Annotated in this window: 34 protein-coding genes and 6 tRNA genes; 11 read left to right on the top strand and 29 right to left on the bottom strand. The window is 41.0% G+C overall.

Going from position 1 to position 47092, the window contains the following annotated elements; translation table 11 throughout:
- Window positions 1-11: 11 nt before the first annotated feature.
- From OOA_RS02940 to OOA_RS02925, 4 genes are all read right to left on the bottom strand, one after another.
- Window positions 12-87: transfer RNA gene (locus tag OOA_RS02940), tRNA-Lys, on the bottom strand.
- Between the two features lie 26 nt (window positions 88-113).
- Window positions 114-189, bottom strand: a tRNA-Val gene (locus OOA_RS02935).
- Between the two features lie 34 nt (window positions 190-223).
- Window positions 224-299: transfer RNA gene (locus tag OOA_RS02930), tRNA-Val, on the bottom strand.
- Between the two features lie 28 nt (window positions 300-327).
- Window positions 328-403 (bottom strand) — tRNA-Val (locus OOA_RS02925).
- A 461-nt stretch (window positions 404-864) separates the two neighbouring features.
- On the opposite strand from OOA_RS02925, the gene gltX reads away from it, so the two are divergent.
- The 3 genes from gltX (at window position 865) to OOA_RS02910 (ending at window position 2943) form a co-directional block, all read left to right on the top strand.
- Window positions 865-2286 (top strand): glutamate--tRNA ligase, encoded by a 1422-nt coding sequence (gene gltX, locus OOA_RS02920; protein ID WP_008910632.1) that lies wholly within the window; start codon window positions 865-867, stop codon window positions 2284-2286.
- A 467-nt stretch (window positions 2287-2753) separates the two neighbouring features.
- A tRNA-Ala gene (locus OOA_RS02915) sits at window positions 2754-2829 on the top strand.
- Window positions 2830-2867: 38 nt separating this feature from the next.
- A tRNA-Ala gene (locus OOA_RS02910) sits at window positions 2868-2943 on the top strand.
- A 334-nt stretch (window positions 2944-3277) separates the two neighbouring features.
- Here OOA_RS02910 and OOA_RS02905 read toward each other — a convergent pair.
- From OOA_RS02905 to zipA, 4 genes are all read right to left on the bottom strand, one after another.
- The gene (locus tag OOA_RS02905; RefSeq protein WP_008910631.1) at window positions 3278-3493 is read right to left on the bottom strand and encodes a DUF3820 family protein; all 216 of its coding nucleotides are present in this window, start codon (window positions 3491-3493) and stop codon (window positions 3278-3280) included.
- A 68-nt stretch (window positions 3494-3561) separates the two neighbouring features.
- A complete protein-coding gene (locus OOA_RS02900; protein ID WP_008910630.1) occupies window positions 3562-4746 on the bottom strand; it encodes a NupC/NupG family nucleoside CNT transporter in 1185 nt (394 codons plus the stop codon).
- Window positions 4747-5233: 487 nt separating this feature from the next.
- Window positions 5234-7249, bottom strand: a complete 2016-nt coding sequence (ligA, locus tag OOA_RS02895; protein ID WP_008910629.1) for an NAD-dependent DNA ligase LigA — start codon at window positions 7247-7249, stop codon at window positions 5234-5236.
- A gap of 57 nt (window positions 7250-7306) precedes the next feature.
- Window positions 7307-8335 carry a cell division protein ZipA gene (zipA, locus tag OOA_RS02890; RefSeq protein ID WP_008910628.1) on the bottom strand — a complete coding sequence of 343 codons (1029 nt, stop codon included), beginning with the start codon at window positions 8333-8335 and terminating at the stop codon, window positions 7307-7309.
- A gap of 367 nt (window positions 8336-8702) precedes the next feature.
- Here zipA and cysZ point away from each other — a divergent pair, with 367 nt between their 5' ends.
- From cysZ to crr, 5 genes are all read left to right on the top strand, one after another.
- Window positions 8703-9467 (top strand): sulfate transporter CysZ, encoded by a 765-nt coding sequence (cysZ, locus tag OOA_RS02885; RefSeq protein ID WP_008910627.1) that lies wholly within the window; start codon window positions 8703-8705, stop codon window positions 9465-9467.
- A gap of 277 nt (window positions 9468-9744) precedes the next feature.
- Window positions 9745-10698: a cysteine synthase A gene (cysK, locus tag OOA_RS02880; RefSeq protein WP_008910626.1), complete on the top strand. Its 954-nt coding sequence runs from the start codon at window positions 9745-9747 to the stop codon at window positions 10696-10698.
- Window positions 10699-11049: 351 nt separating this feature from the next.
- Window positions 11050-11307, top strand: coding sequence for a phosphocarrier protein Hpr (ptsH, locus tag OOA_RS02875; RefSeq protein ID WP_008910625.1), 258 nt, complete (start codon window positions 11050-11052; stop codon window positions 11305-11307).
- A 146-nt stretch (window positions 11308-11453) separates the two neighbouring features.
- Complete coding sequence (gene ptsI / locus OOA_RS02870) at window positions 11454-13181, top strand: phosphoenolpyruvate-protein phosphotransferase PtsI (RefSeq protein ID WP_008910624.1); 1728 nt, start codon at window positions 11454-11456, stop codon at window positions 13179-13181.
- A gap of 307 nt (window positions 13182-13488) precedes the next feature.
- Window positions 13489-13998 (top strand): PTS glucose transporter subunit IIA, encoded by a 510-nt coding sequence (gene crr, locus OOA_RS02865; protein ID WP_008910623.1) that lies wholly within the window; start codon window positions 13489-13491, stop codon window positions 13996-13998.
- 82 nt (window positions 13999-14080) lie between these two features.
- Here crr and cysM read toward each other — a convergent pair whose 3' ends face one another.
- The 8 genes from cysM to OOA_RS02825 form a co-directional block, all read right to left on the bottom strand.
- Window positions 14081-14965: a cysteine synthase CysM gene (gene cysM, locus OOA_RS02860; RefSeq protein ID WP_008910622.1), complete on the bottom strand. Its 885-nt coding sequence runs from the start codon at window positions 14963-14965 to the stop codon at window positions 14081-14083.
- 669 nt (window positions 14966-15634) lie between these two features.
- Window positions 15635-16723 (bottom strand): sulfate/thiosulfate ABC transporter ATP-binding protein CysA, encoded by a 1089-nt coding sequence (gene cysA, locus OOA_RS02855; RefSeq protein WP_008910621.1) that lies wholly within the window; start codon window positions 16721-16723, stop codon window positions 15635-15637.
- A gap of 12 nt (window positions 16724-16735) precedes the next feature.
- Entirely contained in the window at window positions 16736-17584 is an 849-nt protein-coding gene (gene cysW / locus OOA_RS02850; protein WP_008910620.1) for a sulfate/thiosulfate ABC transporter permease CysW, read from the bottom strand.
- Window positions 17584-18414 carry a sulfate/thiosulfate ABC transporter permease CysT gene (cysT, locus tag OOA_RS02845; RefSeq protein ID WP_008910619.1) on the bottom strand — a complete coding sequence of 277 codons (831 nt, stop codon included), beginning with the start codon at window positions 18412-18414 and terminating at the stop codon, window positions 17584-17586. The genes cysW and cysT overlap by 1 nt, the downstream gene beginning before the upstream one ends.
- Window positions 18414-19436, bottom strand: coding sequence for a sulfate ABC transporter substrate-binding protein (locus OOA_RS02840; RefSeq protein ID WP_008910618.1), 1023 nt, complete (start codon window positions 19434-19436; stop codon window positions 18414-18416). The genes cysT and OOA_RS02840 overlap by 1 nt, the downstream gene beginning before the upstream one ends.
- 398 nt (window positions 19437-19834) lie before the next feature.
- Window positions 19835-20731: a Dyp-type peroxidase gene (locus OOA_RS02835; protein ID WP_008910617.1), complete on the bottom strand. Its 897-nt coding sequence runs from the start codon at window positions 20729-20731 to the stop codon at window positions 19835-19837.
- Window positions 20732-21000: 269 nt separating this feature from the next.
- A complete protein-coding gene (locus tag OOA_RS02830; RefSeq protein WP_008910616.1) occupies window positions 21001-21597 on the bottom strand; it encodes an RpoE-regulated lipoprotein in 597 nt (198 codons plus the stop codon).
- Between the two features lie 114 nt (window positions 21598-21711).
- Window positions 21712-22143, bottom strand: a complete 432-nt coding sequence (locus tag OOA_RS02825) for a GNAT family acetyltransferase (protein ID WP_008910615.1) — start codon at window positions 22141-22143, stop codon at window positions 21712-21714.
- A 135-nt stretch (window positions 22144-22278) separates the two neighbouring features.
- Here OOA_RS02825 and hemF point away from each other — a divergent pair, with 135 nt between their 5' ends.
- Both hemF and OOA_RS02815 read left to right on the top strand, forming a co-directional pair.
- Window positions 22279-23196, top strand: a complete 918-nt coding sequence (gene hemF, locus OOA_RS02820; RefSeq protein WP_008910614.1) for an oxygen-dependent coproporphyrinogen oxidase — start codon at window positions 22279-22281, stop codon at window positions 23194-23196.
- A 145-nt stretch (window positions 23197-23341) separates the two neighbouring features.
- A complete protein-coding gene (locus OOA_RS02815; protein ID WP_008910613.1) occupies window positions 23342-24490 on the top strand; it encodes a M4 family metallopeptidase in 1149 nt (382 codons plus the stop codon).
- A 78-nt stretch (window positions 24491-24568) separates the two neighbouring features.
- Here OOA_RS02815 and rluF read toward each other — a convergent pair whose 3' ends face one another.
- The 13 genes from rluF to OOA_RS02750 all read right to left on the bottom strand — a co-directional run bounded on the left by rluF (window position 24569) and on the right by OOA_RS02750 (window position 45739).
- A complete protein-coding gene (gene rluF / locus OOA_RS02810) occupies window positions 24569-25444 on the bottom strand; it encodes a 23S rRNA pseudouridine(2604) synthase RluF (RefSeq protein WP_008910612.1) in 876 nt (291 codons plus the stop codon).
- A gap of 323 nt (window positions 25445-25767) precedes the next feature.
- A complete protein-coding gene (locus OOA_RS02805; RefSeq protein WP_008910611.1) occupies window positions 25768-26478 on the bottom strand; it encodes a substrate-binding domain-containing protein in 711 nt (236 codons plus the stop codon).
- Window position 26479: 1 nt separating this feature from the next.
- Window positions 26480-27526 (bottom strand): ABC transporter substrate-binding protein, encoded by a 1047-nt coding sequence (locus OOA_RS02800; RefSeq protein WP_040690755.1) that lies wholly within the window; start codon window positions 27524-27526, stop codon window positions 26480-26482.
- A gap of 222 nt (window positions 27527-27748) precedes the next feature.
- Window positions 27749-29221, bottom strand: coding sequence for a ribosome biogenesis GTPase Der (gene der, locus OOA_RS02795; protein WP_008910609.1), 1473 nt, complete (start codon window positions 29219-29221; stop codon window positions 27749-27751).
- Window positions 29222-29359: 138 nt separating this feature from the next.
- Window positions 29360-30532 carry an outer membrane protein assembly factor BamB gene (gene bamB / locus OOA_RS02790; RefSeq protein ID WP_008910608.1) on the bottom strand — a complete coding sequence of 391 codons (1173 nt, stop codon included), beginning with the start codon at window positions 30530-30532 and terminating at the stop codon, window positions 29360-29362.
- 147 nt (window positions 30533-30679) lie between these two features.
- On the bottom strand, window positions 30680-31303 hold the full coding sequence (locus OOA_RS02785; RefSeq protein WP_008910607.1) for a YfgM family protein: 624 nt from the start codon (window positions 31301-31303) through the stop codon (window positions 30680-30682).
- Between the two features lie 10 nt (window positions 31304-31313).
- Window positions 31314-32606, bottom strand: coding sequence for a histidine--tRNA ligase (gene hisS / locus OOA_RS02780; RefSeq protein ID WP_008910606.1), 1293 nt, complete (start codon window positions 32604-32606; stop codon window positions 31314-31316).
- A gap of 216 nt (window positions 32607-32822) precedes the next feature.
- Window positions 32823-33944, bottom strand: coding sequence for a flavodoxin-dependent (E)-4-hydroxy-3-methylbut-2-enyl-diphosphate synthase (gene ispG, locus OOA_RS02775; RefSeq protein ID WP_008910605.1), 1122 nt, complete (start codon window positions 33942-33944; stop codon window positions 32823-32825).
- 274 nt (window positions 33945-34218) lie between these two features.
- Window positions 34219-35175 carry a cytoskeleton protein RodZ gene (gene rodZ / locus OOA_RS02770; protein WP_008910604.1) on the bottom strand — a complete coding sequence of 319 codons (957 nt, stop codon included), beginning with the start codon at window positions 35173-35175 and terminating at the stop codon, window positions 34219-34221.
- 193 nt (window positions 35176-35368) lie between these two features.
- Window positions 35369-36550 (bottom strand): dual-specificity RNA methyltransferase RlmN, encoded by a 1182-nt coding sequence (rlmN, locus tag OOA_RS02765; RefSeq protein WP_008910603.1) that lies wholly within the window; start codon window positions 36548-36550, stop codon window positions 35369-35371.
- Between the two features lie 409 nt (window positions 36551-36959).
- The gene (ndk, locus tag OOA_RS02760; RefSeq protein WP_008910602.1) at window positions 36960-37385 is read right to left on the bottom strand and encodes a nucleoside-diphosphate kinase; all 426 of its coding nucleotides are present in this window, start codon (window positions 37383-37385) and stop codon (window positions 36960-36962) included.
- Window positions 37386-38133: 748 nt separating this feature from the next.
- Window positions 38134-40455: a peptidoglycan glycosyltransferase PbpC gene (gene pbpC, locus OOA_RS02755; RefSeq protein WP_008910601.1), complete on the bottom strand. Its 2322-nt coding sequence runs from the start codon at window positions 40453-40455 to the stop codon at window positions 38134-38136.
- A gap of 235 nt (window positions 40456-40690) precedes the next feature.
- Window positions 40691-45739, bottom strand: coding sequence for an alpha-2-macroglobulin family protein (locus tag OOA_RS02750; RefSeq protein WP_008910600.1), 5049 nt, complete (start codon window positions 45737-45739; stop codon window positions 40691-40693).
- 1011 nt (window positions 45740-46750) lie between these two features.
- On the opposite strand from OOA_RS02750, the gene OOA_RS02745 reads away from it, so the two are divergent.
- A partial coding sequence (locus OOA_RS02745; RefSeq protein ID WP_008910599.1) for a contractile injection system protein, VgrG/Pvc8 family occupies window positions 46751-47092 on the top strand: 342 nt, incomplete at its 3' end.

Raw genomic sequence — 47092 nt, 5'->3', positions numbered from 1 at the left:
ATTTTCTTGAGTGGTGGGTCGTGCAGGATTCGAACCTGCGACCAATTGATTAAAAGTCAACTGCTCTACCAACTGAGCTAACGACCCTCAAGATAATGTGATTTTTTATGAAGTGGTGGGCGATACCGGGTTCGAACCAGTGACCCCCTCCTTGTAAGGGAGGTGCTCTACCAACTGAGCTAATCGCCCACTTCATAATATACTTCACATTTTTATAAATAAATGGTGGGCGATACCGGGTTCGAACCAGTGACCCCCTCCTTGTAAGGGAGGTGCTCTACCAACTGAGCTAATCGCCCATTTATTCATTTATGCTATCTTCGACAGTGGTGGGCGATACCGGGTTCGAACCAGTGACCCCCTCCTTGTAAGGGAGGTGCTCTACCAACTGAGCTAATCGCCCTGTCGTCGATGGAGGTGCATTATAGGGATCCCTCGTTCTGAGTCAACGGTTTTTCAATAGTTTTTTTCTGTTCGTTGTAAAAATAAGCAAGATGTTCCAATATTCACCAGAAAAGATTCTTATTTAACCAAATATCAGTTATTTCATACTGACTCGCAATTCAAATATTAAAATAAAAATATATTCGTACTCTAAAAAAGAGCTATTTTTTGCTCTACTGACTGATTTTATTTGTTTCAGTATCGATAACCTGATTGAGGAATCACCATAGGGTGATAGAATAGAACAACATTTTAGACATGCTGGCTAACTTCAAGTGACAATTAATCGAGATGTGAAATATATCCCATCCTTTATTATCACGAAAACACAACTTGCATATACTTTGCACTTAACCTGTGTCTATGAAATATAGAACCTCAGCACGTTAGAAACCACGTATTGTAATTAAGGCAATCTCGATGAGTAAAATTAAAACCCGTTTTGCACCTAGTCCAACTGGTTATTTGCATGTTGGTGGAGCGCGTACAGCTCTTTATTCCTGGTTATTCAGCCGCCACAATCAGGGCGAATTTGTTCTGCGTATCGAAGATACTGATTTGGAACGTTCAACTCAGGAAGCTATCGATGCCATTATGGACGGTATGAACTGGTTAAATTTGAATTGGGATGAAGGTCCTTATTATCAAACTAAACGCTTTGACCGTTATAACGCAGTTATTGACCAGATGCTTGACGCTGGTACTGCTTATCGTTGCTATTGTTCAAAAGAACGTTTAGAGGAATTGCGCGATAAACAAATGGCAAATGGTGAAAAACCACGCTATGACGGTCTTTGCCGTGACCATGCACATAACCACACGCCAAATGAACCTCACGTCGTTCGTTTCCGTAACCCACAAGACGGTTCTGTTATCTTTAATGATAATATCCGTGGGCCAATTGAATTCAGTAACCAAGAATTAGATGATCTAATCATTCGTCGTACTGATGGCGCTCCAACGTACAACTTCTGCGTTGTTATCGATGATTGGGATATGGAAATTACCCATGTCGTCCGCGGTGAAGATCATATTAATAACACTCCTCGCCAAATCAATATTCTCAAAGCATTAGGTGCTCCAGTTCCTGAATATGCTCACGTCTCAATGATTTTGGGTGATGATGGTAAAAAACTATCTAAACGTCATGGCGCTGTTAGCGTAATGCAATACCGTGATGATGGTTATTTACCTGAAGCACTGCTCAACTATTTAGTTAGGCTGGGTTGGTCACACGGTGATCAAGAAATTTTCACTCGTGAAGAGATGGTTAATTATTTCAGCTTGGATGCGATTAGCAAATCTGCCAGCGCATTTAATACAGATAAACTGTTGTGGTTAAATCACCACTACATTAACCATTTACCAGCCGAAGAAGTTGCCGTTCACCTTGCATGGCATATCGAACAACAAAATATCAACACCCAAAATGGGCCACAGCTCACTGAGCTGATCAAATTATTGGGTGAGCGATGCAAAACATTGAAAGAAATGGCCGAGTCCTGCCATTATTTCTATGAAGATTTTGAAGAGTTCGATGCCGATGCAGCGAAGAAACACTTGCGTCCTGTTGCTCGTCAACCACTTGAAACTGTCAAACAAAAACTGGCAGCAATTACCGATTGGAGCGCAGAAAACGTTCATCAAGCTATAGAACAAACAGCGACTGAATTAGACGTTGGTATGGGTAAGATTGGTATGCCATTACGTGTTGCCGTAACAGGTGCGGGTCAATCACCAGGTCTAGATGTCACCGTTCATGCTATTGGGAAGGTACGCTCTCTTGCTCGTATTGATAAAGCACTCGCTTTTATTGCTGAACGTGAAGCTTCAGCTCAATAATTTATAATGTCTCAGCCTCATGGTGTAACACATCATGAGGCTATTTCAATGCACCTATTTCTATCTGTATTTTTCATATTAAAGCCAAGTGCTCTTATTATCTCCCTTTGTTTATAACAGAATATCAAAGTCTGCCTACATTTATATTCTCTCTTTGAATACTGATTAAAATCATTGAGTAAGTTACATGCATCACTCCCATTTGTTTTTTTATACTTAGTGTTGCATGATAAATATTACATATTGGATCTTTCCGTTCACACGGCTCGTTCGAAAACCCTTTACTCAGATTTATATACTTTCCTTCAGACACGAAAGGCTCAAAAAGGTTAATAACTTAAGTACGAGATCCCTTCAATTGCTGACTAAATGCTCTATAATTCAGCAGTTAAACCCAAAACCACATTATTTGATTGACACCCTGACATTGCTTGAATATTATCCCTCCCGTCCAAAAGATTTTGTTTGGGGCTATAGCTCAGCTGGGAGAGCGCTTGCATGGCATGCAAGAGGTCAGCGGTTCGATCCCGCTTAGCTCCACCATCTAAATCCCAATTAGATGGCTTAAAAATCACTCTATTGGGGCTATAGCTCAGTTGGGAGAGCGCTTGCATGGCATGCAAGAGGTCAGCGGTTCGATCCCGCTTAGCTCCACCAAAACTTCTCATCAATATCAAATTCCATAACTACTTTATATCCCAATCTCTTTGATTCTATTTTGTAGCAACCTATTAAATATCAATTTTTAAATTAAATTATAGCAATGAATACTGTATTGATTTCAGCGAATCAATATCAATGTTACTGAAGCTTTTCGATCACTAAAGCTAATAGGCATGAATTCATCGAACATTTAAATGATGAAATAGATGATTACTCGTACGGATATGGCATTAATGCCATCAGACGTTGAGAGAGGATGCGTTAGTATTGTGTATTGTCTTTCACAAACGCTTACAAACGTATTAGAAAAATATTAACTAAAGGTTTACTAGATACGCTTTAAAGGCTTTACAAGGCCATCTAACCCTTCAATTTTAAGTCCTAACGTCATTTCCATAAGTTGCCCTAACCGCCCTTGTGGAAACTCACCTTTCTTATAAAACCATAGAAGGTATTCTTCAGGTAGATCAATCAAAGCGCGGCCTTTATATTTACCAAAAGGCATTGACGTGTTAGCCATATCGATTAAATCTTGTTTTTCCATTCGTCCTCCAAAAACAAAAACGGCATTCATTATGAACGCCGCTTTGTACTTTAACATTTTTTGCAGTATTACAGAATCAATCCTACAACTGCCGCAGATAAGAAGCTTACTAAAGTTGAACCATACAATAATTTTAACCCAAAGCGTGCAACAGTATTACCTTGTTTTTCATTCAGACCTTTGATAGCCCCTGCAACAATACCAATTGAAGAGAAGTTAGCAAAAGAAACTAAGAAGACAGACAAGATACCAACTGAACGCGTTGATAAGCCAGCGGCCGCAGTTTGTAAATCACTCATTGCAACAAACTCATTGGTAACCATTTTAACTGCCATGATGCCACCAACTTGTAGTGCTTCTTCAGCAGGAATACCTAGAATCCAGGCAAATGGATAGAATACATAGCCCAGCATAGTTTGGAAGCTGATACCAAAAGCCGCTGAGAAAATACCATTTACCATTGCAATTAGAGCGATAAAACCGATCAACATAGCTGATACGATGATAGCAACTTTAAAACCTGCAAGAATATATTCACCCAACATTTCGAAGAAGCTTTGGCCTTCGTGAATGTTGCTCATTTGCAACTCTTCTTCAGCTTCTGGCGGATACGGGTTAATTAATGAAAGAACAACGAACGTACCAAACATGTTAAGTACCAGCGCTGCAACAACAAAGCGAGGTTCTAACATCGTCATGTAAGCTCCCACAATTGACATAGAAACTGTCGACATTGCGGTTGCTGCCATTGTGTACATTCTACGGTCAGACATTCTACCTAATTGGTCTTTATAAGCGATAAAGTTTTCAGACTGACCAAGTAACAATGAACTAACAGCGTTAAAAGATTCCAGTTTACCCATACCATTCACTTTTGATAGAACAGTACCAATCACACGGATAACGATAGGCAATATTTTAATATGCTGCAAGATACCGATTAGTGCTGAAATAAAGATAATTGGGCAGAGAACTTGCAAGAAGAAGAATGCTAAATTACCTTCGATCATGCCGCCAAAAACAAATTTAGTTCCCTCGGCTGCATAACCTAATAAATGGTTAAATACGCCAGCAACAGCGAGTACGAATGAAGAACCTACATTAGAATGCAAAAAGAAATATGCTAATGCAATTTGGATAACAAGCAGTTGTACGACATAACGAGGTCGTATTCCTTTACGGTTACTGCTCGCCAAGATTGCAAGAGCGCCAATTACAACAAGGGATAGAACAAAATGCAGGATCGAGGTCATGTGCGACTCCATACAAATACAACAAATCGGTTTATGTGTATATTCTATGTAATAACCAACATATAAATGCGATAAATATCACATTTATATGAAAATGGACTCCGCCTATTTTGTGAAAATCTGTGGTTGATCACGTTTCAAAAATAAAAATAATACTTAAGAGGTAGTATTGATGCTAGTCATTTTATTACCCATGCTTATAGGGAATAACATCTTAGATGCTGTTGATCTTTAATTGCTTATTTCAACCACATTAATTGGCTAAAATAACTTCAATTTGATCATTTTAGGTGTTAAATGCTTAAAGAACACCATCACAAACCTAAACAGTAAATTAAATTGATTTTTTACTGTATTAAGTGGCTCTTGCCTAGTGTTCGAGGCAGCAAGCCACTCACCTTGCCTATTTTGTCTCAAATAAGTTTTTTAAATTCGAATAAAAATTGAGCTTAAAAGACACATAACCCCTATCAACTATAGTGAAGGATTAAGATCCTAGCAAACGGATAAGCTCATTTTCGTCAATAACTTGGATACCAAGTTCATTTGCTTTTGCTAATTTAGAGCCAGCGGCTTCACCCGCAATCACTACATCTGTTTTCTTAGAAACGCTTCCTGATACTTTTGCACCTAGAGCAACCAGTTTATCCTTCGCTTCGTCGCGGGTTAATTGACTCATAGACCCCGTCAAAACCACCGTTTTCCCTGCGAATGGACTATCAATTTCACTGATTTGAACAGCAATAGCTTGCGGCCAATGAATATTTGCTTTATCAACTAAGTCTTTAATGACAGTTTGGTTATGCTCTTCACGGAAAAAATTAACGACGTGCTTAGCAACTACATGTCCAATATCTTGTACACTTTTCAGTGACTCTTCATCAGCAGCCATAACTGCTTCAAGCGTTCCATAATGAGCCGCTAAGTTTGACGCGGTTGCTTCGCCAACTTCACGAATACCTAAAGCATAAATAAAGCGAGCCAATGTCGTTGATTTAGACTTTTCTAATGCATCAACGAGGTTTTGAGCCGATTTAGGTCCCATTCTGTCTAACCCAGTCAATATCCCAGCACTTAGTTGATATAACTCAGCTGGAGTATGCACATATTCACGCTCAACTAGCTGGTCGATAATTTTGTCCCCCATACCATCAACATCCATGGCACGACGGGAAACAAAATGTTTAAGCGCTTCTTTGCGTTGCGCGCCACAAATCAGTCCACCAGTACAACGTGCAACGGCCTCGCCTTCAACACGTTCAACGTCAGAGCCACAAACAGGGCAATGGGTTGGGAAAATAATTTCACGGCTATCGGCTGGACGCTCAGACTCGACTACGCTGACAATTTGTGGGATCACATCACCGGCACGACGAATGATCACCGTATCGCCAATATGTACACCTAAGCGTTCGATTTCATCAGCATTGTGCAAAGTAGCATTACTAACAATAACCCCAGCAACTTGAACAGGCTCTAATCGTGCAACCGGTGTAATCGCGCCTGTACGGCCTACCTGAAATTCAACATCTTTTAAAAGCGTCATTTGCTCTTGTGCTGGGAATTTAAAAGCTGTCGCCCAGCGAGGAGCCCGAGAAACAAAACCCAATGCTTCTTGTGTGGCAATATCATTGATTTTTATCACGACCCCATCAATATCAAAACCCAGTGTTGGACGGATTTTTTCAATTTCATGATAAAAATCGAGTACTGCTTGATGCCCCTTACGCAGCTGCACATAATCGCTCACCGGCAAGCCCCAAGCTTTGAATTGCATCAAACGCTCATAATGGGTATCCGGTAGAGTTTCGCCTTCCACCAGCCCAACGCCATAACAATAAAATGTTAATGGTCTTTTCGCCGTAATGCGAGGGTCAAGCTGACGCAATGAGCCAGCAGCAGCATTACGTGGATTCGCAAAGATTTTGCCACCAATACGACGCGCTTCATCATTTAAGGCTTCAAAACCTTTTTGCGGCATAAAAACTTCGCCACGAATTTCAACACGTGCAGGGATGTTGCCGCCCTTAAGGCGCAATGGGATCGCACGAATAGTACGAACATTTGACGTAATATTCTCACCGACAGTGCCATCACCACGCGTTGCTGCTTGAACAAGTTCTCCATTTTCATAGAGTAAACTGACAGCGAGGCCATCTAATTTTAATTCACAACAAAAAGTTTGCTCTTGATGATTTTTAAGCCTATCTCGAACCCGTTTATCAAATGCAAGATAGCTCTCTTCATCAAATACGTTATCAAGAGATAACATTGGAATTTCATGACGTACAGTATCAAAAGCCGCTAATGGTGCTGCACCAACTCGTTGTGTCGGTGAATCATTGGTGATCCATTCAGGATGATCCGCCTCAATCGATTTCAATTCTTGCATGAGTTTATCGTATTGAGCATCCGGAATTTCGGGAGCATCCAATACATGATATTGATATTCGTGATGGCGTAATTGCTGTTTCAGCGCGTCGAGATGTTGTTTTGTCGTCATGTTCCACCAATAAAGATAAAAAACCCCCAGTTAAGGAGGTTTAGTTAATTCTGATATTTAATTCAATGTATTGCGAATTCTAGCATGGTATACCTCAATCTTCTGAGGTGTAAGTAGTTTGCGTTCATCATCAAGAACGACCCCTCCTGCATCAGAGGCAATACGTTGTGCTGCTTGCAACATTAATTTAAAGTTTTGCGCTGAATCACCATAAGAAGGCACCATCATGAACATGGAGACACCTGGCGTAGTAAATTCAGACATAGTTTCTGGGTTAAAAGAACCCGGTTTAACCATATTTGCAAGACTAAACAATACTGGCCCTGTACCCGATGGGTGTACATGGCGATGAAAAATATGCATTTCACCGAATTGAAACCCAGCTTGAAGGATGCTTTGTAACAATACATCACCTTGAAGAACTTGCTCATGATGTGCTGCTACATGAAGAACCAGTACCGTCTCCTTGTTGTTTGCTGGAGATGGATCTTTCGGTTGTTCAGCTTTCTTCTCAGTGTTCTCCGGTTCCTGTTCATGATGAATTTGCTGTTGCCCCTCAGTATTTTTATTGGTTTCTAAATCTAATTCAGGTTGTTCTTGCGCGCTATTCGAATGCAATTTTGGTGTAGCTGTAGATTGTGACGCTTGAGGTTGCTGAGGTGCAACTTTCACTGGAGGTTGTTCACTCTCCATATCAACACGTGGTTCAACACGAGGTACATGCGCAGATTCAACGGAATCTGAACGTTCCGGAGCTACTTTTAATTCAGGCTCAGTGTCATGAGCAGACAGTGAAATGGATGGCAAATCAGGTTCGACACGACGCTGTTCTTGTACCTGATGCGCAGGCTCAGAAGCAACCGGCTTAGAGACTGGTGGCTCCACGGCGTTGGTTTCAGTAAATAATGCAGAATCATCATCTTCTTCATTCGATGATTTATCCTGGCTGTCATGTTTTCGGCGTTTTACGGGACGATCACGGAATAACCTTGAGCGCTCTTTACGGCTGGTCCATAAACCATGCAGTAATAAAGCGACTATGGCTATCGCACCTACGACCACTAATATCAGACGCAAATCCTGCATCGCTGCTATCTCTAATTGTTGAATGATGATGCCACCACGGCAGAAACAGTACCCATAATAAATCAAGTTACATATAGGAAAGAGCAATACTATTCCGATGAAAAATCCCTATGAGCATAGAGTTAGACTGTAATTCGGATAGCTAGCACCATACTATGCTAAAAAACAAATTATGTGACTTGAAATATAACGAATACTCCCTAAGATTATTTGTCAAACGATCTAAGTGCAACCCTCTGAACGATTTTCTTATAAGAAAGAGACAATTCTGCTATCGTTTGCTGTTTTTTTAAGCAAATAATGACTAGTCAGCCTAAAATCCTATCTATATGATACATGGTCAATCGTAAAGGAGTGAATAAGAAGTATGACTCAATCGACAGATTCGCAACAAAAAGACCATTCTGGTTTTTATTATTTCGCTCAAGGATGGCGACTTGTTACGCGTCCTGGTATAAAACGTTTTGTTATTTTGCCCCTTTTAGCCAACATTATCTTTCTTGGTGGCGCATTTTGGTGGTTATATGGCAAGCTCGGCGGCTGGATTGACCAAGTTATGAGCTATATCCCTAACTGGTTACAATGGCTTAATTATTTAATCTGGCCACTTGCCGTCATTTCCATCCTGCTGGTCTTCACCTATTTTTTTAGTACCATTGCCAATATTATTGCGGCTCCTTTTAATGGCTGGCTATCTGAGAAGCTCGAGGCTGATTTAACTGGTATTCCGGCTCCAGATGCTGGTATGGCTGACCTGCTTAAAGATGTTCCTCGCATGCTAAAGCGGGAATTTGTCAGAATTGGTTATTATCTCCCACGAGCAATCGGTATATTGATACTGTTCCTTATTCCCGGCGTTGGGCAAACCGTGGCGCCTGTTCTGTGGTTCCTATTTGGCGCTTGGATGATGTCAGTTCAATATTGTGATTACCCATTCGATAATCATCGTGTTGGCTTTAAAGAAATGAAACAAACGTTAGCAAACGACCGTATGAAGAACATTCAATTTGGTAGCACTGTGAGTTTACTCATGATGATCCCTATCATCAATTTACTGATCATGCCTGTTGCTGTGTGTGGGGCCACGTTAATGTGGGTCGACCGCTACCGCATTCGTCACGCTCGCTACTGATTTTATGTTATATTACCTACTTGTAAAAGCGCGAGCATAACTCGCGCTTTTTTGCTTTTATCCCTACCCTGCTGTTCTCATGAACATGACATATTTGAGTGTCCACTATTTAATAAATAACCTTTTACTTAGAACTTTTTTGTATAAAATAACTAAGCGTTATAAGCTTAGTCTTAATTCATATTTGCAATAATGACGAGTTCACGTATGTTGAAATCAATCTTACTTCCAATTTCTCAGTTTTAATTGGCTAATTGCCTGATTCTAAGGATATCCCATGAGTAAAATTTATGATGATAATTCGTTAACCATTGGTCATACCCCATTAGTACGCTTAAAACACTTTGGTACTGGTAATATTTTAGCCAAAATCGAATCACGAAATCCAAGTTTCAGCGTTAAATGCCGCATTGGTGCGAATATGATTTGGGATGCTGAAAAAAAAGGCATTCTCACCAAAGAGAAAGAACTCGTTGAACCAACGAGTGGAAACACAGGTATTGCTCTCGCTTATGTTGCAGCAGCTAGAGGCTACAAGCTAACGCTCACAATGCCTGAAACCATGAGTATAGAACGTCGTAAGCTGCTTAAAGCATTAGGCGCTACCCTTGTATTAACTGAGGGTGCTAAAGGAATGAAAGGCGCGATTGAAAAAGCAGAAGAGATAGTTAAAAGTGATCCGAATAAATATATCTTACTGCAACAGTTCAATAACCCTGCTAACCCTGAAATCCATGAAAAAACGACCGGGCCTGAGATTTGGGAAGATACTGACGGTAATGTTGATGCAATAATTGCGGGTGTTGGTACCGGTGGAACTATCACAGGTATTGCTCGTTATTTAAAAAATACCAAAGGGAAAGATGTCACTATCGTTGCCGTTGAACCAGCAACATCCCCAGTCATTAGCCAAACTATCGCAGGTGAAGAAGTTAAACCCGGCCCACATAAAATTCAAGGGATCGGCGCTGGTTTCATTCCAGGAAACTTAGATGTATCACTGATTGATAGAGTGTTCAAAATTACCGATGACGAAGCCATCAACACAGCTCGTGAATTGATGGAAAATGAAGGTATCCTCGCTGGAATATCTTCTGGTGCTGCAATTGCAGCAGCAGTTAAATTAGCCGCTGAGCCTGAATTTAAAGATAAGAACATTGTTGTTATTTTACCTTCATCAGGTGAGCGTTATTTATCTACAGTACTCTTCGCAGATCTTTCTGCTGATTAATTGTAAAATCGTTAACTATTCGTTAAAAAAGCACCTATTTGGTGCTTTTTTTGTGGCATAGATCAAACTTTAGCACGGATTGAGATGATTTCTAACCGCGGGTTTAGTATTAAACATAGTAATTATTTTGCGCCACGAAATTAATCGAGTTTCGGTCAGAGTCTTACTCCAATTGAGAGTTTCTTTGATTAATATAACGGAATTATTTAGGCTGATTATCTGAAAAAGTGTTGATACTCGACAAGTAGGAAACCTTTTTAACAGTTCATAATCTAACTATACGCAAACCCAGAATATTTAATCTACAATAGCTGGGTGATTATAAAAAACTAAAGTTATTGAGGAAATAATATGTTCCAGCAAGAAGTCACTATTACAGCACCAAATGGCTTACATACTCGCCCAGCCGCTCAATTTGTGAAAGAAGCCAAGGCATTCACTTCTGATATTACTTTGATTTCTGGTGGCAAATCCGCTAGCGCGAAAAGCCTATTCAAGCTGCAAACTCTTGGCTTGACTCAAGGTACTGTTGTGACGATTTCTGCCGAAGGCGAAGATGAAAAACAAGCAGTTGAACATTTAGTTAAACTGATGGGTGAACTGGAATAATCTTGCTAGCAAGAGAGCCAGTGTTACCTTTTTGATCCTTCATCCCTGAGTCTTGGTATTCAGGGATATCAGTTTATATACTGATAAATTTACTGTTTTCTCTTCAACATCAGAACACCTACCCGCCGTAGTAGTAAGGTAATTTTATGATTTCAGGAATTTTAGTATCCCCAGGTTTTGCTTTTGGTCAGGCTTTACTCCTCAAGGAAGATCCTATCATTGTTAGCACAAAAAAAATCGCTGACGACCAGATAGAAACCGAGATTCAACATTTTATTGAGGGGCGTAACAAATCAGCCGAACAACTCACCCTCATAAAAGAGAAAGCCGAAAAAAATCTTGGTGCGGAAAAAGCTGAGATTTTTGAAGGCCATATTATGCTGTTGGAAGATGAAGAACTTGAGCAAGAAATTTATGCACTGATCAAGGGCGACAAAAAAACAGCAGATGCCGCAGTTTACTCTGTCATTGAAGACCAAGCTCAAGCCCTTGAAGCGCTTGATGATGAATACTTAAAAGAGCGTGCCGCAGACGTACGTGATATTGGTAAACGTCTGTTAAAAAACATTCTAGGTATGCCAATTGTTGATTTAAGTGCCATCGACAAAGAAGTTATTCTCGTTGCAGCTGACCTGACTCCATCAGAAACAGCGCAGCTAAACCTTGATAAAGTTTTAGGTTTTATTACTGATTTAGGTGGTCGTACATCACATACGTCCATCATGGCTCGCTCACTTGAGCTTCCTGCTATTGTCGGTACGACCGATGCGACTAGCCAAATTAAAAATGGCGATTACATTATTCTTGATGGTGTAAACAACAAAATTTACTTAAATCCATCAGATACTGAAATCGACACACTGAAAAAATTCAACGAAGAATATCACCAAGAGCAAATTGAGCTGGCTAAATTAAAAGATTTACCAGCAATCACACTTGATGGTCATCAAGTTGAAGTCTGTGCAAACATTGGTACTGTTCGCGATGTGGCTGGTGCTGAGCGTAATGGTGCTGAAGGCGTTGGCTTATACCGCACTGAATTCCTATTTATGGATAGGGACTCACTGCCAACTGAAGAAGAGCAATTCCAAGCTTATAAAGCAGTTGCTGAAGCGATGGGTAGCCAAGCAGTCATTGTGCGAACTATGGATATCGGTGGTGATAAAGACCTGCCATACATGAATCTGCCAAAAGAAGAGAACCCATTCTTAGGCTGGCGTGCAATTCGTATTTGCCTTGACCGCAAAGAAATTTTACATTCTCAATTAAGAGCTATTTTAAGAGCCTCAAGTTTTGGTAAACTGCGTATTATGTTCCCGATGATTATTTCCGTTGAGGAAGTTCGAGAGCTGAAAGCAGAACTTGAGATATTAAAAGCTCAATTACGTGAAGAAGGCAAAGCATTTGATGAATCAATTGAAGTTGGTGTCATGGTAGAAACACCTGCTGCTGCCGTCATTGCTCATCATTTAGCAAAAGAAGTTGACTTTTTCAGCATTGGGACAAACGATCTCACTCAGTATACGCTAGCTGTTGACCGTGGTAATGAGCTTATTTCGCACCTCTATAACCCAATGTCACCTGCTGTCCTCAACCTAATTAAACAGGTTATTGATGCATCACACGCGGAAGGTAAATGGACTGGAATGTGTGGTGAATTAGCAGGTGATGAGCGTGCAACCCTATTATTACTTGGCATGGGGTTAGACGAATTTAGCATGAGCGCAATTTCGATCCCTCGTATCAAGAAATTAATTCGTAATGCGAACTTTGCAGATACCCAAGCATTGGCTGAGCAAGCACTTGCGCAACCAACCGCTGACGAATTGATGAAACTTGTTGATACCTTTATTCAAGAAAAAACGTTATGCTAAGGGTTGTTGGACTTTGAAGGTCTGTTTTTATTCGAATTAAAAGTCTTTTGAGTAAGGCGAGTGGTTCTCCGTCTAGTGAACTAGGCAAGAGCCACTCAACACAGCGAAAATCACGTTTAATCGAACCCAAAGGGCGCTTTTATTTTCAGTTTAGGTTTACGGTGATTTTTTAATCACCTTTGCACCTAACATAATAAAATTGCTATTATTTTAGCCATTTGGCTCAGTGAAAATAAGCAGCAATGATCAATAGCCCCGAGGAAAAGCACATTAGTTCGGTCCCATATAAACGATTAGGAGAAGGTCCATGGGTCTGTTTGACAAACTAAAATCACTAGTTTCGGATGACAAAAATAGCAGTGGAAGTATTGAAATTATCGCACCTTTATCAGGTGAAATCGTCAATATTGAAGATGTTCCCGACGTTGTTTTCGCCGAGAAAATTGTTGGTGACGGTATTGCTATCAAACCTGCGGGTAATAAAATTGTCGCTCCAGTAGATGGAACTATTGGCAAAATTTTTGAAACCAATCATGCATTTTCAATTGAGTCTGATGATGGTATTGAGCTATTTGTTCACTTTGGTATTGACACTGTAGAGCTAAAAGGCGAAGGCTTTAAACGCATCGCGGAAGAAGGCCAGTCAGTTAAAAAAGGTGATCTCATTATTGAGTTTGACCTTGCACTACTTGAAGAAAAAGCAAAATCAGTTTTAACTCCGGTTGTTATTTCTAACATGGATGAAATTAAAGAACTGACTAAATTAAGCGGCTCAGTGACAGTTGGTGAAACCGTCATTATGCGAATCAAAAAGTAGTATCATCGTTTTTTAAAAACGAACAACAAAACCATCAGATGAGTTGAAAAAACATCTGGTGGTTTTTTATATTGTTATTCATTTAGACATCAAATACACCAGTGGAAAGATAGCGGTCGCCTCTATCACACATAATGGCAACAATCATAGCACCCGGATTAGCTTTAGCAATCCTCAATGCCCCTGCAACAGCACCACCGGAGCTAACACCACAAAATATTCCCTCTTGCTTAGCAAGTGCTCTCATCGTGTTTTCAGCTTCTTGTTGATCAACATCTAATACACTATCAACTAATTCTTTATTGAAGATCCCCGGCAGGTAGTTTGGTGACCAGCGGCGAATCCCCGGAATTTGGCTTTTTTCTGCGGGCTGCAAGCCAATAATCTGTACATCTTTCGATTGAGATTTTAAATAACGGCTCACACCTGTAATTGTTCCGGTCGTCCCCATACTAGAAACAAAGTGGGTGATACGTCCATGAGTTTGTTGCCAAATTTCAGGCCCTGTTGTCTTGAAATGCGCGAGCGGATTGTCTGGATTATTAAATTGGTCGAGTACTTTCCCTTCTCCACGAGCTTCCATTTCTTTAGCAAGATCACGAGCGCCTTCCATGCCGACTGAAGGCCCAACTAAAATAAGTTCGGCGCCATAGGCTTTCATAGATGCTTGACGTTCTTTACTCATATTGTCAGGCATTAATAGTTTTAAGTGATAACCTTTAACTGCTGCTATCATTGATAAAGCGATACCCGTATTACCACTTGTTGCTTCAATTAACGTATCACCCTGCTTTATCTCTTCGCGTTTTTCAGCCTCTGTGATCATTGAATAAACAGCTCTATCTTTGATCGAACCCGCTGGGTTATTACCCTCTAGTTTTACCCAAATCTCAGCATCAATACCTTGTGTTAAACGCTGAAGTTTAACTAGTGGAGTATTACCAATAAACTGTTCCAGAGTTGCCACTCTCTATTCCTTATTCTATTTATCTATAATCGACATTATTATAGATATAGATAGTATCCCAACACATATAAATTACCAGCATGAAAAAAATTCACTTATATTTCAGTAATTAATAATTCTGGTTTAGCTTATTACTATAATCGATATAGCGAAATTCTATTCACTCTTTAGGAAAGATTTAATACATATTAATCAATACTGATAAGGTATTTCGAGGAATTATATTTGTAGCATGACGCTAAAGAAAATGCTGAGTTACATAATTGTAATTTGCATATATCTATAATCATTTAATTGAGAAGTAAATTGATGGACTACGAGGCTAAAAATATAATACCTTGAAAATAAATAAATATAGTACGTTTTATAGTGAAAATATTAAGTATTCAAAATACCTTATCACCACAAAACGTGACATGTCACACTACATGCTACTATCATTATTGTTAATTTTTCATCATTAAGATGCTCAACAATGCCTAACTTTTCACGATACAATTTGTAGAAAAATGGAGTTAGAAACGTTATTAGTTAACTTATTAACGATTACTCAATAGCATTGAAAAGAGCGAATTAGCCTAGATATGTTACCAGACGTATTTTGAGTATCACTGAAGGAATTACGCCAATAGAGTATGTTCCACTGGCGCAATCAAAAATGCGCTAAATTTAAGCACTTTGGGCTAATTGAGGAAAGAATAATTCATTTTCACCTTGGTAAATTTTAGCTTGCTGGCTACCCAGAAAGTAACTTTCACCACGAACAGGAATAGCTTTAGATGATTGCCAAACTATAGAAAGCAGGTCATTTCCCCAACCGATAGGCTGAGCCGTTAATTGCCAAAAATGACCTCTTGGCCCTGACTCAATCACTCGAACAGGTAGGCGATGCTGCTCGTCAGCTTCTTTTGATAAAGTGATATCCCATGGGCGTAGGAAAACATCCACTTCACCTTGATGAGCACTCGTATGATGTAAAGGAAAATCATAGCCATCGATATGCAATTGAGCCCCTTTAATTTGGCCGTGAAGCTGATTAACCTCCCCCATAAACTCTAATACAAAACGCGTTTCGGGACGCTGCCAAATATCATCCGGTGTCCCCACTTGCTCAACATGACCTTGGCTCATGACAACAATTCTATCCGCCACTTCCATCGCTTCTTCTTGATCATGAGTCACGAATACACTGGTAAATTTCAATTCTTCATGAAGTTGACGTAACCAACGGCGTAATTCAATACGAACTTGTGCATCTAAAGCACCAAATGGCTCATCCAATAATAAAATTTGAGGCTCAACGGCGAGTGCGCGTGCCAGTGCAACACGTTGCTTCTGCCCACCAGAAAGTTGGGATGGAAAGCGAGATGCCAAATGAGACAATTGCACCATTTCCAGTAACTGCATTACTTTTTGCTTAATAGCTTGTGATGATGGGCGATCTTTTCTTGGGATAACCGTTAATCCAAAAGCGATATTATCAAATACCGTCATATGACGAAATAATGCGTAATGTTGGAAAACGAAGCCAACACGCCGATCTTTAGCGTGGGTTCGGCTAACATCCTGCCCATGAAAGCGTAACGATCCATGGCTATGATGTTCTAAACCCGCAATAATCCGTAATAGCGTCGTTTTCCCCGAGCCGGATGGCCCAAGCAATGCAACCATTTCACCGGATGTAATATCTAATGAAATATCCTTTAGCACCTGCGTCCCACCAAATAACTTTCCGATTTTTTCGATTTGAATACTCATAGTCATTAACTCCTATTCGGATTGCTGTCGACTCAGATGCCATTGCAATGCACTTTTGATAATTAAAGTGATAATTGCCATCACAGCAAGAATGGCGGCAGCGGTAAACGCCCCCACCGTATTGTAATCTTGATATAAAAGCTCAACTTGAAGTGGCAAGGTGTAAGTTTCGCCACGAATCGAACCTGAAACAACAGAAACGGCACCAAACTCCCCAATTGCTCGTGCATTGGTCAAAACAACACCATAAAGCAGTGCCCAGCGAATATTTGGTAGCGTCACATGCCAAAACATTTTCCAACCTGATGCACCAAGTAACACAGCAGCCTCATCTTCTTGACTTCCTTGACTCAACATCAGTGGCACTAATTCCCTAACAACAAACGGGCAAGTCACAAAAATAGTCACTAAAGCCATTCCCGGCCATGAGAACATCAGTTGGATATCAAAACCTTCTAACCAGCCACCAAACCAGCTGTTAGAACCATAAAAAAGTAGATAAAGTAAACCTGCAACCACTGGCGATACTGCAAAAGGAATATCCACCAGCGTTAATAACAACTGCCTACCCGGAAACTGAAAGCGAGTGACTAACCATGCTAGCATGGTGCCGAAAATTAAATTTACAGGAACCGTTATCAACGCAATCAACACCGTTAGACCAATGGCATGCAGCATATCTGAATTATTTAAATTCATCAGAACGGCATCTAATCCCTTCGAAAATGCCGTCATAAATATCCAAATGATAGGAATAACTAACAATGCCACTGATAACAAAAGCCCTGTCGCAATAAGGAACCATTTAGCCCAATTGATTGGCAAACGTGAGGTTTCAGTGATTGGCGTAATCTGAGCCATTATTTACCTCCCAATCTTTTGCCAAAACGGCTTTGCACAATATTGACACTAAATAACAGCAATAAAGAAGCCGCTAAGATAACAGAAGCAATTGCACTCGCAGCAGGATAGTCAAATTGCTGGAGTTGACTGAAAATCATTAATGAGACGACTTCTGTTTGCCATGCAATATTACCGGCAATAAAGATAATGGCGCCGAACTCCCCCAAGCTTCTCGTAAAAGAAAGCACCGTACCTGCCAGTAGTGCTGGCGAAACCTCAGGCAATACAACACGACGAAATGTTTGCCAACGACTAGCGCCTAAAGTTTGTGCCGCCTCTTCATATTCAGGGCCCAGCTCTTCCAATACAGGCTGAACCGTTCTAACAACGAATGGAATACTCGTAAAAGCCATCGCAACAGCAATACCAATCCAAGTATTCACGACTTTAATATCATATTGGTGCAAATATTGACCATACCAACCTGATGCAGCAAACAATGTTGCAAGGGTTAAGCCTGCGACGGCAGTAGGTAAAGCAAAAGGCAGATCAACAAGCCCATCTAAAAAAGCACGGCCAGGAAAACGATAACGCGTTATAATCCAAGCGAGTAACATACCAAACACTGCATTAAACAAGCTTGCAACCAACGCTGCGAGCAGTGTCACCTTGTAAGCTGCAACAACTTGTGGATAGCTGATCACAGCCCAATATTGCTGCCATGTCATCTCAGACAATTGAATAACTAACGCACTCAAAGGTAGTAGCAAGATCAAACAGGTATAAAACAAGCTGCTACCTAGCGTTAGGCCAAATCCCGGCAGAAAACGCTTCCCTGACTTGCGCATTAACGGCGACCTTCTTCCATTAACTTGTCAAATTGACCATTCGTTGCAAAATGAGTTTCCATAACTTTTGGCCAGCTCCCAAACTGAGATTCAACGGTAAATAAACGCGTTTCAGGAAACTTAGCTTTATTTGCCGCCATCACATTTTTATCGTTTACGCGATAATTAAAGCTAGTAATAATTTCTTGTGCTTTTGGGCTGTAGAGGTAATTAAGGTAAGCTTTCGCCACATCTTCAGTACCGTTTTTTTGTACGTTTTTATCTACCCACGTAACAGGAAACTCAGCCAAAATATCGACCGGAGGTACAATCACTTCGTATTCTGACTCACCATATTGGTGGCGAATATTATTAACTTCAGATTCAAAACTGATCAGGACATCACCTAATCCTCTTTCAATAAATGAAGTTGTTGCACCACGACCTCCGGTGTCAAAAACCTCTACGTTTTTCAAAAATTGTTTCATTTGTTCGTGAGTTTTCTTTTCATCACCTTTGTTTTCTTGTGCGTAAGCTCCCCACGCTGCTAAATAGGTATAACGGCCGTTACCCGATGTTTTTGGGTTAGGAAAAATTAATTTCACATCTTCACGAGATAAATCATCCCAGGTTTTGATGCCTTTAGGATTATCTTTACGGACTAAAAACGCCATGGTGGAGTAATAAGGTGAACTATTGTTAGGTAAACGTGATTGCCAATTTTCTGGGATCAAGTTGCCTTTATCATGTAAGATTTGTACATCTGTAACTTGGTTATAAGTCACTACATCCGCCTTCAATCCCTGTAAGATAGCTAAGGCTTGTTTTGATGACCCTGCGTGCGATTGCTTGATCGTCAATTTGTCATCTGGATGTTGCTCATTCCACTGTTTTTCAAATTGTGGATTCAGTTCAACAAAAAGTTCTCGCGCAATATCATAAGAACTGTTGAGTAATTCAGCTGCAACTAATGGCGCGCTACCAAAAAGCGAAAATGTTGCGATACTCGCTAAAGCCGTTTTCTTTATAAATATTTTCTTCATTAGGCACCTATTCGTTACTAAACCAAAACTCCACTCAATGAAGTTACTTTATCTGCTTTGATTATAACTGTGTAGTTATCAATCGCCATTTGATATATCAAATTAATATAATCAAGAAACTATCGCGATAAGTGGAAAACATCAATAGATTATCAATGAGTTGCCTGCATGAGTTCAATTCATGACCAACAAGAAATGGTCGGTATATAACCAATAATCATTCGTTTTATAAATGATTTAGTTTAAATACCCTCCAATAAATGAGAAATGGACGAGTTCATATCGATGATGGTTAGCCATTTGTTGGCAGTATATAAAAGGTAATTTGAAGTATGAGGAGAATGAACAATTAATGGAGAAATAGGCTACCGCTTCCATGCAGCAGCAATTAGGAATTTTTATAAAGAGAGTAAAGTGTCGATAGAAGGAGCGAAATAATAACTACCCGTCACCGCTTTTGTCATACGTAGAAGATCATCATATTTGCCATCTTTCTCGCCAAACATGCTAAGAAGTTGTTGTTCGATATTATGCAAGCGAGCACAATAAGCAAGGAAGAATAAGCCATGTTTCCCACTTGCAGTACCATAAGGCAAGCTATGACGCATAATTGATAGCTCTTCGCCATTTTCTTCAACCACAACACGGGAAACATGCGAAGTGACATTACGTTCACTTTCATCTAGCTCAACGCTATCTTTCTTTGTGCGACCAATCATTTTTTCCTGTTCTTGCTCAGAAAAACGATCCCACTTATTCAAACTATGTTCATAACGCTGAACGAGAATATAGCTTCCGCCCATATCAATGCCATCTGCAATCAGTGCGACTTCTGGGATTTCTTCCCCTTGAGGGTTCTCTGTACCATCAATAAAGCCGCTTAAATCACGCTCCTCAACCCAACGGAAGCCGTGAATTTCTTCTTCCACTTTAATTGATGAGCCAAAGGCTTTCAGTGCCGCTTGCGCTAGTGAAAAGTTAATATCATGACGCTGAGACTGGATATGAATAAATAAATCTCTTTGGGTTGCTGGTGCAAGCCCTTTGCCTAAAGGGCGAAATGGTTTCAACTCTGGGGCACTTTCAGTGGATGATAATTGCTTCCAAACATCAGAACCAAATGCAATAACAGCACCTAGACGATCCGCTGAATATTGTTCTTGTAAATGCGTTAGAGCATCAACGAATCGCTGGCATCCCGCTTTAACATCTTCCAACGAACCTTGTACCATTGCTTCAATGAAAATACCGAAACGGCTATGATCTTTCATAATACCGCTCTGTGAATGAGACATCTTAATCAACCTCTTTAAATAATTTATTTTATAAACATCTGATTATAATATCTCATTACTGGCTATTTACATCTTGTTTTAACGCAAGACTCCTTGACTATTCCCCTCCCTAAAGTGAAGTGCCCCCATAAAGTTGGACTCTTTTAGTCTAAATTGAAGGGGTCACTTCAAAAGGACGGGGTGTTACGGCGCTCACTGATAAAAATAGCGCGGTAAGCTGCCTATCGGGCTTTATTTACAATATTAAGCACATAACTAATAAGGCTGAATTACTTTTTCCAGATAATCTGTGAAACTTCCCAGCTTTTTAATTCATCGTCAGGTGGCATCAACCCTTCTGGCCCTTGCCATTTTCCATTAAAACTGTAGATGATATTTGAGCTTTCTGGTGCAACACATTCGACGGTTGGTTGATCCTTAACTAATTCACCCAATTTACAAGAACCAAATGCTTTCTCATAAATATCACTAAATTGTGAACCTATTTTAGTTCCCCATTCAGTAGCAATTTTAGGATCACTAACAATAATACGTGACACGTTGCCATTCTCAGGACCAATGACTTCGATTTTTACTTCGTTATCATTAATGCCTTGAAATACAGTCACTATTTCACCTTGTTCAGTTTGCATCCCGCTGCGTATTGTATATCGGTTATCTAGCTGTTCTTTAATGGTATCCGCTTTCATGGGAGTGAGGCTAGTGATCCCACCAACACCTGTTGCTTTAGCTATTATCGAACTACCAAACCAATTCATTGGTGAAAGAGTAGACCAAAAACTCCCTGAGCCTGCGCAACCAGACAGCAGCAGCACACCACTTAATGTGGCTATCTGAGAGACCTTCATCATTGCACTTTTCGGCATATCATCCTCGGTTTTTTAATGTGCTTGTTCTTTTAGTGAAAATTAACAGACATCAGTGTGACAACCTATTCTCTGAAACATTCCAGCCGAGACCTAAATAAACATGCAACAGACTTAAAAATCCAAATCGTTTGCCAGATTTTTAGCATAAATTAGCCGTACCGGTTGCTCTTCTTCATACAACATTTTTTCAAACATACAAATAGCGGCATCAGACTCTTCGCTCACTAAAAGTTCAATTCGGCCACAGCCTCTGGCTCGTAATTTTTTTTCTAGTCGGCTCACGAGTGCATTCGCAATACCTCGGCCACGATATTCTGGATGGACTGCAAGATAACACGCAGTTCCTCTGATCCCATCATAACCCCCCATAACTGTTCCAACGACCTCTCCTGCCACTTCAGCAACAAGAAAAAGATCAGCACCACACTGAAGTTTACGTTCTATATCAAGTTCAGGATCCCCTCCAAACTCGTTTAAATCACAACGTTCCCACAATGTAATAACTTCCTCAAAATCACTTTGGCGGAAGATTCGTATTTCCATAACAATGACCCGTTTTAACTGAGCTTTATGCCATTATCACTGCTTTTTAAGCACAATCAATATTGAATATGCCTTTTTTAGCTCAACGGGGTATACTTTGTTCACTTTTTTTACCGACTGTCCTATTGGAAAACAATGAATTACCCAGATATCTGTCGAGTTAAAGCCTTTTTACTCGGCTTACAAGAGACTATTTGCAAAAAAATCACTGAACTAGATGGTAAGGAAACCTTCCTTGAACAAACATGGGAACGTGCAGAAGGTGGTGGTGGCCGCAGCCGCGTATTAGCTCAAGGAGCTATTTTTGAGCAAGCTGGTGTTAACTTTTCACATATTCAAGGTGCGCAACTTCCAAGTTCAGCAACCGCACACCGTCCAGAATTAGCTGGTCGTAGCTACCAAGCGATGGGCGTATCACTCGTGATCCACCCTCTTAACCCTTATATCCCCACTTCACATGCTAATGTTCGATTTTTTATTGCCGAAAAAGAAGGCCATGAACCTGTTTGGTGGTTTGGTGGTGGTTTTGACTTAACGCCCTATTACGGGTTTGAAGAAGATATGGTTCACTGGCATACCGTTGCTAAAGAGCTCTGCATGCCATATGGTTCAGATACTTATGCTAAATATAAAGATTGGTGTGATGATTACTTTTTCTTAAAGCATCGCAATGAACCGCGAGGTATCGGTGGGCTATTTTATGATGACCTAAATCAGCCAGACTTCGAATCTTGCTTCAATTTCACACAAGACGTAGGAAAAGGCTTTCTTGATGCTTATATTCCTATTGTTGAAAAACGCCATCATCATTCATGGGGTGAAAGAGAACGCCAATTTCAACTTTATCGACGAGGTCGATATGTGGAATTTAATTTAGTTTGGGATAGAGGCACTCTTTTTGGTTTACAAAGTGGTGGGCGAACCGAGTCTATTTTAATGTCGATGCCACCTTTAGTGCGTTGGGAATATGACTACCATCCTGAGCCGGGCAGTGCCGAAGCAAAATTATACACAGATTTTTTGGTCCATAAAAAAGATTGGCTAAGCAAATAGCGGTAGAATCTACCATTAAAAAAATTGCGATATCTATTGGCTATTTAACTGATAAAAAATAGTTATTTTTAATAATTATCAAGTTATTACATCGTAACTGTTGTGTCATATGATTCCATTTCCACAAACGAAATGGAGTCTATTTATGAGTAAAATTCTTGGTCGTTCATTTTTACCTCCGTACTTGGTTGATAATTTCTATCAACAATCTCAATCTCCAAGATTGCAATCTACACGACTGCATATCGATGAGCTTATGAGTCATAGTTACTCTAAAGACGATGCTAACACTCTGAAAAATTTATTTACTCAATCAGCAAAACCCGGCAGTAACTATGAGAGAATTATCCGAGATGCCAAGCAAAAAGATGAATTATACTGGCACTACCATTCCGAAATGCCAATCTGCTCTCATTCAGATGTTTCACTTGATACAAAGCCGCCTAAACCCTACGAACGTCATATGCCACATGAAGATTATCAAGTTATCATGATAGAAGGTGACCAATCCGCGCCTTCTAAAGCCGCACAACTTGTTTATGATGCCATTGGTAGTATTCGTACGTTTTATAAAGACGTATTGGGGATTGATAAGATGTTTGGTTGTGATTCGCAGCTAAATGCAGTCATCCACTTTAGAAAAGATTACGCTAATGCATTTTGGAATTCACAGGCGATATTTTTTGGTGATGGCGACCGAGTTAATTTCGGTGAATTTTATAATGATATTGATATCATTGCGCATGAACTAACCCATGGTTTTATTACCTTTACGAGTGATTTTGATTATTTATTTCAATCAGGTGCACTCAATGAGTCAGTTGCAGATGTAATTGGTATGATGATCAAACAATATGTCTCTAATGAGACTTCATTACAATCAAATTGGCTACTTGCTGAAAACATTTTCCTTGATAAAACGGCTGCACGCGCTTTACGTTCTATGTCTGATCCCGGCTCAGCATATCGTTTTTCAGACTCTAATTACGACAGACAAGTCGGACATATGCGTGATTACGTTAATTTAACGAGTAATCAAGATAACGGAGGTGTACACATTAATTCGGGGATCCCAAACAAAGCATTCTATCTACTTGCCACCGAATTAGGTGGGTACTCATGGGATATCGCGGGTAAAATTTGGGTAGCAACCATGTATCATTCAGACATCAAATATAATACAAATTTTAATGAGTTTGCAGAGGTGACTGTTCAAGTCGCTAACGATGAATTTGGTTCTAGAATTTCAGAACTAACACGTAAAAGTTGGCAAGATGTAGGTATCAACGTTTAAGTTTTTTATATTAGAAATATCATAACTTGTCAGCCATAAGATACGGCTGACATTCATATAAAAAATCACTTGTTTAAACTAACGTTTTTTCTTTTTACGACCAGGTTCCGTAAAGCGCTTGCGAGATGAAGTGTCTGTATTGGCTTTTGGTTTATTTGCCGTCGTGGGCTTATGGCTACTTTTCGCCGCTGTTGCTGTTTTTGGTTTTGATGCTTTTTTTGGTTTAACATCAGACTCTGACTTTTCAATCATATCAAATAACTTAATTAGCTCATCATCAGTCAAATCACGCCATTCTCCCAGTGGAATACCGGAAAGACCCACATTCATAATACGAACACGTTCTAGCTTAGTGACTTCAAAACCAAAATGTTCACACATACGACGAATTTGACGGTTTAAACCTTGCACTAATGTGATACGAAAGACAAAAGGTGCTTCTTTTTTCACCTTACATTTTTTAGTCATCGTGCCCAGTATTGGTACACCAGCTCCCATACCACGAATAAAATCATCCGTAACAGGTTTATTCACTGTGACCAAATACTCTTTTTCATGATCATTACCAGCACGTAAGATTTTATTCACTAAATCCCCGTGGTTAGTAAGAAAAATCAAACCTTGTGAATCTTTATCCAGTCGACCAATAGGGAAAACACGCTTGCTATGATTGACGTAATCAACAATATTGTCTTTTTCGCCGCTTTCCGTTGTACTAACAATACCCACGGGTTTATTCAGTGCAATTAACACTAAATCATCTTCATTTCTTGGCTCGATAAGTTGTCCATTAACTTTAACAACATCACCACTAAATACTTGATCGCCAATGGCTGCCCGCTTGCCATTAATGAAGACATTACCTTGTTCAATGTAACGATCCGCATCACGTCTTGAGCAAATACCACTCTCACTAATGTATTTGTTGAGACGTGTAGAAGATTGAATTTGCATGGTTACCCTCTGTAATCTGCATAATATGGGGTTAATAAATGAGTGAGTCTATCCAGACTTATCGATTAACCCAGAAATAACAATTAATAGCGACTGAAAAGCCATAACAGCTTCATGAGCAGCTTTAAGAAAGTTGGATATTTTAGTTAAACGGCATGTGAAGCCCATTTTTTCGCTATTCTATCAGAGTCAGGCCAGTTAGTTTTAGCTTAATATACTTCACACTTGATAATACCTAATCGTGACCATTGATAATATCAAGTCGTGAGCTGTGTTTAGCGCCACCAAGATAGCTATATATACTTAAATTAATGGGCGGCTATTCACAATGGTATAAAACCGTTTTCAATAAAAATACCCCTCGATTCTGGTTGCATAAGGTACAACGCAAAAATTTCAGCGGAAGAGTTTAGCTGTGCCATATAGTAAATAGCATTGATGTTGTACTCATCAGGGATCACAACAGTCGCAAGCTGTGAAATTTGTGCGATTTTTTTATGATAATGATGATAACCAATAAAAATATCTGCTTGTTTCGTGTTAATTAACCATTCAGATGCAAGTAAACCGGCGGGAATTGAAGCTGTTGTTTTCCCCCCAACAAGCTGACGTGTTCTTAAGTTAATATTTTCAGCCAATTGAGGGTAATCTTGATTAATTTTTTTATACAGTTGCACGACATAATCACCACAAGGATCATCCTTCGGAGTTGATGTGCCAATGATTAATTCTGAGCTTCCAAGTAGCTGAAGCCAATTTGGATATTGTCTTGCGAGTTGAGGCGTTGTTGTGATCCCCAGTTGATTACCAATAAAAGGTTGAATTACTTGAGCCATTCCTAGCTCAAGCATTGACATTGGATGAGATTTATCCGCTGACAAAAAGAGATCACAAACTGCACCATTAATTACTTTTTGGCTAAGTAATCCGGCAGGGCCAAATTCACAAGTGATGGGATAATCGTAACTGTTTATAAAATTACCGATTATGGTCGATAATGCTCCCCGTAAACTACCCGCAGCCATGATGTGCATTTTATTTATTATCTTTATATTGAACGCGGTAAAACGTCTGATACCAATTATTGGCGGCGGTATCAACATCAATATCCGCAAATTTCTCAGGGTATAGTTTTTTCGCCATCCATAATTCCCCAATAGCCATCGCTTCAGGCATCGGATAACCCCAAGCTTTAGCATATTCAGGCATTAAATAAACTCGTTTATTTTTGACTGCATCAATGACCTGCCAACGTGGATCATTGTTAATTTCATCGACAACATTAGGGTAACGATCTTGAATAAAAATAACTTCAGGATCCCAACTAATTACTTGCTCAAGCGAAACTTGTTTATAGCCCTTAATGGTTGCCGCTGCAACATTCATGGCGCCGGCATGTTTCATCATTAAACCGGTATATTTACCAGAACCATATGTGGTTAGCTCAGGATTCGCCATGTATGCCCTAATTCTTTTATCCTCAGGGATATCCTTTAATCTTTGGGCAACTAAGTCTCTGCTATCAAACGTTTCTTTAATCAGGCTGTGTGCGTTATCTGATTTATTGACAATATCACCGATTAGAGTAATACCTTCTTTTAGTCCTTCATTATAAGCTTGCTCTTCATCCTCTAGCTCTGGGTTCAGATTATTCTTCGCTTTACTGCCGTTATCTTTTTGCAGAGAAATAGCGACAACTGGGATACCTACATTGGTAATTTTGTCGATCATCTCTTGAGGGGCATAGTTAGTTACAAACACCACCTGTGGCTTTAGCTGTACCAAACTTTCTAAGTTGACTGTTTTAAGATCACCGATATTTGGCAACCCAGTCAATTTAGGCGCGAGTCTTTCGTAGTTTTTTCCTAATTGTTCTCGCCAATTACCCATAACTCCGACAATTTTATCTGTCGCATCCATTTGAACTAAAAGGTTAAGTGTTTGATGTTGAAGAACAGCAACTCTCTCTACCGTATCATCAATAATAACTTTACGTCCAAGTTGATCAGTAAATTCGCGTTCCGCCTGACAGGTAAAGGAAAGTGCAAGAACAACCAATCCAGTTAATAATTTTTTCATCATAAGTACCATATAATTAAGTCGATATATACTAGTATATATATCGACTTAATTATATGAGTCAAATCAATTCACCAATCGTAGCCCTGAGAATAAGTTACTCAAAATAAAAAGGCCCCAACAATTGGCTATCCAACTATTAAGAGCCTATTCATTAAATTGCTACAACTTTTGTCGAAACTTCACGAAGAATATTTATGACCTTCATGAGACCAATTAAGGTGATTATTTTTTCAAATGCTGCATCAAGCGCTTACGTTTACGCAACTGAGTTGCAGTTAACTGATTTTTCTTATTCGCATACGGGTTTTCACCCTCTTTGAATTGAATACGAATTGGTGTTCCCATCACTTTTAAAGAACGACGGAAATAATTCATCAGATAACGTTTATAGCTATCAGGTAAATCAGATACTTGGTTACCATGAATAACCACGATTGGTGGGTTATGCCCCCCCGCATGCGCATATTTCATTTTCACACGACGACCACGAATTAATGGAGGCTGATGCTCATCTTCCGCCATTTTCATGATGCGTGTTAACATTGCAGTTCCGACGCGGCGAGTTGCTGACTCATAAGCTTCTTGCACTGAGTCAAATAAGTTACCAACACCACTACCGTGAAGTGCTGAAATAAAGTGAATACGCGCAAAATCAACGAAACCTAGACGCAATTCAAGCATATCTTTCACATGCTCACGATCTTCAGGCTTCATGCCATCCCATTTGTTGACCGCAATCACCAGTGAGCGACCTGCATTTAAAATGAAACCTAACAGTGACAAATCTTGATCGGAAATACCTTCACGCGCATCGATAACCAACAAGACAACGTTAGCATCTTCAATCGCTTTTAGTGTTTTGATTACTGAGAATTTCTCAACGGTTTCCGTTACTTTCCCGCGCTTACGTACCCCTGCGGTATCAATCAGGATATATTCACGCTCATCACGTTCCATCGGGATATAAATACTGTCACGTGTCGTACCCGGCATATCAAATACAATGACACGCTCTTCACCAAGAATTCGGTTAGTCAGTGTAGATTTACCCACATTCGGACGACCAACAATAGCTAATTTAATTGGTAAGGTCGTTGGGTCAAAGTCATCTTCTTCTTCGACAAATTCGTTCTCAGCTTCTTGTGCTGCCCAATAAGCTGCATTTTCTTCTTCTTCAGTCAGTTCTATTTCTTCATCTTCGGTTTCAATGAAAGGTTTTAATGAGTGTTCGATTAACTGACTTACACCACGGCCATGTGATGCCGCAATGGAATAAATTTCACCAAGGCCTAACGCATAAAAATCACCGATAACGGTATTTGCATCAATACCATCGGTCTTATTAGCAACAAGATAGGTTTTTTTCTTACGGCTACGTAAGTGTTTTGCGATCCCTTCATCAGCAGGCATTAACCCTGCACGGGCATCGACCATAAACAGTACGACATCAGCCTCTTCAATGGCTTGCAGAGATTGAGCCGCCATATGTGTTTCGACGCCTTCTTCTGTACCATCGATACCACCTGTGTCGATAATAATAAATTCATGCCCTTCAATCTCAGCACGACCATATTTACGATCACGAGTCAGACCAGGAAAATCCGCTACCAGTGCATCACGGGTACGGGTTAATCGGTTAAATAACGTGGATTTTCCTACGTTTGGACGCCCAACCAGCGCTACGACGGGTATCATTATTTGATGCCTCACAACTTTAATTAACTAAAAGAATTCTAAGTTTTCAGTAAAACTGACTCAGAAAACAAAAAACGAAACGGTTCCTGTCATCAGGAACCGTTGATTTTATCGGGAAATTCGCAGCTTGTCAGGAAATTAACGCGTCAACAGATAAACTGTGCCGTTTCTTGCCTGAACCATTAGCTTATCGCTAGCAACAACTGGACGACTATGTAGCCCTGAGCTGTTGATTTTGTTTTGTGCCACAAAACCGCCCGTACTCATGTCTAACCAGTGTAGATAACCTTCTTTATCACCAACAACAATGTAACCATTGTACATTTCAGGTGCGGTCAAACCACGGTTAAGCAAATCTTCTTGTGTCCATAACGTGACGCCATCTGTTTTACGAACCGATAACACACGGTCATGTTGGTCGACTAGGTAAAGATTTTCGCCAGAAAGCACCATGTTGTTAACAGAACCTAAATCACGTTTCCATTTGATTTGGCCTGAACGCATATCCAATGCCGCGAGCGTTCCGTTATAAGCGATAGCATAGATAATACCATCATCAATAACTGGCGTCATATCTACATCATCTAAGCGGCCAATTTCTGTCGAGCTGGTCACTTGAGAAATACGTTGTTGCCAAATTAATTGGCCTTGAGACAGTAATACAGCACTAACACGGCCATTATCACCACCAACTATCGCGGCACCGTAAGCAACACTTGGTGCTGACTCACCACGTACAGATAATGATGGTGTATCCATATTAACTGTCCACTTGATTTGCCCATCATTTTCATCAAGTGCTTGCAACATACCGTTGCTTGTATGAACAATCACAAAACCATTACTTGCAACTGGGCGTGAAAGTGCTTCACCTGCAACTTCAACATCCCAAACAACTGAGCCATCTTCTTTATTTAAAGCGATAACTGTTCCGCGTTCAGTTCCGATATAGATGTGATCACCTGAAACCGTTAACCCACCCGATAGCAGTGCGGATAAGTTCGCAGAAAGGAAGCCTGTACGCTTAGAAAGATCAACTGACCAAATTTCTTTACCGCTGTCTAGCTCAAATGCCTTAACCAAACCTTTACGGTCAGCGGCATAAATAGAGCTACCATCCCAAACAGGGGATAACTCAGCATAAAATTGCCCAACACCATTACCCACTGATTTATCCCAAACAACTGAAGGGGTAAACTGATTTTCAACTTGAGGTAGTGGTGCCATAACGATAGAGTCAGTTTCGCTGGAACAACCGGCAAGTAAAGCTGAAGCGACTAGGCCAATCAAAAGTGTTTTCCGCAACTGCATGTTAATCGTTTCCTTTCTTCTTATAAATTATACTCGTCATAATTCAAGCTGCCTCGTTGTTGACGGGCGCTCAGCTACCCGGAGTGGCATTGTTATCAGTGCTCTCCGGACTACTTTTGCTGGTTGCCTTGATGCAACTCGAATTCTTTAGAGTACAGATACGTTGTTCAGTTTAAGGGTAAGAAGGCTTCTGAGTGATTGAGAGCCCTCACTTTCCAGCCCTTGAGTATATGCAGCTTTTGCGCCTGCATTGTCGCCTTTGTGGAGTAATGCATCTCCACGAATGTCTTGTGCCGCAGCCTGCCATGATTTAGCTTTGATATTAGCTATTGAAGATAATGCCGCATCAGCATTACCTTGTGCAAGCTGTACTCGCGCAAGACGCAGGTTAATTAAATCCTGCATGTCCTCTGTTTTTGCTTTCGTTAGCGCATCCGTTAGTGCTTTTTCTGCATTCGCTAACTCGCCTTTATCAACAGAAACTTGTGCAAGTTCTAAGCCAATCATTGCGCTATATACATCGTTTGTTTCAGCAGCAAATTTTTGTGCAGCTTCAATACCTTGAGCTGATCCTGAATGTAATTGAGCGCTAACATTTTCGAATTTCTGTGCACTTTCTTGCAACACATTAGTTTTATGCGATTGCCAGTAATTCCATCCAAAAATAGCACCAACACCAATTACCAATCCAACGATTAATGCAACGCCATTATCCACAAAAAAGCGTTTAACAGCATCAACTTGATCATTTTCGTTTGTATAGACTTCCACTTGTCTCTCCTTAACCTAACAGCTCAGTTAAACGCTGTGCTAATTGTTGCTGCGATACAGTTTCTTGTTCACCAGTTCGTAAATCTTTTACACCAACTTGGTTATTTAGAATCTCATCATCACCTAAAATCAAGGCAATTTTTGCGCCGTGTTTATCTGCACGCGCCAATTGCTTTTTAAAATTGCCACCACCATGGTTAGTCATAACTCGCAAAGTTGGCAATGCATCACGCACTTGCTCAGCTAACAGCAGTGCTGCTTTTTGGCTATTTTCACCAAATGATGCTAAATAAACATCCGTAACAGATTCATCAGCAGTAAAGCTTGGGTTAAGGTCTTTAACCAATAGAACCATACGTTCCATTCCCATAGCAAAACCGACAGCTGGCGTTGCACGACCACCCAATTGTTCTACAAGACCATCATAACGACCACCAGCACAGACAGTACCTTGAGAGCCTAGCGCCGTTGTCACCCACTCAAACACAGTGCGGTTGTAGTAATCAAGTCCACGCACTAAACGTTGATTAACACGGTATTGAATACCTGCCGCATCTAACAACTTACATAAACCATCAAAGTGCTCGCGAGATTCATCGTCTAAGTAATCAAATAGTTTAGGTGCATCATTCAATAAGGTCTGAACATCTCTATTTTTTGAATCAAGCACGCGCATTGGATTGGTATACATGCGACGTTGGCAATCTTCATCAAGCTTTTCTTTATGCTGCTCAAGGAAAGCCACTAATGCTTCACGATAACGTGCACGTGCATCTAATGAACCAATTGAATTGAGTTCTAGCGTAACATGCTCGCTGATACCTAATGCACGCCACCAGCGCGCTGTCATCATGATCATTTCTGCGTCAATATCAGGACCAGCGAGACCGAAAACTTCCGCGCCTAACTGATGAAATTGACGATAACGGCCTTTTTGTGGGCGTTCATGACGGAACATTGGTCCGATATACCATAAACGCTGTTCCTGATTGTACAGCAGACCATGCTCAATCCCTGCACGGACACAGCCGGCAGTATTTTCAGGGCGTAAAGTAAGGCTGATTTGCTCTTTATCACTTTCTTGACGGTCGATAAAAGTATACATCTCTTTTTCAACCACATCAGTCACTTCACCAATAGCTCTGCTAAATAGCGGGGTATGCTCTACAATCGGGGTACGAATTTCACTAAAGCTATAACCCTGTAAAATATTTTTGAGGACTGCTTCAATTTTCTGCCAAACTCGGGTATCTGCTGGCAGGTAATCGTTCATACCACGAACGGCTTGGATATTTTTTGCCACGTTATGTCTCTATTTTTCGGAATCGAATAAACTCGATTATAAAAGCGAAATGTCATTAGGTTCAATCAACAAACTACAATATTCCTCTTCAATCGGGAATAATCTGTTCTTTTATAGTTTGTCGCCCTGATTTTTCCTCAAAATGACTACATTATGCGAACACTACAAAAGTGCCAAAAACAAAAACTGGCTTCCAATAAGCCAGTTAAATGTTAATTATATCTCTATTTGATTAATATCTATGCGCTTGCTTTCATCTAGCATCGCGGCTTTTGCGCGAATTTTCGCCTCAAGCTGATCAATAATATTGTTGTTATCGAAACGTTCTTTTTGACGAATTCCATCCTCATAGAAACCACTTTTGGTTTTAGCGCCAGCAACACCTAATGTTGACACTTCAGCTTCACCGGGACCATTCACTACACAGCCGATAATTGATACATCCATCGGTGTAATAATGTCTTCTAAACGCTGCTCTAACGCATTCACTGTTCCAATAACATCAAATTCTTGGCGAGAACAAGTTGGACAAGCAATAAAGTTAATGCCGCGTGCGCGAATACGTAATGATTTAAGAATATCAAAACCAACTTTAACTTCTTCAACTGGGTCAGCAGCAAGGGAAATGCGCAATGTATCGCCAATACCTTCAGATAACAGCATACCGAGGCCAATTGCTGATTTGACTGAACCTGAACGCGCCCCACCAGCTTCTGTAATACCAAGGTGTAATGGTTGATCAATTTTCTTCGCTAGCAAGCGGTAAGAGCCTACTGCAAGGAAAACATCAGAGGCTTTTACACTGACCTTAAATTGATCGAAATTCAATCTGTCTAAGATATCAACATGTCGCATGGCTGATTCAACAAGCGCTTCTGGCGTTGGCTCACCATACTTTTCTTGAATATCTTTTTCAAGCGACCCACCATTCACCCCAATACGAATAGGGATATTATAATGACGGGCACAATCTACAACTTGGCGAATGCGTTCTTCACTTCCAATATTGCCTGGGTTGATGCGTAAGCAATCAACACCATATTCGGCGACTTTCAATGCAATACGATAGTCAAAATGGATATCGGCAACTAAAGGTACGCTCACGCGTTGTTTAATCAATTTGAAAGCTTCTGCTGCATCCATCGTCGGAACCGACACACGAACGATATCAACGCCTACACGCGCTAATGCTTCTATTTGACGTACAGTTGCATCCACATCTGTGGTACGAGTGTTGGTCATAGACTGGACAGCAATAGGTGCACCATCGCCAACAGGTACATTGCCTACATAAATTCGAGTAGATTTACGTCTTTTAATCGGTGATTCATTATGCATTTTAATTTAACTCTCCGGACATCCCTGTGCTTTTAAACACTGTTGTGTACCATACCCATTATACTTCAAGTTAGCTATATAGTGGCATTACGTTACTATCCGAATAACACACTCATGCATGATAATTGGGATATCGCCCTTGTCACCTACAGACAACTTAAATTATTTTGGATATCTATCATCGGCGTGATGATGACTATACACAAAAACGCAAACTGCAAACTATCACATTTCTAGTTTTAATATACAGTTTGCGCCTTCGAATTCGCTATGTTTATGCTTCAGGTATTTTCAATTTAGCTGGACGATTAGCTTTAATAAAACGACTTAAATCAACTGTGTTGCCATTCAATTGAACGTCGACATGTGATGGAGCGCCAATATTTAAGCTGTAAGGCAACTTACCTTCCAGTTCTAATTTATCACCATTATTTTTTGTACCACTAAAGAGTATCTTATTGCTTGCATCACGAATTTCAAGCCAGCATTGGCCTTTGAAATTCAAGACCAGCATATCTTTAGCAACAGGCGCTGGTGCTGCCGTTTCAGTTGATAGTGTACGATCGATTGCAACCATGCTATTTGGAGCATTAGGCAGAGGAACCGTTCTTACTGGTTGCGATTCTTCAGTTTGCGGCTCTTCAGTTTGCGTAGATGATAGTGTTAGTGAGCTATCGTCCAAGATAGGTGCAGCACTAGATGCTAAAGGCGTTTGATTATCGGTTGGACTGTTAGATAGCTCGACTTGATTTGCTGCATCATCTTGCTGAGACAAAATCAAATCGTTTTGATTCGCCATCGTGACTAATTCATTTTTTTGCACTTGATGATCTTGCCACCACCAAACACCCACCATTGCAATCAAAACAATTGCTATCAGCCAAGTTAGTTTCATCAACCAGCCTTCACGCTTCTTACGCTTTTTACCTAAAGAGTAACTTTGCATTGGTGTAACTGAATAAGTTGGTGTGGATTCATCTGGCTTTAGTAATGCGGCTAATTCACTTTCAGGAACATGAACTGTACGCGCATATAAGCGCATATAGCCCCGTAAAAAAGTAGGTTCAACGCCAGCAGGTTTTATATCCTCATCGATTTCTCTTACCGTGCTAACTTTAAGGCAAAGACGTTCCGCAACTGCCTCCTGTGTTAGTCCCATACGTTCTCGCGCTTGAGATAATAGTTTTCCTACTGTAATTGGGGTTTGTTCGGTATTGTTATCGATAGTCATTTGCTGGCAACACTGTTTCCGAGTTAATGAAATATAAAGCTGAGTTTCCGTTGCTTTACTCGTGGTAGTCCTAAAGTGAACTTATTTTAATGTCTTCATCTGTTAGTCATTGTAGGTGAACAGGGCCGTTTTGCCTATTGGTTAAAACGGCCCAAATGATAATTAGACCAAATATTTAGACCTTATTCATTATTCAGACTGCTTTTACCTGAATAGGTTCCCCAGCCATACGTTTTTTCAGTGTCCGTTTAGTTCGGTCAATCACATCACCAGCAAGTTGCCCACAAGCAGCATCAATATCATCACCACGTGTTTTACGGACGATGGTGGTAAAACCATATTCCATTAACACTTTAGAAAAACGGTCAATACGGCTATTTGAGCTGCGGTTATAAGGTGCACCTGGGAACGGGTTCCAAGGTATCAAGTTAATTTTACTTGGCGTGTCTTTTAAGCATTCCGCTAATTGGTGGGCTTGTTCAATACTGTCATTGATATGATCGAGCATCACATACTCAACAGTAACACGACCACTATTTGCGTTTGATTTAGACAAATAGCGTCTAACGCTGCTCAAGAAGGTTTCAATATTGTATTTTTTATTGATTGGGACTATTTCGTCACGGACATCATCAGTGGGTGCATGTAATGAAATGGCTAATGCCACATCAATCATATCGCCTAATTTATCTAATGCGGGAACCACACCAGATGTTGATAATGTCACGCGTCGTTTAGATAACCCAAAACCAAAGTCGTCAAGCATAATTTCCATCGCTGGAACGACATTGTTCAGGTTGAGTAATGGTTCACCCATGCCCATCATTACAACGTTAGTGATCGGGCGGCGTCCACTCGACTTCAATGAACCGATAATTTTAGCTGCACGCCAAACTTGCCCAATAATTTCAGATACGCGTAAGTTACGGTTGAAACCTTGTTGTGCAGTAGAACAGAATTTACATTCTAATGCGCAGCCGACCTGTGAAGAAACACACAAGGTTGCCCTGTCATCTTCAGGAATATAAACCGTTTCAACTTGTTGCCCACCAACAGTAATCGCCCACTTGATAGTACCATCTGAAGAACGTTGTTCTTCAGCCACTTCAGGTGCACGAATTTCAGCGACTTCCTTTAGTTTGGCTCTAAGGACTTTATTAATATCTGTCATTTGATCGAAATCGTCATAACAGTAGTGATAAATCCATTTCATTACTTGGTCAGCACGAAATGGTTTTTCACCCATTTGCGCAAAAAACTCGCGCATCTGCTTACGATTCAAATCCAGCAGGTTAATTTTTTGTGAGTTATTTTCTGGTGTGACAGAAATAGCGGAGGAAGTTGCACTTGGTGCACTTGTAGTCATGTCGGACATTTTGAGTTGCCTCGTTATTACACTTTCGGCGAGTGCTATGGGATAGCACAACGTAAATAAAAAAACCGTAATCTGTATTCTATACCCTTTATACTTCTCATACTTCAAATTTCAGCGTTGTTGACAACGTTAACTCACACTCGTCACATTCTTATGTATGTTTCTCGCGCTGGTTTATTGATGTTACTTCACTTGTCGCCGCCTGGCTGTTTATCTGTATGCAAATCGAATGATTTGGGTATATTGCTGTATTACGAAATAATGCTTTGTATCACAGTATTTTGGCTAATTTTAGCTATTTACCGGATAAAAATCGCCCCGTTAATGAATTAACAGGGCGTCGTATTGTACAAAGTTTCTAGCAATAATGCTAATGCATTATCCCTGTCAAACTTCAATCTTTAGCGTATTAGCGAGGGCAAATTTCATCTTCAGCGAAGAAGTACGCGATTTCGCGGTTTGCTGATTCGATAGAATCTGAACCGTGTACTGCGTTTTCCGTGAAGCTATCTGCGTAATCGGCACGTAAAGTCCCTGCTAATGCGTTATCTGGGTTAGTTGCGCCCATCAGATCACGGTGGCGCTGAACTGCATTTTCGCCTTCCAGAACTTGCAGGATGATTGGACCTGAAGTCATAAATTCAACCAGACCTTCAAAGAAAGGACGACCTTTGTGTTCTGCGTAGAAGCCTTCAGCTTGCTCACGCGTCAAATGCAGCATTTTAGCGGCAATGATTGAGAAGCCTGCGCTTTCAAAACGGTGGTAGATAGCGCCAATTGCATTTTTCTTTACTGCGTTTGGTTTGATAATTGAAAATGTACGTTGAACCGTCATAAAAATAACCTCTTTAGCGATTTCGTGACTTTTACCCTGCGTCTCAGTTTTTTTTCAAGTAAATCAAAACGGAAAGTATGTGTCAGTTGTTGTTTTTTATATTGTTTCTCTTTCTGAAGCTTGGCCTCAGAAAATAAGGCGTTGATTATAGGGGCTACGATTACAATTTCCTACAGCCATAACAACATTTTGTTAAAGTTTTTATAGCAAAAAACATTATTTTTTTGGCTAAGTCACATTTTTAGACTAGGCACAAAAACAATTCGCGTAATGCCCCACCAACAAACGCATGAATTCCACTCAAGCGTTATCAAACAACACCCTTTAGTACTTCATATTTCCTTTGAACTTTGAACTTAAATCAAATTTGAGAGATACCCTAAATAATTCGAGTTGTATCTAGACGGCAAACGAAGATATCTTGGGGAGCATACACAAGTATGTGACCCAAGTTGCTGAGAGAAGCCAACAACGAGACAGCTCGAAGTATGACGGGTATCTTGGGGGAGCATACACAAGTATGTGCCCTAAGTTGCTGAGAGAAGCCAACAACGAGACAGCTCGAAGTATGACGGGTATCTTGGGCGAGCATACACAAGTATGTGACCTAAGTTGCTGAGAGAAGCCAACAACGAGACAGCTCGAAGTATGACGGGTATCTTGGGGGAGCATACACAAGTATGTGACCCGAGTAGCTGAGAGAAGCCAACAACGAGACAGCTCGAAGTATGACGGGTATCTTGACGGGTCATTTGAGTTTAAAGTCCACAACACTAACCTGCCCACCTAAATCCATTACCGAAACTTGGTAACTGCCCGATTTATCCAAAGTCAGTAAAATAGTGCCATTATGACCTGTATCTTGTATCTGCTCGCCATTTAAAAACCACCACTGTTGTCCTTGTCCGCCTTGGGTGACTAAGCGTACATCAAGACTGGTTTTTCCCGGTAGACGTTGCAATACTTCGCCATCACGGACGCCCGAAATCAATAAAGGTGGCATTTCCACTTTAAGCGGAGGACATTGTGCATCAGGTTTAGGTAACCGATTTACACGTCTTTCACTTGCGGGTAGCCACGATTCAACGGTAATTGGCCATAACTGAATTGTTTTTTCTTTTGCGTCGGGGCAATCTGCGGCAACCTGCAAGCCTTGATCATTGACCCAAATTTTTTGGCGCAATCCTAACAACGACTCCTGATCTTTCGCCATTAAGGTTGGAGGGATCGTATTATCTAAAATCCAACTTAGGCGACGTTGGCGACAATTGCTATCATCTTTAGGCAGCGAAGTGCCACCCGGCCAACAGATCACTGCCTGACTAACACTTTCTGGCTTAGTATCTTTCGGAATTGGTTCATGGGATTGATACAATCTAGCCAATAATAAGTTATTCACCTGATTCATTATCGGGATCGCTGTAGCATAACCAAACTGCCCAGCGACGGGGGTTCCATCAGGTCGTCCAACCCAAACACCAATGGTATAGCGTGGATTGACACCAATTGCCCACGCATCTCGATAGCCATAACTAGTCCCTGTTTTCCACGCTAAGTTAACTTGTGCTGACAAGCTACTATCAGGCACAGGACGCGCTTCTCCCCCCATAATCCGTCGTACAATCCATGCCGAACCGGGCGACATCAGCTGGCGATCACGCAAGGTATCCGTCGGTCTATAACGCAACGGAGATACTTTTCCTTGGCGCGCAAATCCGCTGTAAGCAGCCACCAAATCATCCATCCGTGCGGCTGTTCCGCCTAAAATTAATGTTAGATTAGGTTCGCTGGCTAGCGGGAATCGTAATTCGGTACCTACATTGCGTAATTGTGCGGTAAAGCGTTTGCTTCCATATACATCAAGCAGCTGCACAACAGGCAAATTGAGTGAACGTACCAATGCATCACTCACACTCACTGGCCCATTAAAGCCACTATCAAAATTTCCCGGTCGATAATCATCAAAACGTCGCGGTACATCTTGCATCAAAGATTCCGCGTGAATCAAACCATCATCCATTGCCAACGCATATAAAAAAGGTTTGAGTGTTGAACCCGGTGAACGCCAAGCTGTGATCATATCAACATGCCCAAAGCGGCTATTGTCTTGGAAATCAATTGAGCCAAGATAGGCTTTCACACTCATATCCGTATGATCAACTACTAACAGTCCCAATGACGTCTGCTTTGGTAACTGATTTTTCCAGTTGATCGCCATATCTTCGAGTTGGCGTTGTAAACCGGCATCAATCGTGGTTTCTATGATCGAATCTTGAACATCTTTGACCACTCGGCGAGCCAGTAAAGGTGCCGAATTTGGGCTTTTTCGTGGTGCTAACCAAATTTGCTCTTGTTTAATATCTTCAATCTTATCAACAGGCCAAACCTGATATTCTGCCAACCTATTGAGTACTTTATCTCGTGCAGCTTGCGCCCTTTCAGGATAACGGTCGGGTCTTAATCTACTTGGTGCCTGTGGTAATACGGCAAACAGTGCTGCTTCACCTGAGGTCAATTTGTCTGGTGCTTTGTTTAAATAGACCCAACTTGCTGCACCAATACCTTCAATCGTTCCCCCATAAGGCGCACGATTTAAATACATTTCAAGAATTTCATCTTTTGAATAATGATATTCAAGCTGTGCTGTACGCCATAACTGTTTGAATTTGCCCGTTACTGTTCTGTCATGTGGATCCACCAGCCGTGCGACCTGCATGGAGATAGTGCTACCACCTGAGATAATGCGCCCCGAGCTGACATCCTGCCATAATGCTCTTAACAGTGAAAAGGGGTTAACCCCCGGGTGGCTATAAAAATGGCGGTCTTCGTAAGTTAATAGTGCATCAATAAATTCAGGGGAGACTTCATCCAGCGTCACAGGATAGCGCCAGATCCCCTCTTTATCAGCAAAACGCCACAGTGGTGTACCATCTTCGGCGACGACAGTGCGCGCCATCTCAACCTGTTTAATCGGTAACGGCCAAATTTTATCGGCTAGCAAAAACAGCAGAGGCAAAAAAATCACCAAGAAGATCAATGTCAACCCAGTGCGTCGTAACCATTTTTTCATGGGGGAAAATATACTCGTTATACTTTTAGGGACTGTTGAACATTGCTGCTTATTTTTATTGCTCATACTGGTTAAAAATAACAGCCCTAGTCACTTCTGTGTTGATGACTCTCGACTACCCGAGACACCTTGTTGTGGATGTGTCTCGGGATAGCTTGGTGAGTCATTGACATACAACTCAAACGACTTTCGCTAAATATCGTTAAGCGCTCAGTTTAAGCGCTTAACGTAAAGATTAACGAACAATTTCTAATTGACCACTTGCATTGCCGACCGCACGCCATTCAGGTACATACATCGACTCAACCTGAGGCACAGGAATACTGTACACTCCTGGCGTCACGGCACGCGCGAGATAGACTAGAGTCGTTGGTCTGTATTGCTGCACTTCGACTGCGGCGACAAAACGATCATCACGGTATTCAATATGACGAATTTGTGATTGCTGCATATCATCAATCACTTCCTGCAAGTTTGGTGCAGTTTGACTGAGACTTGCGCTGCTATTCGCCAGATTTTGGTTTTCTAACTCTAAACCAGCGGGTAACAAGTCAACCACTAATGCATCAGGTACTGCTTGTGATGCATTCACTTCCAATTTGACCACTACCATTTCACCCGTTCTTAAACGATCCAGTGAAATTGGTTTACCTTGAAGGTCTAAATAAGTCCGCTTTACATCCAATACATTCGAACTACGTGTTGGGGTATACAATGGATAGCCCACAACATTCAGTCGAGTATAAAGGGTATTTGTTCCAGAATTCTCAATGCTATACCCTTTTTGAAGTTGTTCTTTAGTCAAGAACTCATTCACTGGCTTATCTGAAGTCATTGGCGGTTCTTGACCATTAATGACAGCTTTCCATGGGGTTTCTGTATCATTGACATAATAACGACCCGCCAGATACAAAGCATTGCTCTCTTGGGTTGAGAAATACTGTTGTGATACTAAATTATTTGAAAGCGTTTGCAGTTTTTGATCACGCGACTTCGGCATCAATTGATGTTCATTTAATAACGCAATAATCATCGCATCATCACGCACGACTGAACCATAATCGCCATCATAAGAGTAACGACCACGTTGTTTTTTCAGTCCATCAACAATCGCACTATCACCACGAGTTTTATCACCCATCAGGTTCAACGCAACGCCTAATTGAACTAGCGATAAACCACTATTGGCTTCATTGCTTCTTGAATACAATTGGCGTAATGCACCCAAAGGCGCTTTTTGTTGAGTTGCGAGAACCAGTCCTGCATAAGATTGAGCTGCAAAACGTGAAGCCGCCTGATTATCGGTATACGGATAATTGATTTGATTACCATCTTGCAGGTAGCTTAATAAACGACTATTTGCGTTGGTGATCGCATCTTGCGGTACCGGATATCCACGCTGATTGGCTCTGTTTAGGAAATCTGTCGCATAGGCGGTTAACCAGTATTCCTCACGACCATTACGATCCCATAATGAGAAGCCACCGTCAGCGCGCTGCATACTTAATAAATGTGGAATACCAATATCAATTGCTTTACGGCGATCTTCATCCGTTTGTGATTTCACACCCAATTTAGACAGTTCAGCCTGAGAAGAGTACAGTGACGGATACAAGCCACTGACAGTCTGTTCAAGGCAACCATAAGGATAAGCAAATAACTCACGAATATAACGTGCAATTTGTAACGGAGGACGGCTAGTTAATAGCACTTGACCTTCTAAGGTATCAGGCGCTAACCCACGTAAGTCTTCCGTTGGTAATGACCATTGTTCACCCGATTCGACTGCAACCGCAAAAGAGACTGTTTCTGCCGGTTGTGCAGGACGAACGCCCACTTTCCAGCTATTGCTATACTCTTTCAACGACTCGCTCGGCAGATTGATACCATTGATGGTCATCGAAACTTCACCTTGACCATAGCCATAATCTGCGCGAACTGGCAATGTGATGGTTGTGCGCTTACCTTTAACTAAAGCAAGTTCTTTGGTGGTTGAACCCTCTAATTTCACCATTCCTGATGCTTTAAAGGTCACCGTGACATTTTGTGTATTGTCTGTGGTATTCGTCAGATCTAAAGCAAAGTAAGACTTGTCACCGCCAGCCATAAAGCGAGGCATTGACATCTGAGTTACCAATGGTGCGGCAACAACCACTTTGCTATCAGCATGACCGAAATCTTTTTCATTCCATGCTTGAGCCATCAAACGCAATTCCCCATTGAAATCAGGAATTGGCAACGTGATTTCACCTTCACCGTTTTTATCTAAGGTAATTGGCTGAGCTTGTTCTGCGATAATTTGTACTTCGGTTAGTGGCTTCATACCACCGCGATCTAATGCGGCATCATCACCATCACCACCAAAACGTAAGCTTGCCAATTTACCTTGGCCTTCGATCAAATGACCGTAAACATCATACTGATCAACACTATAACGCTTGCGGCCAAAAAAAGCATTGTAAGGATCTGGGGTTTTAAAGTCGGTAATGTTCAGCACACCCGTATCAACCGCAGACATCAGTACATTGACTTTTTCAGGCAGTGGCTTGCCATCTTGCGCCGTCGCTTTCACCTTAACGGTTAAGTCTTGATTTGGACGCATTTTGTTTGGAGCCGTCAATGTCAGCCCAATTTTACGGCTTTCATCGGCTAACGGCAGGTGCAACACGCCGATTGCGCGTTTAACTGTTGCTTCTTTCGAGTCATCACCTGGGCGCACAACAACCGCAGTGATATAAAGATCATGACGTGCCCACTCTTTATTGACAGGTACTTCAATCTCCATACCTTTTTCAGGAACGTCGATTTCTTGCCACCATAATGGGCCGCTGCTTGATTCAAGCAGAATATAACCTTTGCCTGCTTTTGGTGATTCAATGCGAACTTTGGCTTTCTCGCCCGGCAAATAGGCTGGTTTGTTCAGACTCAGTTTAACTTGATCAGGACGGACAGCGCCGTTACCACCCGCATTATCTTGCCATGAATAACCTGCCCAGAATTGGATGCTACTGACCAGTTTGTTATCTTCATTGATCACTTCAAGACGGAATGAGCCCCAATCTACTGGGAAGGCAACTTTTGCAGTGCCATCTTTTTCAATTTTGATATTTTCATTCGCCATGACCAAATCTTTTTGGTCATAATTTGATGTCCAGCCACCACTTTCTGACCAGCTCCAATAATAATCACGACGCTCATACACTAAACGGGTGGTTAAATTATCGGCGGCTAATTTATTTCCTGCGGCATCGGCTAATACTAATTCAAACTCAGCTAATGAGTTTTCATCGACGTTATAACGTTGTGCATAACGATCGGTACGGTAATCATAAATTTCTTTTTTATTAAATAGTGGACGAATACCAACCAGTGCATCAGCAGGCCAAACCGCCTGTTCTGCACGGCGCGTTACTGGACGTCCACCCGCTTCTAATAGGCTTGCTTGTGCAATCACCTTTATTGGTGAACGCAGAGATTCCCAGTTATCTTTGGGAATGGCAATAACGGTTTGACCGCTGTCATTAAGGGTCAAATCGAACTCATCAAGTTTGCGTTGCAGACCTTCTTCGTTTTCAAACCCGAATTCAAAGCCCGGCAATTTGGCAACGGCTTCGCGATCTGGCCTGATAAATACTTGACCTTGCAGTTCATTACCCGCAGCCGGTGCACCGTACAAATAACGACCTTTAATATCAAACTCAACAGATTGATCATTCAAGATTGGTTCATCATTCGCCGTAATATCTAATGCCATACGCTCAGGCATAAAGTCTTCAACGTTAAACTTGTAATAACGCAGCGGTGAACCATCACCTAAATCAAAGCGTAATGACCAGTTCCCTGTTTCAGCGGATTTAGGGATCTCAAATTGGTATTGATATAAGCCATCTTGACCTTCATCAGGTTGCCACACAAAACTTCTGACAACTTGACCATCGGTTTTTAACACATCGACTTTAACCGGTTGTGCTTTTACAGAATTACCATCACCATCACGCAGTAAACCATTGACTAGCAGCAGCTCACCCGGACGATATAAATCACGAGGACCAAATACGAAGAATTGTTTTGCGTAACCCACTGGGCCGGAAATATCGAATTCAGACAAATCAAGTGCAGGTTGTGTCAGGTCGATCATACTGGTCTGGCCGTCAAGGGTTGCCAGAAGTAGTTTCCCACCCGCCAGTTTATCTAATTTAGCGTGACCATCACCATCTGTGGTGGCTTTATTGACCAATTGACCTTTTTCATCAAGGATCCGCAGCTCAACCCCTTTCAGCGCAGAGCCTTTCGCCAGTGATTGTGTAAACACATCGACTTGGTCTTGATAACTGTGCAGTGAAACCCCGATATCACTGAGGGTGAATACGGTCGCAGGGAATTGGTAGCTGTAGCCTCCCGCTTTTTGCATGATGGCTAAATAAACGCCATCCTGCTGTAATTCTTTGATATCTTTTAATGGCAGCAATACAGTCTGGCGGGTATTTTTATCTGGATTAAGATCAAAACGACCAGTATAGGCAAGTTCAACTTTATTCAGGAACTCTTCGGAATACCAATATTCGTAATTACTGCGGTATTGCCACATCGCGAGGAATTGCGGCAATTGATTTTCATCAATACGGAAGAAGTTAACATCAACTTTGTCGACATTTAGCGCAATAACAGGCAAACCTTGCGCCACTTTGCTTGGTAATAGAGAACCTTTACTGGCGAAACCGACCGTTGGAATAATTTGTGCCGTTTGCACTTTTTTCTCAAACGCAGAGGCAATCGTCCGCTCATTGACGGCTTTAATTCCCGGATTAACGGTTAAATTAAGTTCTCTTGATGGCGGTAAATGACGAAAACGCAGTTCCATTTGGTTGTCTGATAATTCCCAAGCGCCATCGAGCTTGCCTGATTTAACATCAACCAAATTTAAGAACTGGCTAAAATCTTGATTCGGATCGAGTGGAATAGAGAAAGTGACAACCATGGCACTTGCACCATCTAATTGCAGCTCAGAGGCATCAAGGATGGTGACATCTTTACCTGCATAGCGTTTGATCATCTCTTCTTTCGAAAGTTTCGGTGCAGATTTATTTTCGGACGCGATAGGTGCCGTTTTAGTTTGATTTTCTGTCGCTGAATTTTTTTCTGCTGTAACGTTTGCGTCTTTTTTATTCGTGTCGTCTGTATTATCGCAACCCGCTAGCGCAATAACTGACGCTAATGCCGCAGCAAGATAGCGTTTTTTTGTCTTTAGACCCGCCAATGAAGCCCAACTAAAATGTTGATTCATGACCGACTCTTCCTTTTGTAGTTAATTATACTTAGCCATTACTTCCAGCCAATAAGGTGGAAGCAATCAAAATTTTGACCTAATGATAGAAATAAGTAATGGTTGAAATAATTTGTATCAATCAACTATATAATTTAACAGAGTGTTCTAGCTGTACCTATCAGACAAATGGAAAAAATATCTAAAACCGAGTTTATTTGGAATAGTACGAAGCACGATTGAGGAATTATTGTTCAACGTGAAAATACTTATGCTTTAGATAATTCAAGACCTATCTTGCTATACAAACACATACTGCAAAAACAATGGGTTAATTTTAATACATCTACTCAGCTAACTACACACTAGTGCTATCCCCCTGAATTATGGCAATCGCATAGTCATCACCATATAAATAGCGTTACTGCATATATAGGTAAGTGATACCCAAATTTCCGTTTACCATCACCGACATATTCAGTTACAAAACAGTAAGCAAAATACCAATAAAAAAATACTGACCTAAAAACAATAAGATAAAATAGCAATCTCACCTAAAAAAAATACTCATCTTAGCACCAATCCTAATTAGCTCTCTTTTACGCATAATAATCCATAAGAATATTTGATTTATTACCTTTAATTATATATAAAACAACAAATCATCCTAAGGTAAATGAGCCGCTCAATATGTTACCCACTCGACAATGTAACGAATTAAACTCATGAAAACCCAGATAGGCAACAATAAACACAATAAAAAACCATAAAATCATCTTGGGCGATTGAATATCGCGTGAGAACTCAACATGCAGAGTTGGCACGTCACGTTGAACGCGGATGAACACACCGCGCGTACACAAACAATAGCCGTAAACACGATATGACTCACAAAACCTCATTGGGCATATCAACGGAAGACACCTTATGGACCTCGGTGACGGTCAGGGGCGGTAGCGTACCTAAACCCCGCCTTATCCACCTCGGGAACAAAAAATTGCCCATCACGGGATTTAACACGGAGATTGCAGAATGAGCTTAATGGAGACGGCAAAAACCTTACTTCAAGGTCAAAATCGTTATCGCCTTGAAGTACAAGGCTGCACCGAGTTACTGGATGTCGAACACTTCAGTGGGCGTGAAGCCATCAGCGAGACCTATCGCTACCAAATCACCTTTACCTCTACCGCGCAGGATTTACTGCCGCAACAACTGCTGCGCCGCAGTGCGACGCTGACCTTTGCACCGCCGTTAAATTCATTGATGGGACTGGCAACACAACCGGCTGTCGCCAAGCGCGTGCATGGAACCGTCACCAACTTTCGTCGTTTATCTGGTTCAGCGGATGAAGCCCGTTATCAATTAGTGATTGAG

The organism is Providencia burhodogranariea DSM 19968 (assembly GCF_000314855.2).
GTDB classification, from domain to species: Bacteria; Pseudomonadota; Gammaproteobacteria; order Enterobacterales; family Enterobacteriaceae; genus Providencia; species Providencia burhodogranariea.
This window is presented reverse-complemented; position numbering and strand designations above follow the sequence as displayed.

What these genes read in the sequence shown, in the direction of transcription:
- gltX (WP_008910632.1), top strand. Translation starts at nt 865, where the DNA reads ATGAGTAAAATTAAAACCCGTTTTGCACCTAGTCCAACTGGTTATTTG.
- OOA_RS02905 (WP_008910631.1), bottom strand. Translation starts at nt 3,493, where the DNA reads ATGGAAAAACAAGATTTAATCGATATGGCTAACACGTCAATGCCTTTT.
- OOA_RS02900 (WP_008910630.1), bottom strand. Translation starts at nt 4,746, where the DNA reads ATGACCTCGATCCTGCATTTTGTTCTATCCCTTGTTGTAATTGGCGCT.
- ligA (WP_008910629.1), bottom strand. Translation starts at nt 7,249, where the DNA reads ATGACGACAAAACAACATCTCGACGCGCTGAAACAGCAATTACGCCAT.
- zipA (WP_008910628.1), bottom strand. Translation starts at nt 8,335, where the DNA reads ATGCAGGATTTGCGTCTGATATTAGTGGTCGTAGGTGCGATAGCCATA.
- cysZ (WP_008910627.1), top strand. Translation starts at nt 8,703, where the DNA reads ATGACTCAATCGACAGATTCGCAACAAAAAGACCATTCTGGTTTTTAT.
- cysK (WP_008910626.1), top strand. Translation starts at nt 9,745, where the DNA reads ATGAGTAAAATTTATGATGATAATTCGTTAACCATTGGTCATACCCCA.
- ptsH (WP_008910625.1), top strand. Translation starts at nt 11,050, where the DNA reads ATGTTCCAGCAAGAAGTCACTATTACAGCACCAAATGGCTTACATACT.
- ptsI (WP_008910624.1), top strand. Translation starts at nt 11,454, where the DNA reads ATGATTTCAGGAATTTTAGTATCCCCAGGTTTTGCTTTTGGTCAGGCT.
- crr (WP_008910623.1), top strand. Translation starts at nt 13,489, where the DNA reads ATGGGTCTGTTTGACAAACTAAAATCACTAGTTTCGGATGACAAAAAT.
- cysA (WP_008910621.1), bottom strand. Translation starts at nt 16,723, where the DNA reads ATGAGTATTCAAATCGAAAAAATCGGAAAGTTATTTGGTGGGACGCAG.
- cysW (WP_008910620.1), bottom strand. Translation starts at nt 17,584, where the DNA reads ATGGCTCAGATTACGCCAATCACTGAAACCTCACGTTTGCCAATCAAT.
- cysT (WP_008910619.1), bottom strand. Translation starts at nt 18,414, where the DNA reads ATGCGCAAGTCAGGGAAGCGTTTTCTGCCGGGATTTGGCCTAACGCTA.
- OOA_RS02840 (WP_008910618.1), bottom strand. Translation starts at nt 19,436, where the DNA reads ATGAAGAAAATATTTATAAAGAAAACGGCTTTAGCGAGTATCGCAACA.
- OOA_RS02835 (WP_008910617.1), bottom strand. Translation starts at nt 20,731, where the DNA reads ATGTCTCATTCACAGAGCGGTATTATGAAAGATCATAGCCGTTTCGGT.
- OOA_RS02830 (WP_008910616.1), bottom strand. Translation starts at nt 21,597, where the DNA reads ATGCCGAAAAGTGCAATGATGAAGGTCTCTCAGATAGCCACATTAAGT.
- OOA_RS02825 (WP_008910615.1), bottom strand. Translation starts at nt 22,143, where the DNA reads ATGGAAATACGAATCTTCCGCCAAAGTGATTTTGAGGAAGTTATTACA.
- hemF (WP_008910614.1), top strand. Translation starts at nt 22,279, where the DNA reads ATGAATTACCCAGATATCTGTCGAGTTAAAGCCTTTTTACTCGGCTTA.
- OOA_RS02815 (WP_008910613.1), top strand. Translation starts at nt 23,342, where the DNA reads ATGAGTAAAATTCTTGGTCGTTCATTTTTACCTCCGTACTTGGTTGAT.
- rluF (WP_008910612.1), bottom strand. Translation starts at nt 25,444, where the DNA reads ATGCAAATTCAATCTTCTACACGTCTCAACAAATACATTAGTGAGAGT.
- OOA_RS02805 (WP_008910611.1), bottom strand. Translation starts at nt 26,478, where the DNA reads ATGCACATCATGGCTGCGGGTAGTTTACGGGGAGCATTATCGACCATA.
- OOA_RS02800 (WP_040690755.1), bottom strand. Translation starts at nt 27,526, where the DNA reads ATGATGAAAAAATTATTAACTGGATTGGTTGTTCTTGCACTTTCCTTT.
- der (WP_008910609.1), bottom strand. Translation starts at nt 29,221, where the DNA reads ATGATACCCGTCGTAGCGCTGGTTGGGCGTCCAAACGTAGGAAAATCC.
- bamB (WP_008910608.1), bottom strand. Translation starts at nt 30,532, where the DNA reads ATGCAGTTGCGGAAAACACTTTTGATTGGCCTAGTCGCTTCAGCTTTA.
- ispG (WP_008910605.1), bottom strand. Translation starts at nt 33,944, where the DNA reads ATGCATAATGAATCACCGATTAAAAGACGTAAATCTACTCGAATTTAT.
- rodZ (WP_008910604.1), bottom strand. Translation starts at nt 35,175, where the DNA reads ATGACTATCGATAACAATACCGAACAAACCCCAATTACAGTAGGAAAA.
- rlmN (WP_008910603.1), bottom strand. Translation starts at nt 36,550, where the DNA reads ATGTCCGACATGACTACAAGTGCACCAAGTGCAACTTCCTCCGCTATT.
- ndk (WP_008910602.1), bottom strand. Translation starts at nt 37,385, where the DNA reads ATGACGGTTCAACGTACATTTTCAATTATCAAACCAAACGCAGTAAAG.
- pbpC (WP_008910601.1), bottom strand. Translation starts at nt 40,455, where the DNA reads ATGAAAAAATGGTTACGACGCACTGGGTTGACATTGATCTTCTTGGTG.
- OOA_RS02750 (WP_008910600.1), bottom strand. Translation starts at nt 45,739, where the DNA reads ATGAATCAACATTTTAGTTGGGCTTCATTGGCGGGTCTAAAGACAAAA.